Origin of the sequence: Marinobacter gudaonensis, from assembly GCF_900115175.1 — a bacterium.
GTDB lineage: Bacteria > Pseudomonadota > Gammaproteobacteria > Pseudomonadales > Oleiphilaceae > Marinobacter > Marinobacter gudaonensis.
This window is the reverse complement of the sequence record NZ_FOYV01000001.1, coordinates 1,148,578-1,206,248: the sequence shown is the minus strand read 5'-3', so window position 1 is coordinate 1,206,248 and position 57,671 is coordinate 1,148,578. Positions and strand designations below refer to the sequence as shown.

The following is a 57,671-nucleotide window of genomic DNA, read 5'->3' as shown; positions in this document are numbered from 1 at the left end:
GTCGATATGGCCGTGGGTATCATCATTGGCGTTGCGTTCGGCAAGATTGTGTCTTCGTTTGTTGCCGATGTTCTGATGCCACCCATCGGTCTGCTGGTTGGTGGTGTTGATTTTTCAAACCTGGTGGTCACCCTCAAGGCCGCCGAGGAAGGCGCTGCGGCGGTTACACTGCGCTATGGCGTCTTCATCCAGACGGTTCTGGATTTTGTCATCGTGGCGTTCGCAGTGTTCATCGGTGTGAAGGCCCTGAACATGATGCGCAAGAAGGAGGCAGAAACCCCGGCAGCGCCACCGGCGCCTTCGGCCCAGGAACAGCTTTTGATGGAAATCAGGGACCTGCTGAAACAGAAAACCTGATCGTTGGGACAAAGCGCGTCGGGCTGAGCAAGATCAGCCCGACGTTGTCTCAAGATAGTGCTCCAGCTCACTCCGGAACGCCGCCTGCACTCCCAGTCTTTTGAGCATCCAGTAATGACCGGCAATCATGCGGTCGATAAAGATGCTTTCCACCGGCGGCTTGAAGTAATCCAGGTACTTGAACACCGTGCTGGTTTTTTCCGCCACCCGCTTGTGGATGTCCGCCTCGGCGAAGTCGTACGGCTCGTCGTGTTCAAAGGGCACTACCAGGATATCCCGCCACATGGCGTAGTAAGCTTCATCCACGGCCGGCTGGCTGCCAACCCGTGCGCCAAGATCGATCAGGTAGCGGTCAAGCGCCTGGTAATCCTCATCCAGCGCGGCCACTAGAGCATTGCGATAGGCTTCGACAATCTCCGGCTTGAGTTTTTTTACGCAGCCGAAATCGTACATGATGATCGAGCCATCGGGCCGGTAGGCAAAGTTGCCAGCATGGGGATCGCCATGGATGCACTGGAACCGGAACAGCTGATCGGCCATCAGGGTAAAAATGCGTTGGCCAATCCGGTTGATGGTGTCCTGATCGTACCTGTCCCGGGTCACTTTGCTGACGTGGTCGCCTTCGACCAGTTCCATGGTCAGCACCCGGCGGGTGGAGTGCCCGGGTATGACTGACGGAATCAGCACCCAGGGCTGGTGTTCGTGGAAAGTACGGAACAGCTCGATGTTGCGAGCTTCGTTTTCATAGTCGAGTTCTTCCTTCAGGCGTTCGCGAATCTCGGCAAACAGGCGATCCACCGACTCCTTGGGCATCTTTAGCAGGCCGCCAAGCTTCAGGGCCATTCTCAGTTGCTTGAGGTCCGAATCGCAGGATTCGTCCACGCCCGGATACTGGACCTTCACGATCACATCGGTGCCATCGTGCAGCCGGGCCCGGTGGACCTGACCAATGGAGGCCGCGGCGTAGGGCGCTTCCTGCAGGTATTCGAACAGTTCGCCCACCGGTTTGCCGAGCTCGGTCTCAATCTGCTCGACGATGACCTCGAAGGGCATAGGTGGCGCTTCTTTCTGAAGCTTTTCCAGGGCCTCAGAGAACTCCCGCGGCAGGAAATCCTGGGTCTGGGAGGCGATCTGGCCGACCTTCATTACGGCCCCTTTCAGCTCGCCGAGCGTGTCGGCAATCTGGCCGGCCATGCGGGTGTAGCTCTCGCTCTGGGCGCCCTCGTCGTTTTCCGAACGAAAAAGCCTGCGCGCGCGCTGGCCGGCATACTGACCGGCCACGGAGGCGGTCATGCCTGCAAGTTTGAAAAAGCGACCACGACGGGAAGTTACCGGTTTCTTTGCCATGGCAGATGTACGTCTCTGACCGGTTTTGGGTTTAGCCGGAACCTCAGGTTAGACCACGGTGGTTTCAACGAACAACTGATCTTCCAGTTCCAGCGACAGAGTCTGGCCGGATACCAGCGGGCCTACCCCTTTGGGCGTGCCTGTCAGCACTACGTCGCCTGGCAGAAGGCTGAACTGGCTGCTGATGTGGGCAATCAGCGGCACGATGGGATTCAGCATCTCGCGGGTGTCACCGGTTTGCTGACGCTGGCGATCAATGTCCAGGGTAAAGTGGATGCTGTCGCCGGGGAATCGGTCTGCCGACACGAACGGTGACAGTGGGCAGGCGCCGTCGAATCCCTTCGCCCGCTCCCAGGGCTGTCCCTTTTCCTTGAGCCGGGATTGCAGATCCCTGAGTGTCAGATCCAGAGCCAGGCCATAGCCCAGGATGGCGGCTTCGGCCTCGCTGGCGGAGGCTCGGGTCAGCGGGCGGCCAATCAGCACCGCCAACTCGGTTTCGAAGTGCACTTCGCCCTGGTCTCTAGGAAAGTCCAGGGGGCGGGTGATGTGTACTGCAGCGGTTGACGGCTTGATGAACAGCAGGGGCTCGTCCGGTACCGGATTGTTCAGTTCCCGGGCATGTTCGGCATAATTGCGGCCAATGCAGACGATCTTGCCCAGTGGCAGATGAACGGGTGTACCGTCCTTCCAGTGGTGTTGGTAATCCGGCATGGCCACTCTCCGTCTTTTGGGGAGTCAGTCCCCTTCGAATGAACAGACAGTATAAACCTGAAGACCTTCGTCCAGAAGCTTGCGGGAGCCGCCCAGGTCCGGCAGATCGATCATTGCCGCCACCTCCACGATTTCGGCACCGATACGGCGGATCAGACGGCTGGCGGCCAGCATGGTGCCGCCGGTGGCAATCAGGTCGTCTACCAGAACCACCTTGTCTCCGGGCTTGAACGCGTCCTTGTGCAGCTCCACGGAGGCGGTGCCGTACTCCAGTTCGTAGTCTTCCACCAGGGTGTCGAAGGGCAATTTGCCCTTCTTGCGTACCAGTACGAGGGATGCATTGAGCTCGTAGGCGAGCGCCGAGCCGATGATGAAGCCCCGGGCATCGACGGCGGCCACGGCGTCGATCTTGTGGCCATGGTAGCGGTGCACGAAGGCGTCAATCAGCTTGCGGAAGGCGGTCTTGTCCTGCAGCACCGTGGTGATGTCGCGAAAGGCCACGCCGGGTTTGGGCCAGTCCGGCACTGTGCGGATGGCCTTCTTGATGCTCTCGGAGAAATAATCCATAGCAGATCCGGTAACGATTCCGGACGCGGATCAGGCCGCGTCCAGGAAAATGAATTTCAGTACAAACACAATGGCAATGATAACAACGCTGGCGTTGAGGTCAGACCAGCGCCCGCTCAGGGCCTTCAGGACAGCGTAGGTGATGAACCCCAGGGCAATGCCGTTGGCGATGGAGAACGTAAGGGGCATCATCAGGGCGGTCACCACAGCCGGTGCGGCGTCTGTCACGTCATCCCAGTCGATAAGCTTGAGGCCGCTGGCCATCAGAACTGCCACGTAAAGCAGTGCCGGGGCAGTGGCGTAGGCCGGGATTATACTTGCGATCGGCGAGAGCAGCAGACATGCCAGGAACAGGGCGGCGACAACCACTGCGGTCAGGCCGGTGCGCCCACCGGCGGATATGCCAGCGGTGGACTCGATGTAGCTGGTGGTGGTGGAGGTACCCAGGGCGGCACCGGACATGGTGGCCACGGAATCGGACATCAGGGCCCGGCCCAGGCGCGGCAGCTTGCCGTCCTTGTCCAGGAGACCACCGCGCTGGGCGGCGCCAATGAGTGTGCCGGAGGTATCAAACAGGTCAACGAAAAGGAAGGCAAAAATCACGCTGACCATGCCCACATTCAGGGCGCCGGCCAGGTCCAGCTGCAGGAAGGTGGGCGCAAGGCTGGGCGGTGCCGAAACAAAGCCTTTGTATTCCACCATACCCAGCATCATGGCAATGCCGGTGACGGCAATAATGCCGATCATAACGGCTCCGGTGACCTGCCGGAACGAAAGCGCGCAAATCAGCAGGAAGCCACCGAAAAACAGCAGGCTCTCCGCTACTTTCACCTCGCCAAGGCCGACCAGCGTGGCCGGGTGATCCACCACGATGCCGGCGTTCTTGAGGGCAATCAGTGCCAGGAAGAAGCCGATACCGGCGGAAATGCCGAAACGCAGGGACATGGGGATGCTGTTGATGATCCATTCCCGAACCCGAAAGATGCTGAGCAGGAAGAACAGGAAGCCGGAGAGGAATACGGCGCCCAGGGCTACCTGCCAGCTGTAGCCCATGCTGCCAACGACGGTGAAGGAAAAAAAGGCGTTCAGACCCATGCCCGGGGCAAGAGCGATGGGGTAATTCGCCCAGAGGCCCATGATCAGGGTGCCGATGACGGCGGCCAGACAGGTGGCCACGAAGACGGCCCCGAAATCCATGCCGGTTGCTGACAGGATGCTGGGGTTGACCACGATGATGTAGGCCATGGTCAGGAAAGTGGTGACGCCCGCTACCACTTCTTTACGAACAGTGGTGCCGTGGGCCTGGAGTTGGAACAGTCGCTCAAGCATGACGGATGTCTGCCTCACAGGATGCTGGAAGTTGGAGTTTTGGGTCCGGCCGGGCCGGCAATCGGGAATTGCGTGAAAAAACGGCAATATTACCGGCTCAGCTGCCTCAGGCCAAGGGCGGCTGACAGTTTGTCACCGTTCGGGCTCGCTTTAGTGGTTGCCGGGATCGCGCTGCAGGCGGATATCAAAGCGTACGGCGAGCAGGCGCACCATCACAATGAACAGCAGGCCGATGGTCAGAGGCAGCGCCTCGTTGGAAAGTAGCCACTGGCAGAGGAAATAGACCCAACAGCCCGCAAACGAGATGGATGCGTAGATCTGGTCCTTCCGGAAAATGTAGGGCACCTCATTGCAGAGAGTATCGCGCAGGGCACCGCCAAAGGTACCGGTCATCACACCCAGCAGAGAAGCCACGAACAGGGAGTGGCCCAGATCCAGGGCGAGCTGGGCGCCCAGAATAGAGAACACGCCCAGGCCAATGGCATCCGGAAGCAGGATGCGGGATTCCCGGAGCCGCTCGGCCCGCTGCCAGTAACTGAACACGATGGCCATGGCCAGGATCAGCATGGGCAGTTCCTGATGCTTGATCCAGTACAGCGGGTGGTTGTCCATGATCAGGTCCCGCAGGGTGCCGCCGCCAAGAGCCGTAATGAACCCGATGGTAAATACGCCTACCGGATCCATATTCTTTGACCGCGCGACAATCATGCCGGAAATGGCAAAAGCAGCGATGCCAATCAATTCAAGCACATAAATGATATCGACCATGTCGGCTCCTGCGGGGCGGGCAACGGTTGCGAGGCAGCGGTCCCAGGGCGCGCAGGATAGCGGAATTTACCGGCCAGTTCATCCCGGTCGGTTGCGGCCTTGCCCGGGATCTTCCTTAACTGTGATCCATGGCGACAGTTCAGAGCGTATGTTGCATTCGAGTTACCTGTATCCTGTCACCCTCTCAGTTTGGAGTTGCTATGTCTCTTATGCGTCTGGCTTATGCCAGTGAAGCCACGTTCCAGGCCAAACCGGTGGAAAAGGGCGTCGAGCCTCACGTCGCCCGGATTCTCATGACGTCTCGTAAGAACAACGCCAGGGACCAGTTGGTCGGTGGCCTGTACTACGGGGACAACCGGTTTTTCCAGTATCTGGAGGGTGACGAGTCGGCCGTGCGCGAAACCTACGGTCGAATTCTCAAGGATGAACGCCATCGCAATGTGAAAACGCTCATCGAGGAACCGATCACCGAGCGGACGTTCAGTAACTGGTCCATGAAGTACGTGCCGCTCTCAAAAGACGTTCGGCAATTCCTGGATGCCGAGGGCCTGGAGTCATTTGATCCGGCCAATTTCACCGCCGACCAGTGCGAGAAAATGATCGAGCTGATCCGCAACTCCAGCCAGGACCAAAAACTGGTCAATTACGATGATGACCGGGCCACCGGTAACCAGCCGCAAGTAATGTCGGGTGGCCTCAAGGCGGGCATTATCGTGGCGGGAATCTGTATTGTGGGCGCGCTGCTTTTCGCCGGCTCCATGCTCTGAGAAGTAAGGCCTGAGCATAAGCATGGTTTATGCGCGAGGATAAAGGATCTTTATTTGCTTCATGGGCTGACTCTGTTTAGCTTGACGGGTATCAATCGGCAGGTGTCCCCTGCCGGTAACCCGGATCAAACACAATGGAGCGTTCATGAAAGCCATTCTCTGCAAGGAATACGGCCCCGCTGATAAACTGGTGATCGAAGACGTCCCCAGCCCCGAAGCGAAAGGGCGCGGCGTGAAAGTACGCGTGAAGGCCGCCGGCCTGAATTTCCCGGACACGCTGATCATCGAAGGCAAATACCAGCTCAAACCCAACATGCCTTTCTCTCCGGGCGGCGAGATGGCCGGAGAAGTTGTGGCCGTGGGCGACAAGGTCACCCGTTTCAAGGTGGGCGACCGGGTAGCCGGGCTCACCGGTTACGGCGCCTTCGCGGAGGAGGTGATCGTTCCGGAGCAAAACCTGCTGCCGGTTCCGGACGGCATGTCGGATGAGAAGGCCGCCGCGTTCACCATGGTGTATGGCACGTCCTATTACGCGCTCAAACAGCGCGGCAATCTGCAACCGGGCGAGACCCTGTTGGTCCTGGGCGCCAGTGGCGGTGTTGGCCTGGCCACGGTCGAGCTGGGCAAGGCCATGGGCGCCAAGGTGATCGCCGCCGCCAGCTCCGCCGAAAAACTGGCCATCGCCAAAGAGGCCGGTGCCGACGAGCTGATCGATTACACCGAAGAGCCCCTCAAAGACGCGGTCAAGAAGCTCACCCACAGCAAGGGCGTGGATGTGATCTACGACCCGGTCGGCGGCGACTTCACCGAACAGGCCCTGCGCGCCATGGGCTGGAACGGCCGTCACCTGATTATCGGCTTCGCCGCCGGCGACATCCCGAAAATCCCCGCCAACCTGACGCTGCTCAAGGGTTGTTCCGTGGTCGGCGTATTCTGGGGCAGCTTCACCCAGCGCGAGCCGGAGGCGAGCGCCCAGAACATGATGGAGCTGATGAAGCTTTACGCCGAAGGCAAGATTGATCCGAAGGTCAGTGCCGTTTACGACTTCGAGGATTACGCCGAGGCGCTGGGGGCTCTTACTGGTCGCAAGGCCACCGGCAAAGTGGTGCTTAAAGTCAGCTCTTGATGTATGGACGCTGCTCTGGCCCTAGCCTTACTGGTCTGGAGGTGGCAAGGATGGGTGGCCCCTCCCGAAACAAGCGCACATGGATGTGCTCGTAGCGGTTTTTGGGAGGTGGTCCCCACCAATGCAGCCCGCAGACCCAGAAGGCTAGGGCCCAAGCAAGAGGCCAATAATCAAAACCGGACCGACCCAGAGTCAATCTCCGAAACCAGCTCCGGCGTCAGCAAAGTATACCCGTCGGTACCGGGCAACCAGGCGTAGACCGATTCGCCATCCCGCAGTGAGTAGCCGAGCTTCTGGATATCCACCTTGCGGTACTTGAAGGTCCCCGTTTTCTCGATGGCGTTGGTGACGCGCACGAACACCGGCACCGCATAGGCCGGCAGATTGTCCCGCAGGTAGCGGAACAGGCGGTTAACGTCGAACGGCTTGCCGTTGCTCTGGGGCACCAGGGTTACCATGCCGGCCTTGCCATTTGTGCCAGGGATCTCGACGCCGTAGACAATGGCTTCCTCCACCATTCCCGAACCGTCGATGATGTTTTCCACCTCCGTGGTGGACACGTTTTCGCCCTTCCAGCGGAAGGTGTCGCCCATGCGGTCAACGAACTGAAGGTGGCCAAAGCCGATTTCCCGTAGTACGTCACCGGTGTTGAACCAGGCGTCGCCTTTTTTGAAGGCGTTACGCAGGATCGACTTTTCCGTGGCGTCTTTCTGGGTGTAGCCCTCGAACGACCACTTCTTGGTGATTTCGCCGATCAACAGGCCGGGCTCGCCCTTGGCCACTTCTTTCATGAAGCCCTTTTTGTCGCGTATCGGGTCGCGGGTGCCTTCGTGGAACTGCACCAGCTTGTAGGGAGCGGTGGAGAAGCCGACGGTGTTGTCCATGTTGAAGAAGTTGCTGAAGCCGATGTTGCCCTCGCTGGAGGCGTAGAGCTCGGCGACGGTTTGTATGCCGAAGCGGTCCTTGAATTCTTTCCAGATGGAGGGCCGCAGGCCGTTGCCGATCATCTTGGTGAGGTTGTGGTTACGGTCTTGCGGTCCGGGGGGCTGGTTCAGCAGGTAGCGGCAGAGTTCGCCGACGTAGCCAAAGGTGGTGGCGCGGTAGCGGCGAACGTCGTCCCAGAAGGCGCTGGCGGAGAACTTGCGGCGTAACGCAATAGCCGAGCCGCCGGCCAGAACGGAGCCCCAGCACACCAGCAGCGCGGTGCCGTGGTAGAGGGGCAGGGTGCAGTAGAGGACGTCCTCTGGTTCCATGGCCAGGGACATCAGGCCGAAGCCGCCATAGGCCTTGACGAATTTCCGGTGTGAGCCAGGCGCGGCCTTCGGCAGGCCGGTGGTGCCGGACGTGAACAGATAGATGGCGGTATCGCCCATTCTGGGGGGATTGCCCAGCACCAGGTTATCGCTGTTGAAGGTGCTCACCTGATCGGCCATGTTGGTGTAGCCCTCCGGGGCCTCGCCAAAGGCGTTCAGGGTATTGATATCCGCCAGGAACTGGAACGGTCTGGGATGGCGGGTATGGAGATTGGCCCGGATGCCTTCGAAGCTATCCAGCAATTCTTCCCCGACAACCACCATCTTCGGTTCGATCAGCCCGATGCTGTGCTCGAGAACCTTGCCTTTCTGGGACGTATTGAGCATGGCGCAGGCAACGCCGAGCTTGGCGGCGCCGGCCACCACCGCGAGCAGTTCTGGCCGGTTTTCCAGGAACACGGCAATGGCGTCGCCTTTGGTGAGTCCCTGCTCCTGCAGGTATCGGGCGATGCGGTTGGCCCAGCCATTAAGTTCGCTCCAGGTGATAACGCGGTCTTCAAACAGCACCGCAGGCCGTTGGCCGACGTTCCGGGCGTTGGTCTCAATAAGCGTGCCTAGGGTCAGCTCCCGGTTCTCGTTGTCCAGGGAATAGTAATACAGCCCCCGGGTAATGGCGGGCAAACGCCGCAGAATCCCGGGCAGGCTGCGGGCAAGGTCCAGTGGGGATACGTTGTCTTGGCTCATGGTTTTCTGTTCGTGCCTTCTTGTGTGGGCCCGGAGCCTGAAACAACGCAGGCATCGGGCTCAGTCCAGAAACAGATCCGGCATCAGGGGCTTGTCGCCCGGTTCGTACCGGTAGTGTTCAAAGTCGGTGACGCCGTCCTGCCGGAGCAGGTCTTCGTCAATCAGGTTCTGCCCGGTCATTGCCTCGGCTGAACGGGTCAGAATGCTGACGGCGGCATCGGCCATGATCTCGGGCTTACGGCCCTGGGCCATCATTTTCGGGCCGCCCACTTCAAACTCGATGGCGGCGGTGGCAATCAGGGTTTTCGGCCAGAGCGTGTTCACGGCAATGCCATAGCGCCGGAATTCCTCCGCCATGCCCAGGCTCAGCATGGTCATGGCGTACTTGGTGGTGGTGTAGGGGCCGTACTGGGCGAACCACCGGGTGTCCAGGTTCAGGGGCGGTGACAGGCTCAGGATGTGGGCCTGATCCGACTCTTTCAGCCAGGGCAAGGCCGCCTGGCTGCAGGCCATCACCGCCCGGGCATTGACCTGATGCATCAGGTCGTACCGGCTGACCTTCAGGTTCTCCACGCCGGTGAGCCGGATGGCACCGGCGTTGTTCACCAGGGCGTCGATGCCGCCGAAATACTCACCGGCCTCGTCGATGCGTTGACGAATCTGTTTTTCATCCCGCACATCCAGCACCAGCGGCAGCGCCTGGCCCCCGGCCTCGCGTACTTCCTCGGCCACAGTGTGAATCGTGCCCGGCAGCTTCGGGTGCGGCGTGTCCGATTTGGCGGCAATCACCACGTTGGCGCCATGTCGGGCACAGGCGATGGCGATGGCCCGGCCAATGCCCCGGCTGGCGCCGGTAATGAAAACGGTGCGTTGGCGTAAACTGCTCATGCGTCGTTCTCCTGTTCGGCGGCTTCGTCGGCGGTGATTTCCACCAGCAGCTGGCTGCGCTTTACCTGGTCGCCCCGGCTGGCGTGGACCGCGCGGACAATGCCGTCTCGGTCGGCTTTTACCGGATGCTCCATCTTCATGGCCTCCAGTACCACCAGCGTATCGCCCTGGCGAACGTTCTGGCCAGCGGCCACCAACACATCAATGATGGCGCCGTCCATGCTGGCCTGGATGCGGCCGCTGCCGACGCCACCGGTGGCCTGCGCCGGTTGGTGGGTTATGTCCCGCACCGACCAGGCTTGCCCGAACGCCTGCAAATATAGGGAATCGCCAAGGCGGTGATATTGGCAAGTCTGACGAACCCCGTTGTCGATAATGCACAACCGGCCCTCGCTCCTCTGGATCAGCTCCAGAGAATGTTGGGCGTCGCCCTGGCTGACAGACACGCGGTTGCCGCGGCGGGTCACCAGTAACTCGACAACAGCATCATCGCTGGCCAGCTTGATCGGTGTCATGGTGGCGGGGGCATTGCTCCAGGCGGTCTGGCCCGAAATGCCATGGTCGAACACGCAGGCCGCCAGGGCCAGTTGGCGGAGGTCCGGTGCCTGGGGCTTCAGCGACGGGTCGTCTGCGAACGCCTGCTGCAGGAAAGCCGTTGTGGCCTCGCCGGCGCCGAAGGTGTCGTTGGCAATGATCCGGCTCAGGAAGTAACGATTGGTGGTTACCCCGAATACGGCGGTGTCTTCCAGCGCCCGTATCAGCCGGCGGCGCGCCTCGTCCCGATTCTGGCCCCAGGCGATCACCTTCGCGAGCATGGGGTCGTAGTGGGGTGTGATGGCGTCTCCGGAGCGAACCCCGGTATCAAACCGCAGGCCTTCGCCTTCGGCGGGTTCGAAGGCCAGCAATGGCCCGGTTTGGGGTGTGAACCCGTGGGCCGGGTCTTCTGCGTATAGCCGCACTTCGATAGCGTGACCGTTCAGGCGGATGTCGCTCTGTGCCAATGGGAGAGGCCGTCCCTCCGCGACAGTCAACTGCCAGGCCACCAGGTCCTGGCCGGTAATCAGTTCGGTTACCGGGTGCTCCACCTGCAGGCGGGTGTTCATTTCCAGGAAGTAGAAATTGCGGTGCTTGTCCACCAGGAACTCGACGGTGCCGGCGCCTTCGTAATTGCAGGCGAGGGCTGCTTTGACGGCCGCCTCGCCCATGGCCTGGCGCAGTTCTGGTGTTACGAAGGGGGAGGGCGCCTCTTCGACCACTTTCTGGTGCCGACGCTGCACGGAACAATCCCGCTCACCCAGGTAGACGGCGTTGCCGTGGCTGTCGGCAAACACCTGGATTTCCACGTGGCGGGGCTCGATCACCGCTTTCTCGAGGATCAGTTCGTCATCCCCGAAGGCCTGTTTCGATTCAGAACGGGCCCGTTTGATGCTGTCGGCCAGTTCCGATTCACTCTCTACCAGCCGCATGCCCCGGCCACCGCCGCCGGCGGAGGCCTTGATCATCAGCGGGTAGCCGATGTCCTTGGCGGCGGCGATGAGTTCGTCGTCGGTGGCGCTGTTACCTTTGACAGAGCCTTCATATCCCGGCACCACGGGCACACCGGCGTCCTGCATGGCGATCTTGGAGCGGCGCTTGCTGCCCATCAGTTCAATGGCGGAGGCTGGCGGGCCCACGAACACCAGGCCGGCGTCTTTGCAGGCGGTGGCGAAGGCGGCGTTCTCTGAGAGGAAGCCGTAACCCGGGTGGATGCAGTCGGCGCCGGTTTTGCGGGCGGCATCGAGGATGGTGTCGCTGTTCAGGTAGGAGGCAGACACCTGTGCCGGGCCGATGCAAACGGCTTCGTCGGCAAGTTCCACGTGCAGGGCTTTGGTGTCGGCCTCGGAGTAGACGGCCACGGTGCGGTAACCGAGGGCTTTGGCGGTGCGGATGACCCGAACGGCGATTTCGCCCCGGTTGGCTACTAGCAGTTTCTTCAGCATGTTCTTGTTCTCTCGCTTGGGTGTGGGGCCGCACGGGAGGTCGGATGTGCCTCCAGAAAACCGCTACGAGCACGTCCATGTGCGCTTGTTTCCGGCCATCCATGGCCTCCAACATTTTCTGGAGGCACATCCGACCTCCCGCGCTCCGCAATCTCAGTCATCGCCCGCCCAGGCGGGTTGACGTTTTTGCATAAACGCCATGGTGCCTTCCGTGCCTTCGCTGCCCCGGATGGCTGCCGCGAATTTCTCGGCCGCACTGTCCAGCAAACCGCTCATCGGTTCGTGGCCAACCCGATGCAGCAACGCTTTCGTTTCCGCGGTCGCCACGGGCGCGCATTGGCGGACATGATCCAGCGTGCTGGCAATCAGCTCTTCCAGTTCCTCGCCCGAAGTGGCCGCCTGGTGAACGATCCCGAGGCGGCACGCCTCGGCGGCGTCAATTCTCAAACCCAGCAGGGCCAGCCGGCGGGCCTGGGTGAGGCCGATGCGTTCCACCACAAACGGGGCGATCTGGGCCGGAATCACGCCCAACGAGGTCTCGGGCATGCCGAACTTGGCTGTGGGGCCGGCGATGGCGACGTCTGAGACGCAGGCCAGGCCGAAACCTCCGCCCATCACCGCGCCCTCGGTGACCGCGACAACCACCTTGGAGGATTCGTTCACCTGCTGGATCATCTGGCCAAAGGCCCGGTTCAGGCGGTAGAACGGATCCGCCTCGCCCTCGGCCGGTTTCTGGCCCCGGGCGCCGGCCATGTCCTTGATGTCACCGCCGGCACAGAAATGCCCACTGGCGCCGCGGATGACAACGGCACGGATGTGCAGGTCGTTTTCGATCTGGGTAAACACCGCCGACAGTTCCGCCACCATCTCCAGGCTCATGGCGTTGCGAACGTCCGGGCGGTTGAGGGTGATGAACAGGGTGGGGCCCTGTTTCTCCAGTAAAAGTGTTTCGCAATGTGGTAGCTGATCCATAACTGACTCCACGTTAAGACTTTGGGGCTGCCGGGTTGGTGGAGCTTTCCAGGACCGTTGAGGGCCATGGATGGCCCGATCGAGCCCTACAGGGACGTACTCGCGGGCGTGTCCTGGAAAGTTCCACCAACTCGGTAGCCTGCCTCCAAGATGAGCGCGTCAGTCGCGCCTCTTGCCCGGAAGCGTCCCCATCATCTTGCAGATAATCCCGAGCATGATTTCATCGGCGCCCCCGCCAATGGACACCAGCCGAACATCCCGATAAGCCCGTGAAATCGGGTTGTCCCACATATAGCCGTTACCGCCCCAGTACTGCAGGCAGCTGTCGGTAACCTCGCGACCGAGTCGTCCTGCCTTGAGCTTGGCCATGGACGCCAGGCGAGTTACATCCTTGCCTTCCACGTGCAGCTCGCAGGCCTGGTAGGTGAGGGCGCGCAGGGCTTCGACTTCGGTTTGCAGCTCGGCCAGGCGGAAGTGAATCACCTGGTTGTCGATCAGCGGCTGGCCGAAGGTCTTGCGCTCGCGGCAGTACTCGATGGTCTTGTTGATGCAGTTCTCCAGCGCTTTGATCACGTTGGCGGCGCTCCAGAGGCGCTCCTCCTGGAACTGCAGCATCTGCATCATGAAGCCGGTGCCCTCGGCGCCAATCCGGTAACGCTGCGGTACGCGCACGTCGTCAAAGAAAATCTGCGCGGTTTCCGAGGAGCGCATGCCCAGTTTGTTCAGGTGCGGGCTGAAGGAAATACCCGGGGTTTTGGTGGGCACTACGATCAGCGATTTGTTCTTGTGGGGCTTGTCGTCCGAGGTGTTGGCGAGCAGGCAGATGAAATCCGACTGCGGGCTGTTGGTGATCCACATCTTGGAGCCGTTGATGATGTAGTCGTCGCCATCCTTTCGGGCGGTGGTTTTCATTCCCGCCACATCGGAGCCGGCACCTACTTCACTGACGCCAATACAGCCGACCATGTCACCGGCGATCGCCGGGGCCAGGAAGGTGCGCTTGAGTTCATCGGAGCCAAAACGGGCGATGGCCGGGGTACACATATCGGTCTGAACGCCAACGGCCAACGGCACCCCACCACAATGGGCCATGCCCAGCTCTTCAGCCGCCACCAGGTTGTAGCTGTAGTCCAGGCCCATGCCGCCATACTCTTCCGGCTTCTGGATACCGAGAAGGCCGAGGTTGCCGAGTTTCTTGAACAATTCATGGATCGGGAATTCGCCGGCGGCTTCCCATTCGTCGCAGTGGGGATTGATTTCCTTCTCGACGAAATCCCGGACGGTTTTTCTCAGGGCTTCGTGTTCGGCTGTGAATTTCACGTTCTTGTTCTCCTGGGTGTTAGCCCGTGCCTTCTGATTGTGAGTGCACGTTCGTTAGCTTGGGCGGTGGCTGCGTGGGACCGATTTCAGAAAACCGCTACGAGCACCCCTTGCGGGGTCCGGCCAGCAATCGCAGATTGCTGTCGTTCGGCTGCGCATGAAGCTTCGCTTCATAAACGCTTGCCTCACCCATGTGCGCTTGGCGCCGGCCATCCTTGGCCGACGACATTTTCTGAAATCGGTCCCACACAGCCACCAACGTCGGCAAATTGATTGCTACCTGCTGGCAACTTTGTTGCTTTTGTAGGTAGGGTTAGCCGGAGGCGTAACCCGACAGATTGACGGGGTGGCCTGGCTTTCTTTGTCGGATTACGCCTCCGGCTAATCTGACCTACCGTTGTTTTTTCGCATGCTGCGGCTGAAAAGCATGCTGGCTTTATGCGTTAACTCCGAATTCCGAAGAACCGGTTGGCCCCCTCTGTCCAAAAATGTCGTCGGCCATGGATGACCGACGCCAAGCGCACATGGATGTGCTCGTAGCGTTTTTTGGACAGAGGGGGCCAATCGGTTCCTCCGCCGTATAAGCAGACCTACAGGCGGGCGACTCCAAACGTATTAGGCCGCAACTGCCGAGCCTCGGCTTCCCGGCAAATGTCCAGAACCAGGGCCAGAACCCGTCGGGTATCCCGCGGGTCAATCAGCCCGTCATCCCACAATCTGGCCGTTCCGAACAGCGCCGTTGAGCCTTCCTCCAATTTCTTTGCCGTCGCCTGCTCCAGAAAATCCAGCGTCTTCGGATCCGGCTCCAAGCCGCCGCGGCGCTGCTTGTCTTCGGCCACAATGCGCATCACCTTGCCCGCCTGAGCCGGGCCCATGACCGCCGTGCGGCTGTTGGGCCAGGCGAAGATGAAACGTGGGTCCAGGCCGCGCCCGCACATGGCGTAGTTACCTGCACCATAGGAACCGCCGATCACAATTGCGACCTTGGGCACCCTGCAATTGGCCACGGCCTGGATCATCTTCGAGCCGTGTTTGATGATGCCGTTCTGTTCTGAATGAGTGCCCACCATGAAGCCAGTGGTATTGTGCAGGAACAGCAGCGGCGTGCCGGCCTGGTCGCAAAGCTGGATGAACTGGGCCGCCTTGGCGGAGCCGGCAGGTGTGATTGGGCCGTTGTTGCCGATGATGCCCACCGAGTGGCCTTCGATGCGGATGGTGCCGCACACGGTCTGGTCGTCGAACTCGTTCTTGAAGTCCATGAACTTCGAACCGTCGGCAATGCGGGCCAGGATTTCGCGCACGTCGTAGGGCTTCTTGGAATCCGCCGGTATAACACCCAGCAATTCCTCCGCGGGGTAGCGCGGCTCCTCCCAATCCAGCTCGCGCCGTGGCGGCAGCTGCTCGTTCCAGGGTAGGGCTTCGAGGATGTTGCGGGCCTGGCGGATGCCGTCGGCGTCGTCTTCGGCCAGGTATTCGGCGGTGCCCGCCACCGTGGCGTGCATTTCGGCGCCGCCCAGTTCTTCATCGGTGGCCACTTCGCCGGTGGCCGCTTTCAGCAGCGGTGGGCCGGCCAGGAACATCTTGGCCTGCTCGCGTACCGCAATCACGTAATCGGACAAACCCGGCTGATAGGCGCCGCCGGCGGTGGCGTTGCCGTGAACCACGGTGACCTGTGGAATGCCAGCGGCGGACATGCGTGCCTGGTTGGCAAAGCCCCGGGCGCCGAGCACGAAAATGTCGGTGGCGTAGTTCAGGTTCGCGCCGCCGCTCTCGGAGAGGGAGACCACCGGCAGCTTGTTTTCCATGGCGATCTGCTGGAGGCGGAGGGTCTTGTCCAGGCCGGCCGGGGTGATGGTGCCGCCCTTGATGGCGCTGTTGCTGGCCACCACCAGGCAGCGAATACCGCTCACATAACCAATGCCGGCAATGATGCCGCCGCCGGCCAGGCTGCCGTCCTTGTCGTCGTGCATCTTGTAGCCGGCCAGGGAACACAATTCCAGGAACGGTGTGCCGCGGTCCAGCAGCCGGTTGATCCGGTCCCGGGGCAGCAGCTTGCCGCGTTTGGTGAACTTCTCCCGGGCCGCTTCAGCAAGGTCCAGAACCTTCTGCTCCACCTCCCGGAAGGTGGTGATGTGCGCTTCCATGGCGTCCGCATTGACGCGGAAGTCGTCGGACTGGGGGCTTACCGTGGATTCCAGTACCTGCATGATCCGCTCCTCAGTCGTCGCTCAGGACTTTCGGGGTGATGGCCCGGTGAAAACCGTTATAGGGCTCGTTATTCTTCGCCATCGGCAGAGGCCACACCCGGCCACCCTGGGAAGCGGCGCCGTCGATCCGCAGGCAGTCGCCACTGATAAACGCGGCGCCCGGGCTGAGCAGGAAACAGATGGCCGAGCTCACTTCCGATTCGGTCCCCATCCGCTTGATGGGCACGTTATCGCCCAGGCTGCGAATCCACTGGCGCATGTGTTCCGGGTAGTTGTCCATGCCGCTGGACGCAATCCAGCCGGGCGCCACGGCGTTCACCCGAACCCCGGAGGCGCCCCATTCCACGGCGGCGGTCTGGGTGAAATTCACCATCCCGGCCCGGGCTGCCCCGGAGTGGCCCATGCCGGGCATGCCGCCCCACATATCGGCCACAATGTTCACGATTGCACCGCCGGTTTTCGACAGCGCCTGGGTATAGGCCTCCCGAGCCATAAGGAAGCCGCCGGTCAGGTTGGTGCGCACCACGGTTTCCCAGCCCTTCTGGTTGATCCCCGTCAGCGGCGCCTGGAACTGCCCACCGGCGTTGTTCACCAGCCCGTTCAGCCCGCCATGTTCGGCAATGATGGCTTTCACGGTAGCTTTCACTGATTCCTCTTCCCGGATATCGCAGACATGGGCCGAGGCAATGCCCCCGTCCTCAATGATCTCCGCTTTTACCGATTCCACCTTCTCAGCCTTCCGGCCAACCAGGGCGACCCGCGCTCCGAGGGCAGCCAGCTCGTGGGCCGTGCAACGACCAATGCCGGAACCACCGCCGGTAACGATAAATACCTGGCCTTTGAACAGGTCCGGATGAAAAACTGATTGATAGCTCATAAAAGTGATGACCCTTCCAAAGTTCGGGCGCTCTGGTTGGTAGCAGGTTCCGGGACTGTGAGCAGCAGGGATGCTGCGATCAAGCCTACACGGACGTATTCACGGCGTGTCCCGGAACCTGCTACCAACCAGAGTGCATGCACCAAATGTTTAGCTCTTCACAAGATCTGAGGGAACAGGCACCGGAAACTCCAGCAACTGCTGTGCAAACGCCTTGCCCTGGGGATCAATCCGCAGGCTGGCCACGCCGCCGCCACCCAGGCTGTGCTCCAGCAGGAAATTGATCGCCTGCAAACCCGGTAGCGCCCACCGGGTAACGCGGCCAGTCTCCGGATTCAACGTATGGCCCATCCACTCGGCGACCGCCGCTTCCGTTAGCGCCGCCTCAATGAACGGCAGATACTCCGGCTTGCGGGCAATCACCCCGATATTGCTGTGGTCGCCCTTGTCACCGCTCCGAGCCCAGGCCAACTTAATCAGCGGCACCGTGGTATCCGTGGCCGGAGTCTCATGGGCAAAGGACTGGGGCTGAAGCAGGCTGGTATCGAAGCCACCTTCGGTAGCGACTGCCACCGCCCGCTGCTCGCCACCCAGATCCACCGAGACCTCGACTTCGCTCTTGGGTACCAGGCAGGAGTACAGCCGGATCTTCGGCCACACCGTAGGCCGGCCGCCGACAATTCCGGTAATGCCCGGAGCCATGCCCGTGGCCGCCTGGGCGATTTCTCGGGAGAAAAGCACCAGTGCTTCTTTCTTCGGATGGGCCGTGCTTATCTTGACCACCACTTCCCTGCAGTCCTGGCCTCGGCCATGGGCGCCGTACGTCGTTTCAGTGCCCAGAAGCTCGATGCTGGTTTCGCTGTAATCGGGTAGCCCACGTTCGCTGAACATGCGCGATGTCTTGGCCAATATGGCCTGGGCAACAGTCTCCGCCTTGGCCGGGGCATCCATGCCGGCCAACAGGAAGGTGACCGTGCATTTGAAACCGTCTGGCCAGGTGCCCGACACCTTGTAGGTGCTGGTAGGGGGAAGCCCCCGCGCACCGGTGACCTCAACCCGGTCCTTACCGGTTTCAGCCAGCTCTACAGCGGTAAAGTCACAGGTTACATCGGGCAGCAGGTAGGCCCGGGGATCGCCGATCTCATAGACCAGTTGCTCGCCGACGGTGCCCCGGCTGACCAGCCCACCGGTGTTCTCGGGTTTGGTAATGAAGAAACGGCCGTCTGCGCTGACTTCGGCAATCGGAAAGCCCATGTTGGCGTAGCCGCCGGCCACGGCTTCCCAGTCGGTAAAATTGCCGCCGGTGGCCTGTGCGCCACACTCGAGCAGGTGCCCGGCCAGGCAGCCCTGGGCCAGCTTGTCGTAATCGTCCCAGCGCCAGCCGAATTCGTGGACCAGCGGCGCCAGCACCAGGGCGCTGTCGGCCACGCGACCGGTGATCACTATGTCCGCACCCTGTTCCAGGGCAGCCACCAGGCCCGGCGCGCCCAGGTAGGCGTTAAGGCTCACCATCATGGGCGGCATGGGCTCGCCGGTGCTTATTTCGGAGATGCCTGCGTCGGCGAGCTTTTTCTTTTTCATCAGCAGGTCGTCGCCCAGAACAAGGGCGATTTTCAGGTCCACACCCGCTTTCGAACACAGTTCCTGAAGGGCGTCCCGGCAGGCTACCGGATTCACGCCGCCGGCGTTGGCCAGCACCCGAATGCCTTTCTCCTTGATGTCGCCCAGCAGTGGACCCATCACCGTCTGCACGAAATCCCGGGCATAGCCCTGGGTGGGGTCCTTCATCTTCTGGCCGGCCATGATCGACATGGTGATCTCGGCCAGATAATCGGCCACCAGGTAATCAATATTGCCCGTACGGACCAGCTGCGCCGCGGCGGTTTCGGTGTCGCCCCAAAAGGCGGCCGAACAGCCGATGCGAACGGAGCGCGGTGAGTCAGTCATAGTCAGTGTCCATGTCGGAATTCGCCAACGATGCGATTGACAATACCAAGCAAGCGCTTGGTTTGTAAAGTGGCGAGTTTAGGGTAGAATCATTGGCCTAATCTGCCAGCCGGAACGTTTCAGTGAGCCAGAACCCGATCCTCCAGTCCCTGATTGCCGAAAACCTCGTCTCCGACCCCAACGGTGCCCGAGGGCGCTTGCTCACCGAAGCTGCCCGCCTGTTCCGGGAAAAGGGCTATGAGCGCACTACGGTGCGGGACCTGGCCGCCGCCGTCGGTATCCAGTCTGGCAGTCTGTTCCACCATTTCCGCAGCAAGGAGGAAATCCTGAAAGCGGTTATGGTTGAAACAATCCGGCTGAACACCGCACTGATGCAGGCGGCCGTGGAGGCTGCCGACACGCCCCGGCAAAAACTGAGGGCGCTGATACGGGCTGAGCTCGAGTCCATCAACGGGCAAACCGGAGAAGCCATGGCCGTGCTGGTGTTTGAATGGCGCAGCCTGTCCGAGGATTCCCGGGCCGAGGTTCTCGAACTCCGAGATATCTATGAGGCGCTGTGGCTGAACGTTCTGGGAGCATTGAAAGAGCGGGGTGACCTGCTGGCAGATCCTTTCGTGGTGCGCCGTATGCTGACCGGCGCCCTGAGCTGGACGGTAACCTGGTACAAGCCAGAGCGGGGCGGACTCACTTTGGATGGACTGACTGACCAGGTGATGGCAATGCTGGCCCTTTAATACGTTCTGGTATTAAAGTCTTTGATTTACATCAGGAAAACCTCAAGAACCGACCTTTCTAAGAGGGCCATTGGCCTCATCGGCATAATCCGTTCGGCATTCCAGCCATTTTTGTAGGACAGTTTTCGAAGCATTCTTGCAGCCGTTAACAAAAACCGACAAACGATCGGGCATACAACAACAACGTAAAGCAGGGTGATTTATGATTTCCTCTCTGGCTTGGCTGAAACCACGTCTTCAGACCCTCACACTGGCGGCGGTTGCCGCCCTTGCAGGTTGCTCGGCAAATCCCATCTACACCACCACGGGTGTCGTCCTCTCTAACTACTCCGAGGGCGAGGCCACACCCTATGTTCTGCAGATGTCCGACCCAAAGATGGCCTGTGCCCTGGGCGAGGGCATCGACCCGCTGCTCTATTCGTTTTCACGGGTGACTGAAGCGCCGGACACCACGGGCTCCCTGCTCATGCTTCTGGCCGGCAACTGTGCCGAGTACAAGGCCTGGGAGGCGGAGCTGGCGTACCTGCGCGCTGATTATCAGGGCGATGTTGCAACCGCCAAGGATGCCCGGGAAGAGGCCAAGCGCCTGAATGCCCTGACGGCAAAGCGTCGGTACCGCTCCTTCCAGCGTGCGATGGCCGCTTACGAGTTTGACCCGGCCGCAGAGCCCCTGGAGTGTCCGTTTCTGTTCAGCGAACAGGACGAACTGACGTTCCTCCTCGGTCTTTTGACCGGCATGCAGGCCATCGTTAACGACGCCAATTCCGGTGCCATGGCCGGCGTTCCCCGCAACATTGCGCCGCAGGCGGAGCGTGCCGCGACCTGTCTGGACAACGAGAAGTGGGGTGGCACACCGAATGCCATCCGTGCCCTGGTGTGGCTGTTGCTGCCGGATACCCGCCCGGAACTCTCGCCCGACCCCTGGCAGGTGCTGGAACACAGCCGGCAGCTGGGTGTCGAGAAAGGCATCCGCGTGCCGCACGCGCTCCAGGCGGTGGCCGCCGAAACCTTTGGTCGGCCCGACAAGCTCGAGGAGGCAATTGCCACCTTTGCTGATTCCAACGCCAGGGTAACCGTGTGGGACGACTATCGCCTGGTGGACGAAGTGGCGGCCGATGCGGTGCAATTCTCCTCGGACAAGTATTGGACCGCCAATTATGGCTACCGCACCCCTCAGACGTTCTTTGGCAAGATGAGCCCCGAGCGCGAAACCGAGAATGTCGAAACCATGAATCTGGATGACCTGCTCTGAGGCAGGTCTCCGACACCCTCTGAATATCTGACAAACACAAGAATGACCCGGAGGTCGTAATGATCCGCAAATCCAGACCAACCCTGACCCTGGCCGCCCTGACCCTGGCTGCTGCCGCGCCCCTTGCATCCGCAAAGACCGTCTCCATGTGCGTGTTCGATGTGATCGGGGCCAATGGTGACTTCTATAACTTTGTGAAGGACTACTCCCTGGAAATGAAAAGCCACGGGGTTGATTTCGAGCTCAAGCCCTACACCGACGAAGGCGTCGCCATCGGCGACTTCAACGCCGGCCAGTGTGATGCCGTGGCGGCCACCGACATCCGGATTCGTCCGTTCAACAAGTTCACCGGCAGCATCAGTGCCGTGGGAGCCATTCCCACCTACGGCAACCTGAAAACCCTGCTGGCCACTCTGGCCCAGCCGAAAGCCGCGCCGCTGATGAAATCCAACGGCTATGAAGTGCTGGGTATCATCCCGGTGGGCGCCGGCTACCTGTTCGTGAACGACCGGAGCATTGATACCGCCGGTGAGCTTGCCGGCAAGCGCATGGCAACGCTGGATTACCAGAAAGACGCCATCCATATGGTGAACTACGTGAAGGCCACTGTGGTTCCCTCTGATATCACCAACTTCGCCGGCAAGTTCAATAACGGCTCGGTGGATACCGCCTACGCACCGGCCTTTGCCTATGAAGCGCTCGAACTGTACAAGGGCATTGGCGATAAAGGTGGCGTGGTTGACTATCCCCTGGCGCAGCTGACCCTGCAGATCGTAGCCCGCGATGAGGTCCTCGGAGATGATCTCGCCCAGAAGGCGCGCGAGGAAGCCTGGAACATGTTCCCGCAGGCTATGACCCTGATCGAAGGCCAGGAAGCCGCGATTCCCGATGAGAAGTGGGTACGCATTCCCGAGCAGGACATCCGTGGCTATCAGGAAATGTTCCGGGAGAACCGCATCGAAATGCGTGACGGCCTCAACGGCGCACCGGATGTTTACCATCCCAAGATGATGGGCCTGCTCAGCAAGATCCGCTGTGCCAGCAACCCGGCTGCCGCCGAGTGCACTGCGGCCAACCGGGAATAACAGGGCGGAATCCTCATGAACTGGCGAGCACTGACCGCTCCGGCTGCGAGAACCCTCTACCCCGTGCATCGATTGCACGGGGCCGTTCTCCTGCTTCTGTTGTTGTTCACCCTGCTGCTGGGCATGGGAAACTCCCTGCACTCGCGGTTGCTGTGGGTGGGCGAACAGACCTGGCCTAACTACTACCTGCTGAACCCTGACGCCAAGGAACCCACCTGCCAGCTGGAAATGGACGTGGACGCAGAGGTGGCGCGACGGGTGCAGGCCTACAAACCAGACCCGGACGATCTGTTCAGCTCGCCCCCCAATCCGGAGGCCATTCGCAAGTCCCTGCAGAGCAACCTGGAGCTTTGTCAGCAGCAATACGCCCTGTATCAACAGAACCTGGAACACGCCACGCCCGCGCTGGGTGTGTTCAAGGCGGTAGAGCAGGGGCTGGCCGAGTTCCTGCTCGACAACATTGAGCTGACCAAGTACCTGTTCATTGCCATGTTCGCCATGGCGGCCGCCATTGCCGCCCTGGATACGGACCACATTGCCCTGAGACTGCCCCGCAACCGCGCTGAATGGCGACTGAGCCAGGGGGTGCAGTTTGTCGTGAACGGGCTGATGGTGCTGTCTCTCAACGCCTATCTCGGCAAGCTGGCAAGCTCGCCGGGCTCGGAGGCCACCATGGACCTCCAGTATGCCTGGGCAGGTGTGTTCGGCCTGTTCATGGTGATCAACGCCATTCGCTTTGTGAACGTCCCCGAGCGCATCCGGGCCGGCAAGCTCTCTGCATCGTCGGGGCTGGTGGTTCCGCTGTATTGCGCCATGGGTCTGATCGCCATGTCGTACTTCTTCCTGGTGGACGGCTACGCCTCGGGCCTGGCGATCTACTTCGGGATGATGTCCAACCTGTCCTCCATGTTCATCAACATCGGCCTGTACGTGCTGGTGGGCATGATGCTCAAGCAGACCCGGATTCCGGAGCTGCTGCTGAACCTGATCAAGCCGTTCAACCTGCCCGCGCCACTGCTGGCTTCGGTAATCATCTTTGCGACGGCGTTCCCGACTGCCTTTACCGGCGCCTCCGGTATTTTCATTCTGGCGGTGGGCGGTGTGGTCTACGACGAGCTGCGCAGAGCCGGTGCCGGCAGACAGCTTTCTCTGGCGACCACGGCGATGTCTGGCAGCCTCGGGGTGGTACTCAATCCATGCCTGTTGATCGTGGTGGTGGCCGCCTTGAACAAAGAAGTGACCACAACCGAACTCTATGGCTGGGGCTTCTGGGTGTTCATCATGTCCGCCACCCTGTTCTCCCTGGTGGTCTGCAAGACACAGGGTAACTGGAAGCCACGGCCGGCACCGGGTGCCTTCCGGGCAGCGCTGGGTGAAAGCCGGGCGCTGGTGCCATATGCGCTGGTGGGTGCCCTGGTGATCGCCGCCATCTGGATCGTCCTGGGTCTGAAGTTCAACGAATACAGCGCGCCGCTGATCCTGCCGCTGGTGATGCTGGCCCTGGTGCTACTGGATTCGACCAAGGCCAATCGCACCGGGAGCGAAACTCGCTCTCAGGCCTTCTGGAACCGCAGTTCGGCGGCCGCCAGTGATTCCGCCGTGCACATTGGCGCGTTGCTGGCACTGATCGGGTTCTCGATCTGTCTTGGCGGCATTCTCGAGCGCTCCGATATTGTTCACGCATTGTTTCCGGAAGACCTTACCAGCCCATGGATTGCCATGCTGGTTATCGTTGTGATGCTGACGGTGATCGGAATGGTCATGGACCCGTTCGGCGCGGTGATCCTGGTGTCTGCCACGATTGCCCAGCCGGCGATTCAGCTGGGTATCGATCCGCTGCATTTCTGGATCGTGTGCCTGGTGGCCTTCGAACTCGGTTACCTGAGCCCGCCGGTGGCCCTGAACCATCTGCTCACCAGGCAGGTGGTGGGCGAAACCGAAGTGTTGGCCGCCGAGCGCACCGGCTCCTTCTGGCATCGCTACGAGCGGCTGCTCCTGCCCCTGGCGGTGATGGGGCCAACCCTGCTGTTTGTGGCATTCGTGCCCATGCTGTTCTACGCGTTGTAATCTTGTTATGGCAGGATGAAGGCCGCCTGGGGGGAACTCCAGGCGGCTTTTTTGCATCTGAAGTACATAAAGCTACGTAGGACAACAGAACCAAACAGCGGTGTATCTCGTCTATGGGCTATGCTCGTTGCCACGACCTCCGATAATGGTGTTTTTTCTTCATGTCTATTTTTGCCGCCTTGAGACTGCTCGTGACCATTTCCGGCCTGCTGGTTCTCGCAGGCTGTGGGGGTGGCGGGGGATCTGCTAGCGCTGGATGCTTGGGTGAATTAGGAAGCTTTTCTCAGAGTGCAGTGAACGCCCAATCGGTGTCGGTTAGTGGTGTAATTGATATCGAGAGTCAGACTCGGATTGACTCTGATACTGCCGACGATCTACGCATAAACCAGTCGATAAGCAACAATTGTGATGATGAGGCTCAACGCCTGCCCGTTACGGGCGTGGTGGGCGGTTATTTGAGCCCCTCGGCAGGAACATACCCGGCCCGGTCAGGGGAAAGCACACGTTTCGACTTTGCACAGGATGCTCAGGATTATTTCAAAGCTGACCTTAAACCTGGAGATCGAGTCTCCCTTCAGGTCTTCAGCGACGAGCGTTTAGAAGCACCTAGGCCGCGGTTGCAAATCTTTGACGGAGAAGATCGCGAGGTCTTCGTTGGCGCGCCTGGCGACTCTCAGTCGATTCTGCATGTCATAGAGTCTGGGAGGGGCAATTACACCATTCGAGTGGGTGCACAGTCAGGAGGTCCGTTTCGTTATGTGCTGATCGTCGCCGAGCGCAACGCTGAAAGCATGATGAATGCGGCCTACCAAAAGCCCGATTTCGTCCCGGGTGAGGCAATCGTCACGTTTGCAGGAGTCAATTCGAATTCAGACGCCCCTTCGTCGCTTACGAGTTCCATGTCGGCTGAGCCAGTTCGCGAGCTCCGACCGGGCGTCTGGCATCTACGACAGAACGAATTTAAGTCCATGGCTGGGGCGAATAGTAAGCTGGCCAAGATCAAAACCGCTGCTTGGGTGCAGCAGTTGCGCAATCAGGCCGGCGTAAGTGCTGCCTCTCCAAACTATATTTACCATGCCCAGACGACCAGTCCCGAGAGTAATCCCCTTTACGGGCGCCAATGGAATTCCACCTTGATCAGTCTTCCCAGCGCTTGGCAGGCGGCCCCCAACGCGGGTGTTGGTGTGGGCGTTGCTGTGCTCGACACAGGCCTTTTCAGTTCAGCTCCCAATACCGCAGGAAACTGGCATCCTGATCTTGAGCAAAACGTTCTAGTAGTGTCTACGTCATCATCCTCGCCTGATTTTGTGGGCCTTCAGAATGACCTGGATAACGAACCGGGGCGTGACTCTAATCCAGCTGATCCAGGTGATGGACAGCCCAGGAGCAGCAATTTTCATGGTACCCACGTAGCCGGAATTGTCGCGTCTGTCGATAACTCAATAGGCGTGGTCGGAGTCGCCCATCGATCTGATCTCATCCCTGTACGAGTCCTCGGGGAGGCGGGCACTGGAAATCTGGCCGACCTGATCGCTGCGATAGAGTGGGCCGGTAATCAGGCTGAGATCGATGTCATTAATCTCAGCCTCGGAGGCGTCGCACCTAATTCTCAGCTCGAAAACGCGATCAATGCGGCACACAACGCGGGAAAGCTGGTAGTCGCAGCCGCGGGCAATCAGGCAACCGACGAACCGACATACCCTGCAGCGTATCCGAATGTTGTGGGTGTTGGTGCGGTTGACGCAGGAGGTGAGCGGGCATCCTATTCGAATGTTGGGGCGTCGGTGAGTTTGGTGGCACCTGGGGGCGATGCCAGTCGTGACGCAAATCTGGATACACGGGCAGATATTATCGTTAGTACCTGGGGCACCGATGATGAGGGGGTTTTCGAGCCCGGATACGCAGGACTTCAGGGAACTTCAATGGCCGCGCCTCACGTTTCAGGCTTGTTTGCCCTCATGAAGGGAGAAAAGCCATCACTTTCTTCCGATGAGTTTTTTGCCCTGATGGTTGGTGGCCAACTTACGGATGCAAAGGAAAACAGCACCGAATATGGAGCTGGTCTGATCAACGCAGTCAAAGCCGTGGATGCGGCCTTGGATGGAAACATTCCAGACGTGCTTGCGGCGTCCCCATCGGTGGTCACTTTTGTTAATAGTGACAGCCAGATCCAACTTGCGTTAAACCAATATCCGACGCAGGCCGACATCACTGTAGTTGGGATTTCTGCCGATGCGGAATGGCTTCGGGTTGGGCCTGAGCTAGTCGCAGGCGAACCTTCTCCCCCAGCGGTCACTCTGAGCATAAATGCGGCATTGCTTGGGCAAACTCAAAGTGGAACGGCGGAGCTGCAAATCGACTACAGAGGATCGGGAACTGTTCGAAGTCTGTCGGTTCCGGTAAACGTGCGCCTTTCCGATCCCAGTGACAGAGGAGACGCTGGCCGGCACTATGTTTTGCTGCTGTCTGCAGATGAAGCACGGAATACAGTGTATCAACAGGTAGTATCTGCGATCGGGGGACAGTATCGATTTGAATTCGGCAACGTCGAGCCGGGTAATTATCTTTTAGTCGCTGGCACTGATATGGACAACAATGGCTTTATTTGCGAAAACGGCGAGGCCTGCGCTGAGTATCCCGTGAATGGACTGCCGCAGATTATTAAAGTTCAGGAAACAGAGCTTACTGGTCTCCGCATGAGTACAAGCTTTCGGAGACCAACAATCAATTCACTTGGCGGACCTCGTGTTGGCTTCGAGGGGTATAGCCTGAAATCCGTCAATTCGGAAATGAACGAGCCGACCAGACGAATGGAGGACAGTCCTTGAGAGCGCGTTATTCTGTTGTCCCAAGTGTAGTTCTGGCCGTCTCATTGGCCGCCTGCACGTCCGTGGCCATGGACCGTGGGGCGGTGTCTGAAGTGCGCCAGATCACCCAGTCGGATCACTGCGGGCTTACCGGTCCCGGCGTCGTGTATGTGGACTCGGCCGATGACCTGGAACCCTTGCTGGGCGTTGCTGGCCAGAATCTCAGTGTCCGGCTCATTCGTGAGGTGGATCTTGCCAGCGAGCATCTGGTGTTTGTGACCTTGGGCCAGAAGCCGACCGCAGGCTATGGCGTTGCTCTTGAAAAGGCGCGATTCTCCGGCAGCACGCTGTCCCTCGATATGGTGACGAGAAAGCCCGGGCAGGGCATGATCGTGGCCCAGGTGATTACCTCTCCCTGCGCGGTGGTGGCCGTGCCCGGTGTGGAGTGGCAGCGGCTGGAAGTATCCGGGGTTACCAGTAAGCCCCTGGTTCGGGATCTTGCGCGCTGAGCGTGCGCTGGCGGCCACAAAACAACCGTTGATCTTTGCTCACGAATCCCTAAGCTATGGCTCAGCTTTCTACACCAATCGCGGAGCCCGTTCCTGCCCATGAGCCAGCAACAATACAACGCCGATGCCATTGAAGTCCTGAGCGGTCTGGATCCGGTGCGCAAGCGCCCCGGCATGTACACCGACACCAGCCGGCCGAATCATCTGGCACAGGAAGTGATCGACAACAGTGTCGACGAGGCGTTGGCGGGCCACGCCAGGCGCATTGATGTGGTGCTCTACAGTGACGGCTCCCTCAGCGTGGAGGACGACGGCCGCGGCATGCCTGTGGATCTGCACAAAGAAGAAGGCCTGCCAGGTGTTGAGCTGATTCTTACCCGCCTCCATGCCGGCGGCAAATTCTCCCAGGGCAACTATAACTTCTCCGGCGGTCTGCACGGCGTGGGTGTCTCGGTGGTGAATGCGCTGTCCACGCATCTGGAAGTGTCCATCAAGCGAGACGGCCAGCTGCATCGCATGACCTTTGCCAACGGCGACAAGGCCTCCGAACTTGAAGTGGTAGATACCGTCGGCAAGCGTAATACCGGTACGCGACTGAAATTCACGCCGGATGCGAAGTACTTCGACAGCCCCAATTTCTCGGTCAGCCGCCTCCGGCATAACCTGCGTGCCAAAGCGGTTCTGTGCCCGGGGCTCACCGTTACTTTCCTGCAGGAAAAGACCGGCGAGAAGGACGAGTGGTTCTACGAGGACGGCCTCAGAGACTACCTGCGCACCGCCCTGGCAGACATTGAGGCGGTGCCGCTGGAGCCTTTCACCGGCAGCTTCTCCGGCAACAAGGAGGCAGTGGACTGGGCCATCCAGTGGCTGCCCGAGGGCGGCGAGGCGATCATGGAGAGCTACGTCAACCTGATTCCCACGGCCCAGGGTGGCACCCATGTGAACGGACTGCGCACCGGCCTGCTGGAGGCCATGCGCGAGTTCTGCGAGTTCCGCAACCTGCTGCCACGGGGCGTGAAACTCTCGCCCGAGGACATCTGGGAGCGTGCTGCCTACGTGCTTTCCTTCAAGATGCAGGAACCGCAGTTCTCAGGGCAGACCAAGGAACGCCTGTCGTCACGTGAGGCTGCCGCATTCATCTCCGGTGTGGTGAAAGACGCCTTCAGTCTGTGGCTGAACCAGCACACAGACGTAGCCGAGGCGTTGGCCGAGCTGTTCATCAGCAACGCCCAGCGGCGCCTGCGGGCCAGCAAGAAGGTGGCTCGCAAGAAGGTCACGTCTGGCCCGGCGCTGCCCGGCAAGCTGGCAGACTGCTCGGGCGCAGACACCGCCCGCTCCGAACTGTTCCTGGTGGAGGGAGACTCCGCTGGTGGCTCCGCCAAGCAGGCCCGCGACCGGGAATTTCAGGCCGTCATGCCTCTGCGCGGCAAGATCCTCAACACCTGGGAGGTGGATTCAGGAGAAATCCTGGCGTCCCAGGAGGTCCACGACATCGCCGTGGCCATCGGTGTGGACCCGGGCTCGGACAAGCTAGAGGGTCTTCGCTACAACAAGATCTGTATCCTGGCGGATGCGGATTCCGACGGTCTGCACATTGCCACCTTGCTGTGTGCTTTGTTCGTGAAACACTTCCGTCCGGTGGTGGCGGCGGGCCACGTGTTTGTAGCCATGCCCCCGCTGTATCGGGTGGACCTGGGCAAAGAGACCTTCTACGCCCTGGATGAGCACGAGAAGCAGGGCATCATCGACCGGATTGCCGCGGAAAAGCGCAAGGGCAAGATCTCGGTCACCCGATTCAAGGGCCTGGGCGAGATGAATCCGCTGCAGCTTCGAGAGACCACCATGGCCCCGGATACCCGGCGCCTGGTGATGCTCACTATTGAGGACGGCGACGACACCGACAGCCGCATGGACATGCTGCTCGGCAAGAAGCGGGCGTCGGACCGCCGTGCCTGGCTCGAGACCTACGGTAACATGGCCGATATCGAAGTCTGAGTCGCACTCTTGATCGCACTCGCTTCATAATCTGCATATGCGCTAGGGTGCTATAAAAAGCATCCTTTATTCTTTCTCTGTCTTCAGCAAACTCGTTATCCTGCCAGTTTTCAAACCGGGAAGTACCATAAATGGACTGGCAGGGTTGGTTTGCGCTGGGGCTTGCGGGCTCTGCGCTGCTGTTGATGAGTGCAGGGCGTTTTGCGCCCCATCTGGTAATGATGGGTGTGCTGGTTGTCCTGAGTGCCAGTGGCATCGTGTCCGCCGACCAGGCGCTCTCCGGTTTCAGCAACAGTGGCCTGATCACCGTTGTCGCCATGTTTGTGGTGGCGGCGGGCATCCACCACTCCGGTGGTGTTGATCTGTTGGTCAACCATCTGCTTCGCAATCCCCGAACCGTACGTTCTGCCCAGGCCAGGATTGCACTACCGGTCTCCCTCCTCAGTGGTTTTCTCAACAACACACCGGTGGTTGCCACCATGATTCCGGCGGTGCACGCCTGGTCGCGCAAGATAGGCATTTCGCCTTCCAAGCTGATGATTCCCCTGAGCTACTCGGCGATCCTCGGCGGCACCCTGACACTGATCGGCACCAGTACCAACCTGGTCATCAATGGTCAGTATCAGCAACTGACCGGTGAGCCGGGCTTTTCCATATTTTCCATTACCGCCATTGGCCTGCCGGTAGCCGTCATCGGTGTGACCGCCATGCTGCTGGTGATGCCCCGGATGTTGCCGGACCGGAAGGACCAGCAGAAGTTTGGCTCCATGCGGGAGTTCACTCTGGAGGTGGCCGTATCCTTCGATGGTCCTCTGGTGGGAAAGACGGTTGGCGAGGCCGGGTTGCGGGAACTGGAGCGTTTGTATCTCGTGGAGATCGAAAGGGACGGCAGCGTGGTAACCGCGGTGCCCTCGGAGGAACGCCTGCGCGGCGGCGATCGGCTGGTGTTTGCCGGCGATACCCAGGCTATTTCCGACCTGCTGCGCATCAACGGTATTGTGCCCTCGGTGCATGACGACGAGCCCAGTCTGAGCAAGGACCGGGCTGAGCGCCGTCTGGTGGAAGCGGCGCTTTCCCCACGGTCGGATGTGTTGGGCCTGACCATCCGAGACGCCCGTTTCCGTGACCGTTACGGCGCGGTGGTACTGGCGGTTGCGCGCGGTGGCGAGCGGGTATCGGGCAATCTTGGCAATATTCGCCTGAAGCCCGGCGATGTTCTGCTACTCGAAGCAAGGCCGGCGTTCGTCAGCCGGCAGCGATACAACAAGGATTTCCTGCTGATAAACGATCTGGAAACCGAGACTCCCAGGCACGATCGTGCATGGCTGTCCTGGGGTATCCTGCTGGTACTGGTGGGGCTGGCGGCCTGCGGCATTCTGAGTATGCTGAATGCCGCTTTACTGGGCGCAGCGCTGATGATTCTTTCGGGCTGCTGTTCGGTAGGGCAGGCCCAGAAATCGGTGGATGTTCCGGTGATCCTCACTATTGCTGCCTCGTTTGCGCTGGGCGCGGCGCTTGAGCAGACCGGAGCTGCCGGCTTTGTTGCCGAGGGTATCCTGCAACTGAGCCAGGGCAGCGTGCTGCTCACCATTCTGCTGGTGTACATTGCGGTTTCGGTACTTACCGAAGTGATCACCAATAACGCGGCCGCGGTGCTGGTGATACCGATCGTGTTGTCCATGACCAACAGCATGGGCGTAGCGGCGGAGCCGTTTGTCATTGCCGTAATGATGGCGGCGTCGGCCAGCTTTGCCACACCCCTGGGTTATCAGACCAACATGATGGTGTTCGGTCCCGGAGGCTACCGGTTCAGTGATTTCGTGCGCGTGGGTGTGCCCATGAACCTGTTCATTGGTGCGGTGACGGTAGCGGTGATAGCGATGGTCTACGGTATTCGGCCGGGCCTATAAAGTGGCTGGCGTGGGGCTTGCCAGGATGTCGCAGCAGAGCACCTGGAGCTTACCCTGTTGGTAGAACCCCAGAGAGAGGGTCACGCACATATAGGCGCCGGTGACGCACAGATAGGGCGCGGTTACGTGCAGGCTTTCCGGCTGGGCCAGTGCCTGGCGCAGGTACTGCTGGCGATACCAGTCGGCGCTGGTGGTGCTTTCAAGGGGCTTGAAACGAGGGTCAAGGCCCCGGGTCGCGGTATCTGACACCACGGTGTCATCCATCTGTACGCCCCGGTCATCCACCAGGTAGCAGCGGGACACCGCCGGGTGATTGAGCAGTTCCACGCAGGCCTGGTGCATGCTCAGGCCGTCGCGCAGTTTGCCAGTGGCTTGCTCGAAATAGCCACTGAAAAAATCCACCAGCTGTCGGGTCGGATCCAGGGTTACCTGGTTCCGGGTCTTGTATTCCTGCAGCAACTGGTCGAGGTCGGCCGGGCCCTGGCCCAGCTGGCCCAGGTCGGTGCTCGGCTTCTCGAAGTAGAATCCCTGGACAAAATCGACGCCGGCATCAATGGCAATCATTGCCTGATCCCGGGTTTCGACGCCTTCAAGAAGCACCAGGCAGCCGGACTGATGCAGCAAAGACACAATGCCGTTGAGAATCTGGCGGGCCTTGTGGTCGTCGGTCGCGCGGGTAAGCAGCTTGCGATCAAGCTTCACGATATCGGGCGACAGGTTCCAGATCCGTTCAAAATTGGAGTGTCCGGCGCCGAAGTCATCAATCGCGGTGAGGCAGCCCAGCTTCTTGTAATAGGCCACGGTTTCTCTCAGCCGCTCCGCATCGTCGGTAGGCTGTTCCACAATCTCCATGACGATCCGGTGTGGCGGCAGGCCGGTTTTCTCAAGCACCTGGCCGAAGAAAGAATCGGCCTGGCTGCCCGCGGTGACCACCCGGGGTGAAACGTTCAGGAACAGCCAGTTCAACTGGTCCTGAATGCCGCTGTAGTTGCGTATGTGCAGGTATCGGCACAGGCGGTCGAGCAGCAGGTTTTCTGCATCGGAAGCAGGCAGTTGGAACAGGTGCAGTGGCAACACGGCGGCATTGTCGGGATCAAAGGCCCGTATCAGGGCTTCATAACCCACAATCCGCTTGTGTGAAATGCTGTAGATGGGTTGCAGTGCCGTCCTGAGTTTCAGCCCCCGGAAGTCTGCGGTCCATGTGTCGCCTTCCCGGTTCAGCATTGGGGAGAGCAGATCCACTTCCGGAGCCTTCAGCTTGTCAGGGAGGCGTTGCGACATAGACGATTCTGATAGATTGAACGAACGCATCAGTCGGCCGAACGACTGAACTGTCTCGTATCAGTACGTATTAAGCCTGGGAAAGCAGGAAGTTACTGATAGTTGGGAGGAAGGTTGCCAAAAAAACGGATTTATTACCACTGTTTCATGTAGAAACTGGAAACCGTTTGTATCTTTAGCTGTCACCACGACCGGATGGCCGCTCTGTCGGCAGGCGGGTTCTCGGAAGGTAAAAGTCGCGCCCAGCGGCCACCTGGCAAAGGCAAGGCACCGCCAGAACATCAATTGTTGCTGGGTACAACCACGCTTTCGTCAAATTCGAGTTCCATGTCTCGTCCTCTCGGTCACTGAGGCCCCGGACGGGGCGTTAAATTATGTGATAAGAGTATCTCGTTGATCGGTTGAGACAATCCGTAAAACCCCTATGCGACTAAAGGCAAACGCGGTTAGGTCGGTCAGAAATTCTGATGATCGGCAGCAAAAGATTTTGATTTCCAAGGGCACGCGGTCTTTCTAGACTGAGGCAAATTCCAGGGATCAGGGTGACTGAACTTATGCCTATCAGGAACACGTCAAGCCGATTCGGGCTTGTGGCCGTCGGGCTTCACTGGCTTGTTGCGCTGGCCGTTTTTGGTCTGTTCGGGCTCGGGTATTGGATGGTGGACCTGTCTTATTACCATGACTGGTACCGGAGGGCGCCGGATATCCATCGCAGCATCGGGTTGCTCCTGCTTGCGGTGATGGTGATCCGGGTGATCTGGCGGTTGACGGACAGAATACCCGCGCCGCTGCCGGGCCACACGCGCTGGGAGGTCAGGAGTGCGCACCTGGTACACGGGCTCCTCTATGTTCTGGTGTTTGTTGCGATGGCCAGCGGTTACCTGATATCCACCGCCGATGGCTCGGCGATCAGTGTGTTCGGCTGGTTCGATGTGCCATCGGTCACCGGGCGGATCAAGGGTATGGAAGAGGTGGCCGGTACCGTGCATTACTGGTCAACCTGGGCCCTGGTCGTGCTGGCGCTGTTACACGCGGCCGGCGCTTTCAAGCATCACCTGGTTGATCGCGACCGCACCCTGATTCGTATGTTTGGAAAGTAGTGTCCGGAGTATTTGAATCCTGTCCAACGCCCCAGAAGGGCATCTATCAGATAAGGAGATATCCATGAAGAAGGTTCTGCTTGCGTCCGCCGTGTCCATGGCGATGGTCGGCTTTGCCCAGGCCAGTGAACACAGCGGCACTTACGCGTTTGACAAAAAAGGCGCGCACCAGTTCGTCACCTTCAAGATCTCGCATCTGGGTTATAGCTGGCTCTATGGACGATTCAACGACTTTGACGGCCAGTTCACCTACGATGCGGACAATCCCGAGAACAGCTCCGTCAATGTCACCATCGACACCAGCAGCGTGGATTCCAACCACGCAGAGCGCGACAAGCACCTTCGCAGCGAAGATTTCCTGTACGTGGACGAGTACCCACAGGCAACCTTCAAGAGCAAGCGGGTTGTGGTGGATGATGACGGAGAGGCCGATATCATCGGCGATCTGACCCTCCGTGGCGTTACCAAAGAAATTACCCTGGAGGCAGAAATGCTGGGCCACGGCGCCGATCCCTGGGGTGGATATCGCATGGGTTTTGAAGCCGAAACCGAGCTTCGACTCAAGGACTTCGGCATCCCCATGGACCTCGGAAAGGCCTCCGAGACTGTGGAGATCATCATTTCTGTCGAAGGTATCCGGCAGTAAACCGGGCTGACCTCGCCCAGGCCAGATTCCGGGGTTACACCCGGAATCTGCCCGTCTGACGCTCGAGCTCCCGGGCGTAACCTTCCAGAGATTCGCTGATCCCGTCGATATCCCTCGACCGGTTGGCGCTTTCGGTCGCAAGATCGTTGATATCCGTTATGCTCCGGTTGATCTCGTCGATTACCTGGGTCTGTTCTTCGGTGGCGGAAGCCACGCTGGTATTCATATCCGCAATGTTCGTCATGGCCCCCAGAATGGCCGTGAGCTCCTGCTCGGCCTCGGTGGCCAGTTTTTCGGTTTCCGTGGCCTCCCGGCTACCGGTTTCCATCACTGACACAATATCGGCCACACCGGTTTGTAGGGTGGTTATCATGGTCTGAATGTCTTCGGTGGATTGCTGGGTGCGCTGAGCCAGGGTACGGACCTCATCGGCCACGACTGCAAAGCCCCGTCCCTGTTCGCCGGCCCTGGCGGCCTCAATGGCGGCATTCAGTGCCAGCAGGTTGGTTTGCTCGGCAATGCCCCGGATGACGTCCAGAACCGAAGTAATGTTGTCGGAATCTGAGGAGAGTTTCCGGATAACCTCGACAGCCTTTGAAATCTGTGCCGCCAGCCGGTGCACCTGTTCCGAGGAGCTGCGGATGATGCGGGCACCGTTGTTGCCATTCTCCTCGGCCTCTTTGGTCAGCTCAGCGGCCCGGGAGGCGTTGCCGGCCACCTCCTCAATAGCGCTCTGCATCTCGTTGATGGCCGTCGCCACCATGGCAATCGAATCCGTCTGACTGGACACGCCTTCGCGGTTATCCCTCGCCGCCTGGGCCAGGTCACTGGCGCCCGTACCCAGCTCCCGGGTCAGTTGCTGAATGGAGGCAATCATTGATTGCAGGTTCTCCAGAACCAGGTTGAAGCTTCGTGCCAGTTTGCCCAGGTCGTCGTCCACTTCCACAGGAATGCGTTGGGTCAGATCCCCTTCACCCTGGGCAATGTTGTCCAGCTGTTCCCGAAGGCCTCGAATAGATGCGATGATCAGCTTCAGGAACAGTGTGAACAGCAGGACACTGATCACGATGGCCGCAACGGTGACAAGCAGGATGGTGATGGAGCTGCTCCGGCCTTCAGCCGAGGCCCCGGTTGCCCGGGAGGCGGCGCGTTCGTCGGCGTGGGCGCCAACGTCGTCGTAGAAATTGCGCAGGTTGTCGAAGAGTTGCGAGGTTTCGGCAGTTGCCAGATCACGGGCACGTTCGGCATTGCCGTTTTCGGCCAGTTCAAGAACCTGCCGGGCCGAGGTCAGCCACTGATCGTATGCCGCGTCGAAGCCGCGGGCCACCTCCGCCGCTCCCGTGCCACCCAATCGTTCAACGGCCTGTTTGAACCTGGAGCGCGCCTGTTCCGAGTTTTCAGCAAAGCTGTCAAGGTGGTCGGCTCCGTCCTCGCCGTTCAGGCTGGCGTCGACATACGCCATCTGGGCGACCAGTGCCTGGTAGAGGTCGCGATCACCGTTCAGGATTTCGCTCACGGAGGGGAGAAAGGTCTCTGCGATAACGTCTGTGTCCTCGACCAGGTTGCGTACGGTGTTAACCGCAAAAAGCCCGATGATCACAAGTGCGACCGAGGTAATGACAAAGGGCAGGGCAATTTTTAATCGAACACCAAGACGATTACCGAAGTCCATGACAGTCTCCTGATTTCCCGTGCTGGCTTTAACGGAAGCATAGCAGCGGGCCCGGAATTGTCATGGTGGAATGTGCGAAAGATTGCGCCGGGTCAAGTTTGTCGATTTTTTGGCGCCGTTTGTGAATTATCGGGAAAGATCAGGAGAGTTTCCCGGCGCCTCGGAGGATCGACACAGGTGACGCTGGCGCCAGAACTGGCCTGCAAAGATAACCAGCCAGATCAGCAAGCCTGCCCACAGATAGGGCTCGGCGATCTGAAAGCTGCCACTGATGGCAAATTCCACCAGCAGCATGAGCGCAAGCGCCAGAACCGCGTTGACCAGAGCTGTAATCATGGCTTGCCCGCAGGCTTTGATATTGGGCTTCATAGTGTTCCGCTTGTGAAGAAAATAAAACGGTCTTCTATTCACTGAGTGGGAGAATAAGCGCCGCCTTACAGTCTCTCCATGCGGGAATTCCGCTATTGGAATCAGTGATCTGTCGCGCCGGTACCGGAATTCCTCTAATAAATCTGCGGGTTGTTGGTGTATCGGCGCCGTGCTTCATATAATGTGCGCTTCCGTGCGCGGGTACGTGTGTCGGGTGTGGTCCAGCAGGCCACGGACGTTTTCCAATCAGGCGACAAGAGGCATCCATGCCAGAGTTCCAGACAACGGATGAAGGCTTCGAGCGGGTTTCGCTCCGGGATTACACGGAAAAAGCCTATCTCGATTATTCCATGTACGTCATTCTCGACCGGGCACTGCCGAACGTCGGCGACGGTCTCAAGCCGGTGCAGCGGCGGATTGTGTACGCCATGTCCGAGCTTGGGCTGAAGTCGACGTCCAAGTACAAGAAGTCTGCCCGAACCGTAGGTGACGTGCTGGGTAAGTTCCATCCGCACGGCGACAGTGCCTGCTACGAAGCCATGGTGCTGATGGCGCAACCGTTTTCCTACCGTTACCCGCTGGTGGACGGCCAGGGTAACTGGGGCTCCCCGGACGATCCCAAATCGTTTGCCGCCATGCGTTATACCGAATCGCGGCTGGCGCCCTTTGCAGAGGTGCTGCTGGGTGAGCTGGGCCAGGGGACCGTCGACTGGGTACCCAATTTCGACGGTACTATGGAAGAGCCTTCCGTGCTGCCGGCGCGCCTGCCCCATGTACTGCTCAATGGCACCACGGGTATTGCCGTGGGTATGGCAACGGACATCCCGCCTCACAACGTGCGGGAAGTGGCCGCGGCCTGTATTCGCCTGCTTGACCAGCCGGAAGCCGGCGTTGAGGAACTTTGCGAGCACATCAAGGGGCCTGATTTCCCCACCCACGCAGAGGTCATTACGCCGCGCAAGGACATCCGCCAGATGTACGAGACCGGCCGAGGTTCCCTGCGCATGCGGGCCCGCTGGATTCGTGAAAGCGGAGAGATCGTTGTAACCGACCTGCCGCACCAGGTATCCGGAGCCCGTGTGCTGGAACAGATCGCCCAGCAGATGCAGACCAAAAAGCTGCCCATGGTGGCCGACCTGCGCGACGAATCCGACCATGAGAATCCGACCCGACTGGTGATTGTGCCTCGCTCCAATCGCGTCGATCTCGACGGTTTGATGGCGCACCTGTTTGCCAGCACCGACCTGGAGAAAACCTACCGGGTCAACATCAATGTGATTGGCAACGACGGCCGTCCCGGCGTCAAGGGGCTGCGGCAGATCCTCACCGAGTGGCTGGCTTTCCGGCGCACCACGGTAATCCGGCGTTTGCAGCATCGTCTCGACAAGGTGCTGGCACGCCTGCACATTCTCGAAGGCCTGCTGATTGCCTACCTCAATATCGACGAGGTTATCGAGATCATCCGCAATGAAGACAAACCCAAGGCCGAGCTGATGTCGCGCTTCGGGCTGTCTGCGGATCAGGCGGAGGCAATTCTCGAACTGAAGCTGCGCCACCTGGCCAAGCTCGAGGAAATGAAGATCCGCGGCGAACAGGATGAGTTGTCTGCAGAGCGCGACGAACTGCAGGCCATCCTCGGTTCAGAGGACCGGCTCCGGGAGCTGATCAAGAACGAACTCCAGGCCGACGCCGACGCCTTCGGCGACGACCGTCGTTCGCCGATTGTCGAGCGGGAGGAAGCCCGGGCGTTCAGTGAGGTGGACCTGGTTTCCAACGATCCGGTCACCGTGGTGCTCTCTGAAAAGGGCTGGGTGCGTGCCGCCAAGGGCCACGATATCGAGCCCGAAGGGCTGAGTTACAAAGCCGGCGACCGGTTTGCCCTGGCCGCCCGGGGCCGGAACAACCAGCAGGCGATTTTCCTGGATTCTACCGGGCGGGCCTATTCGCTGATGGCGCACAGTCTGCCGTCGGCCCGGGGGCAGGGGGAGCCACTCACCGGCCGTATCAACCCGCCTTCCGGTGCGCATTTCTCTGGTCTGCTGATGGGCGAGCCTGCCCGCAAAGCGCTGTTGGTGACCGACGGCGGCTACGGCTTCGTAACCTCGCTGAACGACATGATCAGCAAGAACCGCAACGGCAAGGCCGTCGTGAGTGTGCCCAAGGGCGCCAAAATCATGCCGCCGGTGGCGATTCCGGCCACGGACAAGACGCTGTATCTGGTGGCGGTGTCCAACGAGGGCCGGATGCTGGTGTTCCCTCTCAGCGAGTTGCCGGAACTGGCCAAGGGTAAGGGCAACAAGATCATCAGCATTCCCTCGGCCCGGGTTCAGAACCGCGAGGAATACGTGGTGGCCATCGCGGTGTTTGCCGAGGACGACCAGCTGGAAGTCCGCGCAGGCAAACGCAAGCTGGGCCTGCAGTTCAGCGATCTGGAACACTACCTGGGTGAGCGGGGGCGTCGCGGTCACAAGCTGCCCCGGGGTCTTCAGCGCGTAGACACCATTGAGGTGATTCCTTCTGCCGCCAGAGTCCAGGAGGAGGCTAACGCCGGCACAGAGGGCAGCGACGGTGAGTGAACTGGTACTTGTGAATGTGTCCGGGCGCGACAAGCCCGGGCTGACGTCTGAAATCACCGGCATCATGGGACGCTACGATGTGCGCATCCTCGATATCGGTCAGGCGGTGATACACGATCACCTGACCTGGGGCATCCTGATCGAGATTCCCGACGAGTCCAAGTCCTCGCCGGTGATCCGGGACCTGCTGTTCCGGCTTCACGCGCTGGATCTTCAGGTAAGGTTTGCGCCCATTACCGTTGACGAGTACCAGGCCTGGGCGGCAGGGCGCAACCGCGCCTGTTATATCGTTACGCTCCTCTCCCGGGACATCAAGGCCGAACAGATTGCCCGGGTGTCTGCCATTACCGCCCGCCACGGCCTGAACATTGACAACATCTCGAGGTTGTCGGCCCGGCCCTCCCTGAACGCCAGTGAGAACCGGATCGCCTGCGTGGAATTCTCGGTGCGTGGCACACCGTCGGATCTCGAGACCTTGCGGTCGGATTTCCTGCACATCGCCGCCGAAATGAACGTGGACATCGCTTTCCAGGAAGACTCCATTTTCCGGCGCAACCGTCGACTGGTGGTCTTTGACATGGATTCCACGCTGATCGAGGCGGAAGTGATCGACGAGCTGGCCCTGGAGGCTGGCGTGGGTGAGCAGGTGGCCGAGATCACCGAGCGGGCAATGCAGGGCGAGCTCGATTTCAGCCAGAGCTTTGCCGAACGGCTGGCCCTGCTCAAAGGGCTTGATGAGACCGTACTGGAGCGAATTGCCGAGCGTCTTCGCATGACGGAGGGCGCCGAGCACCTGATTCGCAGCCTCAAGGCCCTGGGGTACCGTACCGCCATCCTGTCCGGTGGCTTTACCTACTTTGCGCGCCATCTGCAGCGCAAGCTGGGCATTGATTACATCTACGCCAACGAACTTGAGATCGAGAATGGCAAGGTGACGGGGCGGGTGTCAGGCCAGATTGTCGATGGCCAGCGCAAGGCGGAGCTGCTGCTGGAAATTGCGGAAAAGGAGCATATTTCCCGGGAGCAGGTGATTGCCGTGGGTGATGGCGCCAACGACCTGCCGATGCTCAGCCAGGCCGGGTTGGGTGTGGCATTCAGGGCCAAGCCGCTGGTCAAGGAATCGGCCCGTCACGCCATTTCCACCCTGGGGCTGGACGCCATCCTGTACCTGATCGGGTTCAGGGAGAGTGATACCAGCCAGACCCTTGATAACGCGGACCACTGAGCCTTTTCGGCTCAGTGGTCGCCGAAATCGTAGTTCATCTCCGGTACCGGAGCCTGCAGGTAGTAGCCCTGAATGTAGTTTACGCCGGCCTGCCAGAGTGTCGCCAGAACGCCGGCATTCTCCACCAGGGGAATGATGGTGAGCTTGCCGTTTGACTGCAGGCTCTTGACCATTTCCTTGACCTCGTTCTTCGCTTCCTCGCTCTTCTGGATCTCTTCGGTGAAGGAACCGTCTATTTTCACGTAGTCTGTGTCGATGTGTTTGAGCGTGTTGAACGGGTTCAGAGCGCAGCCAAACTGAGAGATGGACACCTTGCAGTGCAGTTCGTGCACGGTTTTCGCGAATTCCTTGGCCTGCTTCATGTAGTTGTTGGCGTCGCCTTCACGAATCTGGAAGATCAATGAGTCACCGGGCAGACGCGCAGCCTTCAGGGCGACGCTCAACCAGGGCGTGAAGGTCTTGTCCTGAAGGGTTTCCGCCGTGATGTTCAGGAACAACCTTGTATCGTGTCCGCGGGACCGGTGGCTGGCGAGTTGTTTGATGGTTTGCAGGATCACCCACCGATCAATCTTGATGGCGGTGTCACTCGGCCCCATCGGCGGCAGGAAGTCGTAGGGTGAAACCTCTTCGTCGTCCTTGTCGAGCATTCGAACGAACGCCTCGTAGTGTTCCTCGCCCTCGCCACGCAGATTGATGATCGGCTGGAACAGCAAGCGGAAGCGGTTTTCTTCAAGGGCTTTCTGGATGGCCTCAACCGAGTTGTTCTCGTCGAGGTCCTCAAAGTCTGCCGGGTTATAGACCACCACGCCGTTGCCTTCGTTGTGACCTTCCAGTTTGCGCACTTCCGCCGACGCCACGTGGGCCCGGGCCATCAGCTCCTCGGCCTTGGGAGAGTTCTCGGTTATGGCGGCCACACCGATACTCAGCGTCAGTTGCACGGTACGGCCATTGATGTCGAACAAGTGGTCTTCGACTGCCTTGCGCACCCGTTCGGCGATATTGGCCATGGTCTTTTCATCACAGGGCTGGCATAGCAGGCTGAAGGCATCGTCACTCAATCTTGCCAGCACGAGATCATCGCCCGCCTGCTCTTTGAGCAGGTTGGCGAGATCGCCCAGCAGCAAATCAGCGCCGGCGATACCCACCTGGCTCTTCATTCCCATGAAATTGTCCAGGGCAATGTAGGCGAGAGCGCCAGTTTCGTTGTTCTTGCCGGCCCGACCGATGGCTTCGGCCAGGGCGTCCATCAGATACTGCCGGTTGTAGAGCCCGGTCAGCAGATCCTGACTGCTGATCTGGCGCAGCTTCTCTTCCAGTTCGGCATCGCTATGTTCCGGCTGCAGTACAATCTGGGTACAGGCTTCGCCGTCATAGGTGGCGGCCGAGACCGACATGGTGACACTGAGTTCGTGGTCATCACTGCGCCGGGCGGTGCAGTTCAGGGTCATGCCGTCTTCGCCTTTTTCGGCGAAGGCCTTCATGAATTCCTTGTATTTTTCCTGGCTCTCCGGAGTGAGTGTGTCGAGCACCGGAATACAGATCAGCTCGTCGATATCGTCGTAGCCAAGGAACTCCATATAGGACTGGTTGGCATAGATGTGCATGCCGTCGTTGATATAGGCAATGGCGTCCTTCGAGCTTTCCAGCAGCAGCTGACAGCGTTGCTCGGCCTCCCGCAGGTGGGATTCGAGTACGCGGCGCCGCCGCCGCTCCTCCAGAGCGGCAAGTTCACGATTGACCACCAGTACCAGCATGTCGGTGTATTCGAAAGGTACGGTGTCCTGGGCGCCGGCCTTCATCATGGCGACCGTGCGCTCGCGGCTTTCCTGCTCGGTGAGCAGGATGAAGGGGATGTCCTTGTCCATGCGGCGAATCATGGCCAGCGCAGCGTCTGCAGAGAACTCCTGCTCCAGGTCCCGGGCCAGAAGCAGGTCCCAGTTGCCCGCCTTGAGGGTTTCTTCCAGATCTTCTTCGGAGGTAATGCGGTGGGCCCTGGTGGCTTTCCCGGAGTTCCGGAGCAAGCTGACCAGCGATTCGGCGTCGTTCTGGGACGGATCAAGAATCAGCAGGTGTACGGTCGCGTTCTTTTTCTGCATTCGTCAGGTGTCTCGTGATGCACTGTTCATTCACCAACGCTGAATGATGCAGGGGTTGCGGATCAATAACAACCCCGCAGCAGACACGGCCTCTCAGTTTGGCACGTTCAGAGCGATGGCCAGAGCGAATCGAACTCATCCTCGCTGGCTCCGGAGGGGGTGGCCGGAGTGCCCGGAGTGAACGCTGCATTGTTCTGCAGTTTCAGCTCAAACTGGCTGATGCTTCCGGTTGAGGAAACCCGGCGCGACAGCTGGCCCTGGTCCTCGCGGCCATCATGCAGAAGCGAAATCCGGCTGCCTGACTGGAATGGCAGCCTGGGTGTGATCAGAGTGGCTGACTGGTTGACCACGCTGATTTCCGGCAACAACAGGCCGCGGAGATACTCGCTGCTGTTGCCGACCTTCTGGATCAGTCGCACCCCGCAGGGCGCGGCACTCGGGGCGAGTAGCTCGATGCCCACCTGAGTGCCCTGGTTCTTGATCTGACGGATCCATCGCACAACCGCCACACTCCAGGGATGGGAGCGATGCTCGCGAACGCCGAGTATTTCGCCCGCCTGAAGAGAGGGCGGCACGTTGCTTTCCCAGGCCACGCAGTAGCCACCGGGACTGGTGTTGACCAGCAACGCCTGGTATGAGCGGGGGCGGTTGCGATCCGTCGACGGTGATTGGGAGTTGCCGTAATTGCCCTTGAAGTTGATGGGCGTGTCGGCCGATACCAGTCGATCATCGGCGGGCGCCGCGTCATGGGCGCCCGACCAGGCATCCTGTTTCTGACGGGCAGTGCGCACGAACAGGTTTTCTTCGTCATGCTGGCCGGTGTCGTTGCCGTTTACGAATTCGGTAAAGGTTTTCTCGCCGGAAATGAAATAGTGAGCTGAAGTCAGGCCAACACAGATTTCCAGGGAGCCCTGGCTGCTGATCCGGTTGAAGTTACGCTTGGCAAGAATGCCGAGGGCCTGGCTCAGGTGAGTCAGCAGGGTGTCGCTGACCTTTGCCGGCACGGCGAGATCATTCTCCGCCTCTTTTTGCTGGCGGCGGGCATGGAGCGTTTCCGACAGCATGGTGGAGAGGTCGCGGGTGTCAAAGCCAAAGCTCTCATCTCCGGGCTTCTGGTCCAGCAGGCTCCGGTAACAGGGAGGTGTGTCCCGCTCCATGTTCACAACAAACAGGCTGTCATCATCGATATCCGGGCCGCAGCGGGTGTGCTCGGTCCACACCTCGAACAGCTCATACACCTGAAGCAGTTCGGCCTGCCGAAGCTGGTTCGGACGGGCGCAACCCAGCAGGAGGACCCGCTTGTAGCTGTCCGCAACCGAGCTGGCCCTGCGATGCTTGAGGGTGTCGTCATCGACCTGCACCACTGACAGCTTGTTGCGGTGGACGAACCGATACAAACGGTGGCACTCCAGCCAGCTCTGAGCCGGGCTGGGGCAGTAGAGCTGGTGTGACCTGAGGATGGTGGCGGACAGTTCAGAGATGGCCCGATGCGCAGCCGTGGCAATCTGCCGCCGGTTTTTCTCCAGCCCACCGTTGTCAATGAACTCCAGCAGACACAGCTTATAACCACCGGCCAGGTGCAGTTGCAGGGCCTGGGACAGATTGGCGATCTTCCGCTGCTTTTCCGGTAGTGCGACCGCGAGGCCCAGATAGTGGCGGGAAAGTTCGCTGCAGACAAAGTGAATTTTTTCCCGGATCAACTCCAGAAACTGGAGTCTCTGTTGCGGCGCCAGGAACAGGTGATTCAGCTCGATGATCGCATGATACAACTGGCGGGATACCTCGCCGATGTTGGCCATCGGGAGTTGATCAATCCAGGTCCGGAAGGCCTTGGGCGTGGTGTCGCAGAACGACAGGCTGGCTGTTTTCTGCTCGGGAACGCGGAGATCTGGTTTCAGGGTCATACCTTCCATTCGGTCACGCCACTATCGACATCGGGGGTATTCCAGGCCTGGCCCTGCTCGGCCAAGTGTCCACTCGGGAGCCACGTGCCGGTAGGAAAACGCCATAAATACATGTTTTTATCTTTAACGTTACTGGACTTTAAGGTAGCAAACCAGTCTCAAAAAGCGAGAAGATCACGAGTTCACAATCTTTGACAAGTGAAATTACGTTGCTTTTTGCGATGCCAGTCACGGGAACAGGTTGATCGGTGTCTTGCTGGCCTCGCCAGGCACCTCCCGCACCAGTCGCGGTACCAGGAATCCGGGCAGGCGGGTCAGAAGCTCCCGGACCAGTGCCCGGGCTTCGTCGTCGGGCACCTCGTAGTGGTGCGCACCGGCTACCGGATCGAAGGTGTGCAGATAATAGGGCAGAACGCCGGCATCGAACAGGCTCTCGCTCAGGGACTCCAGCACCGGGACCTGGTCGTTGACGCCTCGCAGGATGACGGCCTGATTGAGCAGGGTCGCTCCGGCTGCCCTGAGGTAGCCGAGCGCACGTCGGGTCGGACCGTCGATTTCCGCCGGGTGATTGATGTGCAGGACAATCACGATCTGCAGGGGTGTCGTGGACAGCCACTTCAGCAGTTCATTGCAGACCCGCTGGGGGATGACCACCGGCAGGCGGGTGTGCAGCCTGAGCCTGCGGATATGGGGAATGCTGCTGATGGCCGAGGCCCATTGCGCCAGCAGGCGATCATTGACGGCCAGTGGATCGCCGCCGCTGAAAATAACCTCGTTGATCTCCGGGCTGTCGGCCAGGGTATCGATCACCCGCTGCCGGTCTTCCGGTGACAAGCGTTGCTCCTCATACGGAAAATGTCGCCGGAAGCAGTAGCGGCAATTAACGGCGCACTGGCCGGTCACCATCAGCAGCGCCCGGCTGCGGTATTTTCGGATCAGCCCCGTGCTGGCGATGGCGTCGGCTTCCCGCAGCGGGTCGCTGACGAATCCCGGCGCTTCCAGGGTTTCCTCCTGTAATGGCAGCACCTGGCGCAGCAGCGGATCGGCTGGATTGCCTTTTTCCATGCGCGCCAGGAACGGTTCCGGTACCCGGATCGGGAACAACCTGTGGCCCGCTCTTGCACCCGACAACCAGGGAGTCTCGGGAAGTTCCAGCCGCTTGAGGAGCTCTTCCGGCGAGGTTACCGACTGCGACAACAGCTGTTGCCAGCTGCGCTGCTCGTGGTCGGAAAGGTGGGCTTCTATACGGGCGGGGGTTCGCTGTATCATATCGCCCTTCGAATTTTAAACAGCATTTTGTCAGGTGGACATTTCATGGCTTCATATTCTACCAACGAATTTCGCGGCGGTCTTAAGGTTTTGCTCGATGGCGACCCCTGCATCATTCTCGAAAACGAGTTTGTAAAACCCGGAAAGGGGCAGGCGTTCAATCGCGTCAAGCTGCGTAACCTGATGACCAACCGGGTCTGGGAGCGCACCTTCAAGTCTGGCGAAAGCCTCGAAGCCGCGGATGTCATCGATCAGGACATGGAATACCTGTACACCGACGGTGAGTTCTGGCATTTCATGAAGACCGACGGCTCCTTCGAGCAGTATCCAGCCGACGTCAAGGCGGTGGGCGACACCGTCAAGTGGCTGAAAGAGCAGGACGTGTACACCGTGACCCTCTACAACGGCGCGCCGCTGTCCGTAACGCCGCCCAACTTTGTCGAGCTGGAGGTGGTGGATACCGATCCGGGCATGAAAGGCGATACCGCCCAGGGTGGCTCCAAGCCGGCAACCCTCTCCACTGGTGCCGTGGTGAACGTACCCCTGTTCATCACCATCGGCGAAGTGCTGAAGGTAGACACCCGCTCTGGCGAATACGTCAGCCGGGTCAAAAGCAGCTGAGCCTGGGATGACTCATCAACCTGTCTGGCGGCCCGCTGCCTCACAGGACGCCCTGAAAAGCCGCGCACAATTATTGGCCTTTGTGCGCGGCTTTTTTGCGCAACGGGGTGTGCTGGAGGTGGAGACCCCGGTGCTTGGCCAGTTCGGTGTCACCGATCCCAATCTCGATGGTGTTGCTGCTTTGGCAAGTGCTGGTGCCCGCAGTGGCGGGTGGCTGCAAACGTCGCCTGAATATCACATGAAGCGTCTGCTGGCGGCCGGCACCGGTCCGATTTATCAGGTATCCCGGGTGTTCCGCAACGGCGAGCAGGGTCGTCGGCACAACCCGGAATTTTCCATGCTGGAATGGTACCGACCCGGGTTTGATGACCGGGCGTTGATGGGTGAGGTCTCTGACCTGGTGTGCGGATGGCTTGGCTGCGGCCGGCCCGAAGTACTAACGTATCGAAACGCCATGCGCAGCTGGGCCGATATCGATCCCTTTGCTGCCACCGATCACGATCTTCGCCGGCGTGGTGAGCAGTGGCTGGACGCAAAACAACTGGCGGATATGGACCGGGACGGCTGCCTGGACCTGTTGATGAGCTTTGCCGTGGAACCGAATCTGGGGCAGGGCGGTCAGCCGGTGTTCATTACCGGTTATCCGGCATCGCAGGCTTCCCTGGCAAGGGTTTCACAGGTAGACGGCCAAGCCACCGCGCACCGGTTCGAGCTTTACATCAATGGCCTTGAGTTATGCAACGGCTACTGGGAACTGACCGAGCCTGCGGAACAGCGACAACGCTTTGCGGCCGACAATGCCCAGCGTCGTCGGCTGGGCAAGCCTGAAATGGCCGTGGACGAAGCGTTTCTGGCAGCCCTCGATCATGGACTGCCGGACTGCTCGGGGGTTGCTCTGGGGCTGGATCGGCTGTTGATGCTCAAGCTCGGAACAAACGATATCCGTGAGGTGTTGGCGTTTCCCTTCGAGCGGGCCTGATGGCTTTCCGGTGTTCGGGAAGGCGAAACCGATCAGGAAAGCGTGCCAAATGCCTCGCCCATGCGTACGGTTTTGCCGGCCACCTGGTCGCTGTTCCAGGTCACGGATCCCTTGGGCATGACAAGAATGACGGTGGAGCCCAGGCGGAAACGCCCCATTTCCTCGCCCTTGGCAAACTGCCGGGCATCGTCGCCCTCGTAGCGGGTTGCCTTTACACCCTGGCTCGTGGGCACCACCACACCGGCCCAACGGGTTTCCACGCTACCGACAATCATGGCGCCGACCAGAACCATGGCCAGCGGGCCCGCCTCGGTGTCGAACAGGCACACAACCCGCTCGTTGCGGGCGAACAGATTGGGCACGTTCTCCGCCGTTACCGGGTTGACCGAGAACAGCTTGCCGGGAATATGGATCATCTCCCTGAGCGTGCCTGCCACCGGCATGTGAATGCGGTGGTAGTCCTTGGGTGCGAGGTAAATGGTGGAGAATTCGCCCCCGGCAAAGGGCTCGGTGGTGGCCTCGTCGCCGCCAAGCAGTTCGCTCAGGCTGAAGGTCTGCCCCTTGGCCTGGAAGACGCGATCCCCGGTAACCTGCCCCAGTTGGCTGATGGCGCCGTCAACAGGGCTGACCAGGGTTTTCTCGCCTTCGGCGATCGGGCGGAGACCCGGTTTCAGCTCCCGGGTGAAAAACGCGTTGAAGGTTGGGTAGGCTTCGGGATCCGGTTCGGCCGCTTCGCTCATGTCTACGCCATAACGGCCGATAAACCATTTGATCACCCGATTCTTGAGCGCGGGGTTGCGGTCGTTGTCGGCCAGACGGCCGGCCAGGCGGGAAATCCCCAGTTGCGGCGTGAGGTACTGGCTCAGAACAAAAAGCTTGTCGAACATTAAAAGTGATCCTTTGCGCTCAAAGGCGCGAAGTTTACCAAAGACTGCCACCTGTATAGAAATTGTTTCACGGCTTCGCGGTTGGCCCGTGGCCTTGCTATTATCAGGTCACCTTTGGCGTGATTGCTTCCGGCTCCGGCCCATAACCAAGACTATAAGGCGCTCCTTCTTACCATGTTATTGATCATCGGCGGACTTATTGTTGTTGCCAGTGTTTTCACTGGCTATGTTCTTCACGGCGGCAACCTGATGGTGCTCTGGCAACCAACGGAAGTGCTGATCATTTTCGGTGCTGCCCTGGGCTCCTTTATCATTGCCAACCCGGTGCATACCCTCAAGGAAACCTTCAGTCGTGGCCTGCAGTTGCTCACCGGGTCTCCGTTCAACAAATCCTTTTACATGGATCTGCTCAGCCTGCTGTACGAGATTTTCGACAAATCCCGCAAGCAGGGTGTCATGGCCATAGAGGAAGACATTGATAATCCGGAATCGAGCCAGATTTTTACCCGCTACCCCGCGATCATGAAATCGAAGGAGCTGCTGGCATTCATTACCGATTACCTTCGCATCATCAGCTCCGGCAACATGGCCGCCCACGAGCTGGAAGGTATGATGGAAAACGAGATCGACAGTCGCCATCAAGAAATCGAAGAGCCTGCCCATGCCGTCAACAAAATAGCCGACGCCTTGCCCGGCCTGGGGATTGTCGCGGCGGTGCTTGGTATCGTGATTACCATGAACTTCATGAGCGAGGGGCCAGAGAAGATTGGTCTCAGCGTTGCCGCTGCTCTTGTAGGTACCTTTCTCGGCATCTTCATGGGCTACGGGTTTGTTGGCCCCACCTCTATTGCCATGGAACACGCAGCGAAGTATGAGCTCAAGGCCTATGAGTGTGTGAAAGCCTCGGTTGTTGCCACCGTGTCCGGCCAGGCACCGCAAATGGCCATCGAGTTTGGCCGCAAGGCGCTGCCGACAGACAAACGACCCGGATTCCAGGAACTGAACGATCACGTTCGCTCCAAGTAATTCCGACCCATACTGATTCCGGAGCCGATTCGTGGAAGAGCAACCGATAATCATCAAGCGCAAGAAGAAAGTGGTCGGCGGCCATCATGGCGGCTCCTGGAAAGTTGCGTTTGCCGATTTCGCGACCGCCATGATGGCGTTCTTCCTGGTGCTCTGGCTCACAGCTACAGCGTCTCCGGAGCAGAAGCGGGCCGTTGAGGGGTATTTTCGCGACCCGGTTGGCTTTACGGAGGGCGGCTCACCGAACCCTGTGGATCTGGAGGGCAGTGCCTCGGTGGTCAAGGAAACCAGCACCGACATGGATCCCGATCAGATCCAGATTGAGGATCAGGTGGTGGATGAGCTGGCAGAAACCCTTGAGCAGCGTCGGATGGAGGAGCTATTTCAGGAGCTGAAAGAACGCATTGAACAGAATGAGACCCTGCAAGAGTTCAAGGACCAGTTGCTGATCGACATCACCGACGAAGGGCTGCGTATCCAGATCGTTGACCGGTCCGGCCGGCCGATGTTCGACAGTGGCCGGGCACAACTGAAGTACTACTCCCAGGACATCCTGTTCGAGTTGGCCAAAACGCTGGGTTCGGTCAGCAACAAACTCAGCATCACCGGCCACACTGACGCGACGCCTTTCGGCGGTCGTCCCGGCTACACCAACTGGGAACTCTCCGCCGATCGCGCTAACACGGCGAGGCGTGCCCTGGTTGCCGGCGGTGTTCGCCAGGAACAGATTGCCCGGGTGGTGGGCCTGAGTGATTCGGTACTGTTCGACAAGGAAGATCCCACGGCGCCAGTCAACCGTCGTATCTCCATTATTGTGCTGAACAAAAAGACGGTGGATGACATTCAGAGCAGCGCCGGCCAGGCTGACGAACCCCTGATTGACCTGACCCAACCCACCGAAGAAGAGCAGGAAGCCGCGCGTGAGCGCCTCGAGAGCGGCGAGTGGCTTCAGGAAAAACCGGAACCGGCGCCAGGTGAGCTGAACTGGTAGTCTGGGCGGGCAGCATGATAGGGGCTCAGTCCGCTTTCAGCCCCCGGGCCTGCTGCTCGGCCATATCCTGCAGAATCCGGTGAAAACTCTTCAGGCGCGCCTCGCTGATCTTTCCGGTCTGCGCCGCCGCATCGATCGCGCAACCGGGATCGCCCATGTGGCGGCAGTTGCGGAACCGACAGTGCCCAATCAGGTCCCGGATCTCCCGGAACCCGTATTCGATCTCCTGCGGGGTCATGTGCCACAGGCCGAACTCCCGGATGCCCGGTGAATCAATCAGCTCCCCGCCAATGGGAAGGTGGAACAGCTTGGCGGTCGTGGTGGTATGGACACCCTTGCCGGTGCTTTCCGAGACGGCGCCCACGCGAATGCTCTCATCCGGCATCAGTGTCTGAATGATGGACGACTTGCCTACCCCGGACTGGCCGACGAACACACAGGTCTGCTCCCGCACCAGACGCTCCACCTCCGGCGAAGGCCGGTCACCAGATTCGGCCGCGGACGTGCGCACCACCTCATAGCCCAGCGCCTCGTAACGCTCAAGCAGTGCGTCAATCGCCTGCCGGTTGCTATCGGTAATCAGATCAGTCTTGTTCAGCAGAATGACGGCAGGAATGTCGGTGATCTCGGAGGCCACCAGGTATCGGTCGATCAGGTTGTCGTGGGGCTCCGGTTCCGGCGCGATCACCAGAATGATGTGGTCAATGTTGGCTGCCACCGGCTTCAGGGCACCGAAGTTATCCGGGCGTTGCAACAGGTTTCGACGCTCCCCCCGGGCCACGATGACGCCGGACTCGTTCTTTCCTGGACGCCAGACAACGGTGTCGCCGGTAACCAGACTGTCGATATTGGCCCGCACGAAACACCGAACGACCTCACCGGTGTGCTCTCCCTCCAAAGCCTCCACATCCAGCTGTTGCCCGTAGTGGGCAATCACCAGCCCTTCCTGCTCCGGCCCCAGCTCACCGGCCTCGGCCTGTTCCTGAACCTTCTTCTCCCGCCGCGCCGCCCGGACCGCCCGTTCTTCCTGGACTTTCCGGATGCGGAATTGCTGCTGTTTGTTCAGTCGCCGTTTTGCCATGTATCGAGCGCGTACCGTGTTTGGGTTCGTGAGGTGTTACATCATACTTTAATCAGTCACAATACACAGACAAATCAGGGTGTCTGACAGGCTTAAAGCCTGTCGGCGGCTGACCCTCTCGTATATCTCCAATATTCGGGCGGGGGCGGGCAGGCCGTTCCGGGAATGTCGGCGGCCAGGGATGGCCGACGTCAAGCGCACAGGGATGTGCTCGTAGCGCTTCCCGGAACGGCCTGCCCGCCCCCGCAGACTCCACAAGTTGAAGGCTGGAAAAATGTCAGAAAACAACCACCTGGTATGGATCGATCTGGAAATGACCGGCCTGGATCCGGAAAAAGAACGGATCATCGAGATGGCCACCATCATCACCGATTCAGAGCTGAACATCGTGGCAGAAGGCCCCGTGATCGCCGTGCACCAGCCCGATAGCCTACTGGATGCCATGGACGAGTGGTGCACCCGAACCCACGGCGAGAGCGGGCTGACCAAGCGAGTCCGGGAAAGTGACATCTCAGAGGCCCAGGCCGAACAACAAACCCTCGAGTTCCTGAAAAAGTACGTCGGGAAAGGCCAGTCGCCCCTGTGCGGCAACAGCATCGGCCAGGACCGTCGCTTCCTCGTGAAATACATGCCCGAACTGGAAGACTACTTCCATTACCGGAACCTGGACGTCTCCACCATCAAGGAACTGGCCCGCCGCTGGCGTCCGGACGTGCTCAAGGGCGTTCAGAAAAAGGGCAGCCACCTGGCGCTGGATGATATCCGCGACTCCATCAACGAACTGCGCCACTATCGGCAGGAATTCTTCAAGCTATAGGCCGTGCTGCTTGAGGGCCCAACGCACATGTTCGCGGACCAATTCCGAAGGATGGTCTGTCCGTTGCTTCAGCGCCTCAATCACCGGGATGGTTGAGGGTGCGTTACCCAGCCCCACCGCCAGATTTCTCAGCCAGCCCTCATAGCCGGTGCGTCGGATGGCGGAGCCTTCCGTGCGCTTCAGAAATTGCTCCTCTGTCCACAGAAACAGCTCGGCCAGAGTGCTGTTGTCCAGCCCGTGGCGGGGCTGGAAATCCTTTTCCTCCGTAGGCTTGCTGAACTTCTGCCAGGGGCACACCAGTTGGCAGTCATCGCAGCCGAATACCCGGTTGCCCATCAGGGGCCGCAGTTCCTCCGGAATGCTGCCCCGAAACTCTATGGTGAGGTAACTGATACAGCGTCTGGCATCCAGCTTGTGGGGACCCACGAACGCATCGGTGGGGCACAGGTCCAGACAGGCGGAGCAGCTGCCACAGTGGTAAGTCTCGAATGGCGTGTCCGTTGGCAGGGGCGCACTGGTGAAAATCTCCCCCAGAAAGAAGAACGAGCCGGCTTTCGGATGAATCAGCATGTTGTTCTTACCAATCCAGCCCAGCCCGGCACGCTGGGCCAGCGCCCGCTCCAGTACCGGCGCACTGTCTACGAATGCCCGGTAGTCGAAGCCGCTCACGGCGGCATCAATTTTTGCGGCCAGTTGCGCCAACCGCTTGCGAATCAGTTTGTGGTAATCGCGCCCCAAGGCGTAGCGAGTCACATAGGCGGATTCCCGGTTAGTGAGCGCTCGTTTCGGGCTGTCCGGTGCCGGCAGATAGTCCATGCGAACCGAGATCACGCGACGGGTACCGGGCACCAGGGAGTCCGGTGTGTAGCGTTTGTCACCATGGTGCCCCATGTAATCCATGTCGCCCTGGTAGCCTTCGGCCAGCCAATCCTGCAAATGCCTGGCGTGCTCCCCGGTGTCCGGCGTGGTGATACCCACGTCGGCAAACCCCAGATCTCGCGCCCACTGCCGTATAAGTGCTGGCAAATCAGCGAGTTCGGGATGTGTTGTGTTGCTGGAAGCTGTGGCACTCATGATTCTGCCGATGGCGAGGGTGGTTGAGGAGCAAGTGCTCTTAAGTTCGGGTACAGATATTTAATTTGATTAAGTTATGACCTTTCCTCCTGTTTTGCTATGCTTTACAGGTATCTGGCCATTTTTCTTAAACCGGTTTCTGTAACGGGAGCAGGGCTGTATGCCGCCGTCTGAGCTTCACAGTTTACCAGACGCACTGTTTTCCGCCGATGGGGTGCGGCAAATTGACCGCTACGTCATCGAGCAGCAGGGCGTTGACGGCTTCGACCTTATGCAGTCAGCAGCCCATGCGGCTTTTCGCAGGCTCGTTCGCCACTGGCGTGACTGCGGCCGGGTTCTGGTGCTGTGTGGTGCAGGCAACAACGGCGGTGACGGTTACCTGGTTGCCGCCAATGCCCGGCGCCATGGCCTGGACGTGTCGTGTGTTGCCGTTGCGCCCACGGAAAAACTGTCGGGAGACGCCCGCAAGGCGTGGCAAAAGGCACTGGCCGATGGGGTCGATGTTGTCTCTCTGGGCGATTTGGATGAATCTGCCCTGGAAGCGCTGTTCGTGCAGGCTGGACTGATTGTTGACGCCATGCTGGGCACCGGCGTTTCCGGCGCGCCCCGGGCACCCTTTGCCGACCTGATCGACCGCTGCAACAACTCGCCGGCGCCGGTGTTGGCGGTGGACCTGCCATCCGGGTTGAATGCGACCACCGGCGCAGCGGATGGGCAGGTGATACGCGCTGCCATGACGGTGACTTTTATCGGTCTGAAAGCCGGGTTATTTACCGGCGAAGGCGTCGCCGCCGCTGGTGAAGTGGTATTTGAGGGCCTGGGTACGGAGTCTGCGTTACCGGTCAGCGGCCAGACACCGGTTGCCATGCGCCGGGACTGGGCCCGAATTCGCAATTGGCTGCCGCAACGCCCCGTCAACGCCCACAAGGGACGGTTTGGTCACGTGCTGGTGGTGGCGGGCGACCGGGGTTTCGGTGGCGCAGGATTGCTGGCGGCCGAGGCAGCACTTCGCTCAGGCGCTGGCCTGGTTTCGCTGGCTACTCGTCCGGAACATGTGACCGCAGCCTTGTCCAGATGCCCCTCGGTGATGGTGCACGGGCTGATTCATGGCTCGGAGTTGCCGCCGCTGCTGGACAGTGCCTCCGTGGTTGTTTGCGGCCCGGGTATCGGTCGAAGCGCGTGGGGGCAGCAGATGCTGGAACAGGTGATTGCCAGCGGCAAGAATCGGGTACTGGATGCCGACGCCCTGAATCTCTTGGCGGCGAGAGTTGCCGTACCGGCCGAGAACCAGGTTCTCACGCCCCATCCGGGTGAAGCGGCCCGGTTGCTCAACTGTTCGGTGCCGGAAGTGGAATCCGATCGGCTACGGGCCTGCAAGAAGCTGCAATCACTGTACGGAGGTACGGTGTTGCTGAAGGGGGCGGGAACCGTAGTTGCCTCGGGAAACGGTTCGGTGGATATTGTCAGCGGCAGCAATCCCGGAATGGCGACAGGCGGTATGGGCGATGTGTTGTCGGGAATTATTGGCGCCCTGTATGGCCAGCTTGGCGACCCGGTGCATTCTGCGGTGCTGGGAGCCGCCGCGCATCTTCGTGCCGCCAATGTGGCATCGGAAACCCGGGGATTCATGGGGCTGATACCGAACGATGTGATTGATCAGCTGCCGCGGGTTTACAGCGAGTCTGAACCGGGTCGGGAGCGGGAAGACGTATGAGAAAGGTTCCATGAGCGCTGCGGGCAACGAATGTCGTGTGTTTCTTGCCAATGAGGCCGAAACCGAGCGGCTCGGCCGCGAACTCGCAAACCGCGTGGCGGCGTCCGGGCGGGGCCTGGTGGTATACCTGGAAGGTGACCTGGGCATGGGTAAAACCACGCTGAGCCGGGGCGTAATGCGTGGCCTGGGGCATGAGGGGGCGGTCAAGAGCCCCACCTACACCCTGGTGGAGCCCTATGAAGACTTGAGGCCCGTGGCCTATCACTTTGACCTGTATCGTCTGGGTGATCCAGAAGAGCTGGAATACATGGGAATCCGGGATTATTTTGCCGGAGACAACCTGTGTCTGGTGGAGTGGCCAGACCGCGGCGAAGGGGTGTTGCCCGAGCCGGATCTGGCTTTGCAGCTGGAGTTGCAGGGACATGGGCGCACAGCGCTGATCACGGCCCACTCCGAGCGAGGCTTGAACGTACTTGAAGGACTGGAAAAGGTTGGCGCCGGTCGCTGACCGGGCTGCAATCTGTGAAGGGCAGGTAGGCTGTATGGCAATCAAAACAACCATCATTTTGCGGACGCTGGTTCTGGTGCTGGCCACGCTGGTTTCGCTGCCTCTTGTTGCCAGAACGCTGGTGGAAGGGGCACGGATATGGCCCGCTCCCGATCACACCCGGCTGGTGCTCGACACCGGTGGCGAGGTGGATCACAACATTTTCTCACTGTCCGGTCCCTCCCGATTGGTGATTGACCTCAAGAACACCAGCCTGAAAGCTGATTTTGCGGCTCTCGACCTGGAAGGCAGCCCCATCAAGCGGATTCGTAGCGCTCCACGTAACGGCAATGATCTACGGGTGGTGCTGGATCTGAAGTCCGACATCAAGCCGCGCAGCTTCCAGCTTGAGCCCAACCAGCAATACGGCCACCGGCTGGTGGTCGACCTCATTGATGAGGGGGGCAGTCGCATTGAAAAGGCGACCGCACCGACAGTCACGCAGGACTCCAGCGGCAAGCGCGATATCATTGTGGTTATCGATGCTGGCCATGGCGGTGAAGACCCGGGTGCCATCGGACCCAGGGGAACCCGCGAGAAAGATGTGGTGCTGAAGATGGCGAAAACCCTGGCAGATCTGATCAATCGGCAACCGGGTTACACCGCCAAGCTGACCCGTACCGGCGACTACTACATCGGCCTGCGTAACCGGACCATCCTGGCACGTAAATACAACGCCGACCTGTTCGTGTCGGTGCACGCGGATGCCTTCCGCACGCCCCAGCCCAAGGGGGCGTCGGTGTTTGCGCTTTCCCAGCGGGGGGCTACCAGTGAAACGGCCCGCTGGCTGGCCAACAGTGAAAACCGTTCCGATCTGATTGGTGGCGCTGGAGGCTTGTCCCTCGACGGCCGCGACGACACCCTGGCCGGTGTGCTGCTGGACTTGTCCATGACCGCCAGTATCAACGCCAGTCTGGGTGTCGGCAGCTCCGTGCTGGGCCAGCTCGGTGGCGTGGCCGAACTTCACAAACCCGGGGTGGAACAGGCCGCGTTTGCGGTGCTCAAGTCCCCGGATATTCCGTCGATCCTGGTCGAGGCGGGTTTTATTTCCAATCCCCAGGAAGAAAAGAACCTGTCCACCGAGTGGTATCGCACGCGACTGGCCAAGGCGATCATGGGTGGAATTGATGATTACTTCCAGAAAACGCCGCCCCCCGGCACCTTGCTGGCCTGGCAGAAGCAGAATGGTCAGAGTGGCGGTGGTGTCAGTCACTACCGGATCCAGCGGGGTGACACCCTCTCCGGCGTGGCCCGGAAAAATCAGACAACTGTGAGCGAGCTGATGCAGTTTAACGACCTTCGGGACGACCGTGTTATGGTAGGGCAAACCATTCGTATCCCCGCGTCCTGATCAAGAGGTTTTTCCGCAACATGCCCTCCATTCGATTGCTGTCACCACGGCTCGCGAACCAGATTGCCGCGGGCGAGGTGGTGGAGCGACCTGCGTCTGTCGTCAAGGAACTGGTTGAGAACGCCCTGGATGCCGGTGCCGGCCGGGTCGATGTCGAGATCGAACAGGGCGGCGTGAAACTGATTCGGGTCCGTGACGACGGCAGCGGTATCGCCGAAGACGATCTGCCCCTGGCGCTCAGCCGCCACGCCACCAGCAAGATAGCCAGTCTGGATGACCTTGAGGCCGTGGCGTCTCTGGGGTTTCGGGGTGAGGCCCTGGCCAGTATCAGCTCGGTTTCCAGGCTCACGCTCACTTCGAGAACAGAAGCCCAGGAAGCGGCGTCGCGGGTGGAAGTGGAAGGTCGGGAAATGGACGCGCGGATATCGCCCGCTGCCCATCCGGTCGGCACCACAGTGGAAGTCCGTGACCTGTTCTTCAATACTCCTGCGCGGCGAAAGTTCCTGCGTACCGAGAAAACCGAATTCAACCATGTGGAAGAGTGCTTGCGACGGCAGGCCCTGAGTCGTTTCGATGCCGGATTTACCCTTCGCCACAACCAGCGCGTGGTACAGAGTTTGCGGCCTGCGGAATCGCCGCTGGACCGCGAGCGGCGGATCGGATCCCTGTGTGGCCAGCAATTCATCGATAACGCCGTGGTGATCGACGCCGAGGCAACCGGGCTCAGGCTCTGGGGGTGGGTGGCCCTGCCGACCTTTTCCCGCAGCCAGGCGGACCTGCAATATTTCTTTGTCAATGGCCGCGTGATCCGGGACCGGTTGGTGGCCCACGCCGTGCGCCAGGCGTATCGAGACGTGCTTTACAACAACCGGCACCCGGCGTTTGTGCTTTACCTGGAGGTGGATCCCGCGACGGTCGACGTCAACG

General features: G+C 60.0%; 46 protein-coding genes (2 of these 46 only partly in view). 24 read left to right on the top strand and 22 right to left on the bottom strand.

All coding sequences use genetic code 11. From position 1 onward, the window contains the following. A protein-coding gene (mscL, locus tag BM344_RS05445) for a large-conductance mechanosensitive channel protein MscL (protein ID WP_091986925.1) crosses the window boundary here: on the top strand, positions 1-357 show its 3' portion. Its footprint begins 48 nt before the window's first position; only the last 357 of its 405 coding nucleotides appear in the window; the start codon falls outside the window, past its left edge; it ends in the stop codon at positions 355-357. A 33-nt stretch (positions 358-390) separates the two neighbouring features. On the opposite strand, the gene BM344_RS05440 is transcribed toward mscL, so the two are convergent. The 5 genes from BM344_RS05440 to BM344_RS05420 all read right to left on the bottom strand — a co-directional run bounded on the left by BM344_RS05440 (position 391) and on the right by BM344_RS05420 (position 5,079). Beyond that, positions 391-1,704: an ABC1 kinase family protein gene (locus BM344_RS05440; protein ID WP_091986922.1), complete on the bottom strand. Its 1,314-nt coding sequence runs from the start codon at positions 1,702-1,704 to the stop codon at positions 391-393. 48 nt (positions 1,705-1,752) lie between these two features. After that, positions 1,753-2,415, bottom strand: coding sequence for a fumarylacetoacetate hydrolase family protein (locus BM344_RS05435; RefSeq protein WP_091986919.1), 663 nt, complete (start codon positions 2,413-2,415; stop codon positions 1,753-1,755). Positions 2,416-2,439: 24 nt separating this feature from the next. Then, positions 2,440-2,982, bottom strand: coding sequence for an adenine phosphoribosyltransferase (locus BM344_RS05430; protein ID WP_091986916.1), 543 nt, complete (start codon positions 2,980-2,982; stop codon positions 2,440-2,442). 30 nt (positions 2,983-3,012) lie between these two features. Then, complete coding sequence (locus BM344_RS05425; protein ID WP_091986914.1) at positions 3,013-4,311, bottom strand: NCS2 family permease; 1,299 nt, start codon at positions 4,309-4,311, stop codon at positions 3,013-3,015. Positions 4,312-4,461: 150 nt separating this feature from the next. Beyond that, entirely contained in the window at positions 4,462-5,079 is a 618-nt protein-coding gene (locus tag BM344_RS05420; protein WP_091986910.1) for a trimeric intracellular cation channel family protein, read from the bottom strand. Between the two features lie 200 nt (positions 5,080-5,279). On the opposite strand from BM344_RS05420, the gene BM344_RS05415 reads away from it, so the two are divergent. Further along, the gene (locus BM344_RS05415; RefSeq protein WP_091986907.1) at positions 5,280-5,846 is read left to right on the top strand and encodes a BLUF domain-containing protein; all 567 of its coding nucleotides are present in this window, start codon (positions 5,280-5,282) and stop codon (positions 5,844-5,846) included. 145 nt (positions 5,847-5,991) lie between these two features. Further along, the gene (locus tag BM344_RS05410; RefSeq protein ID WP_091986904.1) at positions 5,992-6,972 is read left to right on the top strand and encodes an NADPH:quinone oxidoreductase family protein; all 981 of its coding nucleotides are present in this window, start codon (positions 5,992-5,994) and stop codon (positions 6,970-6,972) included. Between the two features lie 170 nt (positions 6,973-7,142). On the opposite strand, the gene BM344_RS05405 is transcribed toward BM344_RS05410, so the two are convergent. From BM344_RS05405 to BM344_RS05370, 8 genes are all read right to left on the bottom strand, one after another. Further along, entirely contained in the window at positions 7,143-8,969 is a 1,827-nt protein-coding gene (locus tag BM344_RS05405; RefSeq protein WP_091986900.1) for a long-chain-acyl-CoA synthetase, read from the bottom strand. A 60-nt stretch (positions 8,970-9,029) separates the two neighbouring features. Further along, positions 9,030-9,857 (bottom strand): SDR family oxidoreductase, encoded by an 828-nt coding sequence (locus BM344_RS05400; protein ID WP_091986897.1) that lies wholly within the window; start codon positions 9,855-9,857, stop codon positions 9,030-9,032. Then, positions 9,854-11,836 carry an acetyl/propionyl/methylcrotonyl-CoA carboxylase subunit alpha gene (locus BM344_RS05395; RefSeq protein WP_091986894.1) on the bottom strand — a complete coding sequence of 661 codons (1,983 nt, stop codon included), beginning with the start codon at positions 11,834-11,836 and terminating at the stop codon, positions 9,854-9,856. The genes BM344_RS05400 and BM344_RS05395 overlap by 4 nt, the downstream gene beginning before the upstream one ends. A gap of 153 nt (positions 11,837-11,989) precedes the next feature. Continuing rightward, entirely contained in the window at positions 11,990-12,808 is an 819-nt protein-coding gene (locus BM344_RS05390; RefSeq protein ID WP_091986892.1) for an enoyl-CoA hydratase/isomerase family protein, read from the bottom strand. Positions 12,809-12,967: 159 nt separating this feature from the next. After that, positions 12,968-14,128: a citronellyl-CoA dehydrogenase gene (atuD, locus tag BM344_RS05385; RefSeq protein WP_091986889.1), complete on the bottom strand. Its 1,161-nt coding sequence runs from the start codon at positions 14,126-14,128 to the stop codon at positions 12,968-12,970. A gap of 590 nt (positions 14,129-14,718) precedes the next feature. Then, the gene (locus BM344_RS05380; protein WP_091986887.1) at positions 14,719-16,335 is read right to left on the bottom strand and encodes an acyl-CoA carboxylase subunit beta; all 1,617 of its coding nucleotides are present in this window, start codon (positions 16,333-16,335) and stop codon (positions 14,719-14,721) included. Positions 16,336-16,345: 10 nt separating this feature from the next. Beyond that, complete coding sequence (locus BM344_RS05375) at positions 16,346-17,212, bottom strand: SDR family oxidoreductase (RefSeq protein WP_091986884.1); 867 nt, start codon at positions 17,210-17,212, stop codon at positions 16,346-16,348. 150 nt (positions 17,213-17,362) lie between these two features. Beyond that, positions 17,363-19,159, bottom strand: coding sequence for an acyclic terpene utilization AtuA family protein (locus BM344_RS05370; protein WP_091986881.1), 1,797 nt, complete (start codon positions 19,157-19,159; stop codon positions 17,363-17,365). Between the two features lie 122 nt (positions 19,160-19,281). Between BM344_RS05370 and BM344_RS05365 the strand changes: the two genes are divergently transcribed. The 8 genes from BM344_RS05365 to BM344_RS05330 all read left to right on the top strand — a co-directional run bounded on the left by BM344_RS05365 (position 19,282) and on the right by BM344_RS05330 (position 31,518). Next, positions 19,282-19,893, top strand: coding sequence for a TetR/AcrR family transcriptional regulator (locus BM344_RS05365; protein WP_091986879.1), 612 nt, complete (start codon positions 19,282-19,284; stop codon positions 19,891-19,893). Positions 19,894-20,095: 202 nt separating this feature from the next. After that, positions 20,096-21,145, top strand: coding sequence for a hypothetical protein (locus tag BM344_RS05360; RefSeq protein ID WP_091986876.1), 1,050 nt, complete (start codon positions 20,096-20,098; stop codon positions 21,143-21,145). Positions 21,146-21,204: 59 nt separating this feature from the next. Next, positions 21,205-22,230 (top strand): putative solute-binding protein, encoded by a 1,026-nt coding sequence (locus BM344_RS05355; RefSeq protein WP_091986874.1) that lies wholly within the window; start codon positions 21,205-21,207, stop codon positions 22,228-22,230. A gap of 15 nt (positions 22,231-22,245) precedes the next feature. Beyond that, on the top strand, positions 22,246-24,297 hold the full coding sequence (locus BM344_RS05350; RefSeq protein ID WP_091986871.1) for a TRAP transporter large permease subunit: 2,052 nt from the start codon (positions 22,246-22,248) through the stop codon (positions 24,295-24,297). A gap of 161 nt (positions 24,298-24,458) precedes the next feature. Continuing rightward, on the top strand, positions 24,459-27,125 hold the full coding sequence (locus tag BM344_RS05345) for a S8 family peptidase (protein ID WP_091986869.1): 2,667 nt from the start codon (positions 24,459-24,461) through the stop codon (positions 27,123-27,125). 83 nt (positions 27,126-27,208) lie between these two features. Next, positions 27,209-27,613: a protease complex subunit PrcB family protein gene (locus BM344_RS05340; RefSeq protein WP_228143557.1), complete on the top strand. Its 405-nt coding sequence runs from the start codon at positions 27,209-27,211 to the stop codon at positions 27,611-27,613. A gap of 99 nt (positions 27,614-27,712) precedes the next feature. Next, positions 27,713-29,608, top strand: a complete 1,896-nt coding sequence (gene parE / locus BM344_RS05335; protein ID WP_091986866.1) for a DNA topoisomerase IV subunit B — start codon at positions 27,713-27,715, stop codon at positions 29,606-29,608. A 131-nt stretch (positions 29,609-29,739) separates the two neighbouring features. Then, positions 29,740-31,518: an SLC13 family permease gene (locus BM344_RS05330; RefSeq protein ID WP_091986864.1), complete on the top strand. Its 1,779-nt coding sequence runs from the start codon at positions 29,740-29,742 to the stop codon at positions 31,516-31,518. Here BM344_RS05330 and BM344_RS05325 read toward each other — a convergent pair. Further along, entirely contained in the window at positions 31,513-32,799 is a 1,287-nt protein-coding gene (locus tag BM344_RS05325) for an EAL domain-containing protein (protein ID WP_091986861.1), read from the bottom strand. The genes BM344_RS05330 and BM344_RS05325 overlap by 6 nt on opposite strands. Before the next feature lie 554 nt (positions 32,800-33,353). Between BM344_RS05325 and BM344_RS05320 the strand changes: the two genes are divergently transcribed. Both BM344_RS05320 and BM344_RS05315 read left to right on the top strand, forming a co-directional pair. Beyond that, positions 33,354-33,899, top strand: coding sequence for a cytochrome b (locus BM344_RS05320; RefSeq protein ID WP_091986857.1), 546 nt, complete (start codon positions 33,354-33,356; stop codon positions 33,897-33,899). Between the two features lie 64 nt (positions 33,900-33,963). Beyond that, the gene (locus tag BM344_RS05315; RefSeq protein ID WP_091986854.1) at positions 33,964-34,545 is read left to right on the top strand and encodes a YceI family protein; all 582 of its coding nucleotides are present in this window, start codon (positions 33,964-33,966) and stop codon (positions 34,543-34,545) included. Positions 34,546-34,579: 34 nt separating this feature from the next. Here the strand turns inward: BM344_RS05315 and BM344_RS05310 are convergent, their stop codons facing one another. Both BM344_RS05310 and BM344_RS05305 read right to left on the bottom strand, forming a co-directional pair. Then, the gene (locus BM344_RS05310) at positions 34,580-36,217 is read right to left on the bottom strand and encodes a methyl-accepting chemotaxis protein (RefSeq protein WP_091986851.1); all 1,638 of its coding nucleotides are present in this window, start codon (positions 36,215-36,217) and stop codon (positions 34,580-34,582) included. Positions 36,218-36,343: 126 nt separating this feature from the next. Further along, positions 36,344-36,586, bottom strand: coding sequence for a hypothetical protein (locus tag BM344_RS05305; RefSeq protein WP_091986849.1), 243 nt, complete (start codon positions 36,584-36,586; stop codon positions 36,344-36,346). A gap of 266 nt (positions 36,587-36,852) precedes the next feature. Between BM344_RS05305 and parC the strand changes: the two genes are divergently transcribed. Both parC and serB read left to right on the top strand, forming a co-directional pair. Further along, entirely contained in the window at positions 36,853-39,162 is a 2,310-nt protein-coding gene (gene parC / locus BM344_RS05300; RefSeq protein ID WP_091986846.1) for a DNA topoisomerase IV subunit A, read from the top strand. Continuing rightward, a complete protein-coding gene (gene serB, locus BM344_RS05295) occupies positions 39,155-40,387 on the top strand; it encodes a phosphoserine phosphatase SerB (RefSeq protein ID WP_091986844.1) in 1,233 nt (410 codons plus the stop codon). The genes parC and serB overlap by 8 nt, the downstream gene beginning before the upstream one ends. A gap of 11 nt (positions 40,388-40,398) precedes the next feature. Here the strand turns inward: serB and BM344_RS05290 are convergent, their stop codons facing one another. The 3 genes from BM344_RS05290 to epmB form a co-directional block, all read right to left on the bottom strand. Next, positions 40,399-42,483 (bottom strand): EAL domain-containing response regulator, encoded by a 2,085-nt coding sequence (locus BM344_RS05290; protein ID WP_091986840.1) that lies wholly within the window; start codon positions 42,481-42,483, stop codon positions 40,399-40,401. 107 nt (positions 42,484-42,590) lie between these two features. Next, positions 42,591-44,396, bottom strand: a complete 1,806-nt coding sequence (locus BM344_RS05285; RefSeq protein ID WP_091986837.1) for a GTPase — start codon at positions 44,394-44,396, stop codon at positions 42,591-42,593. Between the two features lie 219 nt (positions 44,397-44,615). Further along, positions 44,616-45,656, bottom strand: coding sequence for an EF-P beta-lysylation protein EpmB (epmB, locus tag BM344_RS05280; protein ID WP_091986834.1), 1,041 nt, complete (start codon positions 45,654-45,656; stop codon positions 44,616-44,618). Between the two features lie 45 nt (positions 45,657-45,701). On the opposite strand from epmB, the gene efp reads away from it, so the two are divergent. Together efp and epmA are read left to right on the top strand one after the other, a co-directional pair. Further along, positions 45,702-46,277, top strand: a complete 576-nt coding sequence (gene efp / locus BM344_RS05275) for an elongation factor P (protein WP_091986832.1) — start codon at positions 45,702-45,704, stop codon at positions 46,275-46,277. Positions 46,278-46,284: 7 nt separating this feature from the next. Further along, complete coding sequence (gene epmA, locus BM344_RS05270) at positions 46,285-47,256, top strand: EF-P lysine aminoacylase EpmA (protein WP_091986829.1); 972 nt, start codon at positions 46,285-46,287, stop codon at positions 47,254-47,256. A 32-nt stretch (positions 47,257-47,288) separates the two neighbouring features. Here epmA and asd read toward each other — a convergent pair whose 3' ends face one another. Then, positions 47,289-48,143, bottom strand: a complete 855-nt coding sequence (gene asd, locus BM344_RS05265) for an archaetidylserine decarboxylase (RefSeq protein WP_091986826.1) — start codon at positions 48,141-48,143, stop codon at positions 47,289-47,291. Between the two features lie 174 nt (positions 48,144-48,317). Here asd and motA point away from each other — a divergent pair, with 174 nt between their 5' ends. Then, positions 48,318-49,169, top strand: a complete 852-nt coding sequence (motA, locus tag BM344_RS05260) for a flagellar motor stator protein MotA (protein WP_091986823.1) — start codon at positions 48,318-48,320, stop codon at positions 49,167-49,169. Between the two features lie 31 nt (positions 49,170-49,200). Continuing rightward, positions 49,201-50,160 (top strand): flagellar motor protein MotB, encoded by a 960-nt coding sequence (gene motB, locus BM344_RS05255; RefSeq protein WP_091986820.1) that lies wholly within the window; start codon positions 49,201-49,203, stop codon positions 50,158-50,160. A gap of 25 nt (positions 50,161-50,185) precedes the next feature. On the opposite strand, the gene rsgA is transcribed toward motB, so the two are convergent. After that, positions 50,186-51,241 (bottom strand): small ribosomal subunit biogenesis GTPase RsgA, encoded by a 1,056-nt coding sequence (gene rsgA, locus BM344_RS05250; protein WP_091986816.1) that lies wholly within the window; start codon positions 51,239-51,241, stop codon positions 50,186-50,188. A 274-nt stretch (positions 51,242-51,515) separates the two neighbouring features. On the opposite strand from rsgA, the gene orn reads away from it, so the two are divergent. After that, positions 51,516-52,058 carry an oligoribonuclease gene (gene orn / locus BM344_RS05245; protein WP_091986813.1) on the top strand — a complete coding sequence of 181 codons (543 nt, stop codon included), beginning with the start codon at positions 51,516-51,518 and terminating at the stop codon, positions 52,056-52,058. Here orn and queG read toward each other — a convergent pair. Next, positions 52,053-53,132 (bottom strand): tRNA epoxyqueuosine(34) reductase QueG, encoded by a 1,080-nt coding sequence (gene queG / locus BM344_RS05240; RefSeq protein ID WP_091986810.1) that lies wholly within the window; start codon positions 53,130-53,132, stop codon positions 52,053-52,055. The two genes, orn and queG, sit on opposite strands and share 6 nt — an antisense overlap. A gap of 160 nt (positions 53,133-53,292) precedes the next feature. Between queG and BM344_RS05235 the strand changes: the two genes are divergently transcribed. The 4 genes in view from BM344_RS05235 to mutL are tightly spaced (at most 34 nt apart) and all read left to right on the top strand, a layout consistent with a single transcriptional unit that may run on beyond the window. Further along, positions 53,293-54,846 (top strand): NAD(P)H-hydrate dehydratase, encoded by a 1,554-nt coding sequence (locus BM344_RS05235; RefSeq protein WP_091986808.1) that lies wholly within the window; start codon positions 53,293-53,295, stop codon positions 54,844-54,846. A 10-nt stretch (positions 54,847-54,856) separates the two neighbouring features. Beyond that, positions 54,857-55,354 (top strand): tRNA (adenosine(37)-N6)-threonylcarbamoyltransferase complex ATPase subunit type 1 TsaE, encoded by a 498-nt coding sequence (tsaE, locus tag BM344_RS05230; protein WP_091986805.1) that lies wholly within the window; start codon positions 54,857-54,859, stop codon positions 55,352-55,354. Positions 55,355-55,388: 34 nt separating this feature from the next. Beyond that, positions 55,389-56,744: an N-acetylmuramoyl-L-alanine amidase gene (locus BM344_RS05225; RefSeq protein WP_228143556.1), complete on the top strand. Its 1,356-nt coding sequence runs from the start codon at positions 55,389-55,391 to the stop codon at positions 56,742-56,744. Between the two features lie 20 nt (positions 56,745-56,764). Beyond that, positions 56,765-57,671, top strand: the start of a protein-coding gene (gene mutL / locus BM344_RS05220) for a DNA mismatch repair endonuclease MutL (protein ID WP_091986802.1). It continues 1,004 nt past the right edge of the window; only the first 907 of its 1,911 coding nucleotides appear in the window; its start codon is at positions 56,765-56,767; the stop codon falls past the right edge of the window.

Coding starts and splice junctions, on each gene's coding strand:
- BM344_RS05415 (WP_091986907.1), top strand. CDS start 5,280: ATGTCTCTTATGCGTCTGGCTTATGCCAGTGAAGCCACGTTCCAGGCC.
- BM344_RS05235 (WP_091986808.1), top strand. CDS start 53,293: ATGCCGCCGTCTGAGCTTCACAGTTTACCAGACGCACTGTTTTCCGCC.
- efp (WP_091986832.1), top strand. CDS start 45,702: ATGGCTTCATATTCTACCAACGAATTTCGCGGCGGTCTTAAGGTTTTG.
- BM344_RS05440 (WP_091986922.1), bottom strand. CDS start 1,704: ATGGCAAAGAAACCGGTAACTTCCCGTCGTGGTCGCTTTTTCAAACTT.
- asd (WP_091986826.1), bottom strand. CDS start 48,143: ATGTTCGACAAGCTTTTTGTTCTGAGCCAGTACCTCACGCCGCAACTG.
- BM344_RS05405 (WP_091986900.1), bottom strand. CDS start 8,969: ATGAGCCAAGACAACGTATCCCCACTGGACCTTGCCCGCAGCCTGCCC.
- BM344_RS05435 (WP_091986919.1), bottom strand. CDS start 2,415: ATGCCGGATTACCAACACCACTGGAAGGACGGTACACCCGTTCATCTG.
- BM344_RS05285 (WP_091986837.1), bottom strand. CDS start 44,396: ATGGAAGGTATGACCCTGAAACCAGATCTCCGCGTTCCCGAGCAGAAA.
- BM344_RS05345 (WP_091986869.1), top strand. CDS start 24,459: ATGTCTATTTTTGCCGCCTTGAGACTGCTCGTGACCATTTCCGGCCTG.
- BM344_RS05410 (WP_091986904.1), top strand. CDS start 5,992: ATGAAAGCCATTCTCTGCAAGGAATACGGCCCCGCTGATAAACTGGTG.
- BM344_RS05375 (WP_091986884.1), bottom strand. CDS start 17,212: ATGAGCTATCAATCAGTTTTTCATCCGGACCTGTTCAAAGGCCAGGTA.
- motA (WP_091986823.1), top strand. CDS start 48,318: ATGTTATTGATCATCGGCGGACTTATTGTTGTTGCCAGTGTTTTCACT.
- BM344_RS05420 (WP_091986910.1), bottom strand. CDS start 5,079: ATGGTCGATATCATTTATGTGCTTGAATTGATTGGCATCGCTGCTTTT.
- BM344_RS05400 (WP_091986897.1), bottom strand. CDS start 9,857: ATGAGCAGTTTACGCCAACGCACCGTTTTCATTACCGGCGCCAGCCGG.
- tsaE (WP_091986805.1), top strand. CDS start 54,857: ATGAGCGCTGCGGGCAACGAATGTCGTGTGTTTCTTGCCAATGAGGCC.
- epmA (WP_091986829.1), top strand. CDS start 46,285: ATGACTCATCAACCTGTCTGGCGGCCCGCTGCCTCACAGGACGCCCTG.
- BM344_RS05325 (WP_091986861.1), bottom strand. CDS start 32,799: ATGTCGCAACGCCTCCCTGACAAGCTGAAGGCTCCGGAAGTGGATCTG.
- rsgA (WP_091986816.1), bottom strand. CDS start 51,241: ATGGCAAAACGGCGACTGAACAAACAGCAGCAATTCCGCATCCGGAAA.
- queG (WP_091986810.1), bottom strand. CDS start 53,132: ATGAGTGCCACAGCTTCCAGCAACACAACACATCCCGAACTCGCTGAT.
- BM344_RS05430 (WP_091986916.1), bottom strand. CDS start 2,982: ATGGATTATTTCTCCGAGAGCATCAAGAAGGCCATCCGCACAGTGCCG.
- BM344_RS05310 (WP_091986851.1), bottom strand. CDS start 36,217: ATGGACTTCGGTAATCGTCTTGGTGTTCGATTAAAAATTGCCCTGCCC.
- BM344_RS05305 (WP_091986849.1), bottom strand. CDS start 36,586: ATGAAGCCCAATATCAAAGCCTGCGGGCAAGCCATGATTACAGCTCTG.
- BM344_RS05330 (WP_091986864.1), top strand. CDS start 29,740: ATGGACTGGCAGGGTTGGTTTGCGCTGGGGCTTGCGGGCTCTGCGCTG.
- parE (WP_091986866.1), top strand. CDS start 27,713: ATGAGCCAGCAACAATACAACGCCGATGCCATTGAAGTCCTGAGCGGT.
- BM344_RS05350 (WP_091986871.1), top strand. CDS start 22,246: ATGAACTGGCGAGCACTGACCGCTCCGGCTGCGAGAACCCTCTACCCC.
- orn (WP_091986813.1), top strand. CDS start 51,516: ATGTCAGAAAACAACCACCTGGTATGGATCGATCTGGAAATGACCGGC.
- BM344_RS05320 (WP_091986857.1), top strand. CDS start 33,354: ATGCCTATCAGGAACACGTCAAGCCGATTCGGGCTTGTGGCCGTCGGG.
- BM344_RS05390 (WP_091986892.1), bottom strand. CDS start 12,808: ATGGATCAGCTACCACATTGCGAAACACTTTTACTGGAGAAACAGGGC.
- BM344_RS05425 (WP_091986914.1), bottom strand. CDS start 4,311: ATGCTTGAGCGACTGTTCCAACTCCAGGCCCACGGCACCACTGTTCGT.
- epmB (WP_091986834.1), bottom strand. CDS start 45,656: ATGATACAGCGAACCCCCGCCCGTATAGAAGCCCACCTTTCCGACCAC.
- BM344_RS05290 (WP_091986840.1), bottom strand. CDS start 42,483: ATGCAGAAAAAGAACGCGACCGTACACCTGCTGATTCTTGATCCGTCC.
- BM344_RS05380 (WP_091986887.1), bottom strand. CDS start 16,335: ATGCAGGTACTGGAATCCACGGTAAGCCCCCAGTCCGACGACTTCCGC.
- parC (WP_091986846.1), top strand. CDS start 36,853: ATGCCAGAGTTCCAGACAACGGATGAAGGCTTCGAGCGGGTTTCGCTC.
- BM344_RS05395 (WP_091986894.1), bottom strand. CDS start 11,836: ATGCTGAAGAAACTGCTAGTAGCCAACCGGGGCGAAATCGCCGTTCGG.
- BM344_RS05355 (WP_091986874.1), top strand. CDS start 21,205: ATGATCCGCAAATCCAGACCAACCCTGACCCTGGCCGCCCTGACCCTG.
- BM344_RS05370 (WP_091986881.1), bottom strand. CDS start 19,159: ATGACTGACTCACCGCGCTCCGTTCGCATCGGCTGTTCGGCCGCCTTT.
- BM344_RS05315 (WP_091986854.1), top strand. CDS start 33,964: ATGAAGAAGGTTCTGCTTGCGTCCGCCGTGTCCATGGCGATGGTCGGC.
- BM344_RS05360 (WP_091986876.1), top strand. CDS start 20,096: ATGATTTCCTCTCTGGCTTGGCTGAAACCACGTCTTCAGACCCTCACA.
- BM344_RS05225 (WP_228143556.1), top strand. CDS start 55,389: ATGGCAATCAAAACAACCATCATTTTGCGGACGCTGGTTCTGGTGCTG.